A 57,671-nucleotide genomic window follows, 5' to 3' on the forward strand; every position below is an offset into this window, starting at 1 on the left:
ACTGTGTCATGTATATGCTGCATAATCATGCATGTAGATACCATGTTTACCGGGTTAGTGAAATCTACGCATGGTGTGGACAGATGCCATTCGTGATGTCGATAGCCGCCGACAGGCAACGGTCTTCTCACCATAAACCCAGGCATTGCGCACCGTAAATCCCTCTGGGTTGCGGTTTATTGTGATGGGTAGCGACTCTGAACAGTGATGTTAGTAGAGTCAGGCAGGAGTAGGGAAGGAATACAGAGAGACAATAATAATGGTAGATAGTAAGAAGCGCCCTGGCAAAGATCTCGACCGTATCGATCGTAACATTCTTAATGAGCTGCAAAAGGATGGGCGTATTTCTAACGTCGAGCTTTCAAAACGAGTGGGACTTTCTCCAACGCCCTGCCTTGAGCGTGTGCGTCGGTTGGAAAGACAGGGTTTTATTCAGGGCTATACAGCGCTGTTGAACCCGCATTATCTGGATGCATCACTTCTGGTTTTTGTTGAGATTACTCTGAATCGTGGCGCCCCGGATGTGTTTGAGCAATTTAACTCTGCAGTACAAAAACTTGAAGAAATTCAAGAGTGTCATTTGGTTTCCGGTGATTTCGACTATCTGCTGAAAACACGCGTACCGGATATGTCGGCATACCGTAAGCTGCTGGGGGAAACCCTGCTGCGTCTGCCTGGCGTGAATGACACACGTACTTACGTGGTAATGGAAGAAGTCAAACAGAGCAATCGTCTGGTAATTAAGACGCGCTAACACGGAACAGGTGCAAAATCGACGCAGTTTGATTACACTCCTGTTAATCCATACAGCAACAGTGCCGGGGTAACCCGGTGCTGTTGTCCGTTTTAGCATCGGGCAGGAAAAGCCTGAAACCTGGAGAGCCGTTTTTGAGCCAGGAATACACTGAAGACAAAGACGTCACATTGACGAAGTTAAGCAGCGGGCGCCGACTTCTGGAAGCGTTGCTGATCCTTATTGCCCTTTTTGCCGTCTGGTTGATGGCTGCCTTACTCAGCTTTAACCCTTCGGACCCCAGTTGGTCGCAAACCGCATGGCACGAACCTATCCATAATCTGGGCGGCATACCCGGAGCATGGCTGGCGGATACGCTGTTCTTTATTTTTGGTGTCATGGCTTACACTATCCCCGTGATAATCGTCGGCGGTTGCTGGTTTGCCTGGCGACATCAGGCCAGCGACGAATACGTCGATTACTTCGCCGTATCGCTGCGTATTATTGGCGTTCTGGCGCTGATCCTCACCTCTTGCGGGCTTGCCGCAATCAATGCCGATGACATCTGGTATTTTGCCTCTGGCGGCGTTATTGGCAGCCTGCTCAGTACCACGCTGCAACCCTTGTTGCACAGCAGTGGTGGTACGCTTGCGCTGTTATGTATCTGGGCCGCGGGTTTAACGCTGTTTACTGGCTGGTCATGGGTGAGCATTGCCGAGAAACTGGGCGGCTGGTTACTGAATATCCTGACATTTGCCAGCAATCGTACTCGTCGCGATGATACCTGGGTTGATGACGAAGAATATGACGATGATGAAGAGTCTGTCGACGCCGTTGATGGCACCCCACATGAATCCCGACGGGCACGTATTCTGCGCGGAGCGTTAGCGCGCCGTAAACGGCTGGCAGAGAAGTTTACCAATCCACTTGGGCGTCACACTGATGCCGCGCTGTTCTCCGGCAAGCGCATGGATGATGAGGATGAAATTGAATACAGCGCGCGTGGCGTTGTAGCCGATCCTAACGATGTCTTGTTCTCTGGCAACCGTGCCACATTGCCTGAATACGATGAATTCGACCCGCTATTAAACGGCCATTCAGTGACTGAGCCGGTCACTGCGGCGGCGGTGGCCACTGCCACTGCGGCAACTCAGGCCTGGAGTGCGCCAGTCGACCCGCTGTTGCAACCTGCGCCAGTACCGGGGGCCGTAGAACAACCCGTTCCTGCTGTGGCATGGCAATCTGCACCGGCTCCGCAAACCGGTGAAGCGGTTATCGCGCCAGCACCGGAAGGTTACCCACAGCCCGTTCAGTACGCACAGCCTCCGGTTCAGCCTTATGAACCCTGGCAGCAACCTGCACCGGTTGAACCGCAGATGCCATATTCTGTACCGCCAGTTGGCGAAGCTGGCTATGAACAGCCGACGATGCCGCAACCGGCAATGCCGTGGCAAGCACCTGAGCCGGTGGTGGAACACGCCTGGCAACCAGAACCGGTTTACCAGCAGAGTGCGCCGCTTGAACCGCAGCCTGTCTATCAGCAAGACATCGTGCAGCAACAACCCGTGGTTCATCAGCAGCCCGTGGTGGAACAGCCGCCGGTTGCCGAGCCTGAACCTGTCGTTGAAGAGGTGAAACCAGCACGTCCACCGCTCTACTATTTTGAAGAAGTAGAAGAAAAACGTGCGCGTGAGCGTGAGCAGCTAGCTGCCTGGTATCAGCCGATTCCAGAACCCGTACAAGAGCCTGAGCGGGTGAAACCCGTTGCACCGTCTATGCCTGCTGCATCCATACCTCCCGTTGAGTCTGTGGCTGCCGTAGCGCCGCTGGCTGCTGGGGTGAAAAACGCTGCATTGGGTGCCGGTGCAGCCGTTGCCGCACCGGTATTTAGTCTTGCTGGGAATGGTGCACCGCGTCCGCAGGTGAAAGAGGGAATTGGCCCGCAACTGCCACGTCCTAATCGTGTGCGTGTCCCGACACGCCGGGAGTTGGCTTCATATGGCATTAAGTTGCCTTCACAACGTATGGCTGAAGAGAAAGCGCGCGAAGAGCAGCTTGATACGGATGCGCAATACAGTGACGATGAAATTGATGCTATGCAGCAGGATGAACTGGCGCGTCAATTTGCTCAGTCGCAGCAGCATCGCTATGGCGAAGAGTATCAGGATGACACAGCGCATGCTGATGACGAAGATTCAGCAGCAGAAGCTGAACTGGCGCGTCAGTTCGCGTCTTCCCAACAGCAACGTTATTCCGGCGCGCAGCCTGCCGGGGCGAATCCATTCTCGCTTGATGATTTTGAATTCTCACCAATGAAAGCGTTAGTGGATGAAGGTCCGCATGAGCCGCTGTTTACCCCCAGCGTGATGCCGGAACCTGCGCCACAGTATCAACAGCCTGTCGCACCGCAGCAGCATTATCAGCAGCCGCCACAGCCTGTCGCACCGCAGCAGCATTATCAGCAGCCGCCACAGCCTGTTGCACCGCAGCAGCATTATCAGCAGCCGCCACAGCCTGTCGCTCCGCAGCAGCACTATCAGCAGCCATCGCAGCCTGTCACACCACCGCCGCAGGAAAGCCTGATCCATCCGTTATTGATGCGTAATGGCGACAGCCGCCCTGTACAGCGTCCGACGACGCTGCTGCCATCGCTGGATTTGCTCACCCCACCACCGGCGGAAGTTGAGCCAATAGATACATTCGCGCTGGAGCAAATGGCGCGTCTGGTGGAAGCGCGTCTGGCCGATTTCCGTATTAAAGCCGATGTGGTGAACTACTCGCCCGGACCGGTCATTACCCGTTTTGAGTTAAATCTGGCACCGGGTGTTAAAGCTGCGCGTATTTCTAACCTCTCCCGAGATCTGGCGCGCTCGCTATCCACTGCGGCAGTTCGTGTAGTGGAGGTTATTCCAGGTAAACCGTATGTCGGACTGGAATTACCGAACAAAAAACGCCAGACCGTCTATCTGCGTGAAGTACTGGATAACGCGAAATTCCGTGATAATCCGTCACCGCTTACTGTCGTTCTCGGCAAGGACATTGCTGGTGAACCTGTGACTGCCGATTTGGCGAAGATGCCGCATCTGTTAGTGGCAGGTACTACGGGGTCAGGTAAATCTGTTGGGGTCAACGCCATGATCCTCAGCATGCTCTACAAGGCGCAGCCGGAAGATGTTCGCTTTATCATGATCGACCCGAAAATGCTCGAGCTGTCGGTTTATGAAGGTATCCCGCATCTGTTGACTGAAGTTGTTACGGATATGAAAGACGCAGCCAATGCCTTGCGCTGGAGCGTTAATGAAATGGAACGCCGCTATAAGCTGATGTCAGCGCTGGGTGTGCGTAACCTTGCGGGCTACAACGAGAAGATTGCGGAAGCAGATCGTATGGGACGTCCAATCCCGGATCCGTACTGGAAACCAGGCGATAGTATGGATGTCACTCATCCGGTACTGAAAAAAGAGCCGTATATTGTGGTTCTGGTCGATGAATTTGCTGATCTGATGATGACTGTCGGTAAAAAAGTGGAAGAACTGATTGCCCGTCTGGCGCAAAAAGCGCGTGCGGCAGGTATCCACCTGGTGCTGGCAACCCAGCGTCCGTCAGTTGACGTTATCACTGGGCTTATCAAAGCAAATATCCCGACGCGTATAGCGTTTACTGTCTCGAGCAAAATTGACTCTCGTACCATTCTTGATCAGGGTGGCGCTGAATCCCTGTTGGGCATGGGCGATATGCTCTATTCTGCACCAAACTCAACGATTCCGGTGCGTGTACATGGTGCCTTTGTGCGCGATGAAGAGGTTCACGCGGTCGTCCAGGACTGGAAAGCGCGTGGCCGTCCACAGTACGTGGAAGGCATCACTTCGGACACCGAAAGTGAAGGTGGCGGCGGTGGTTTTGACGGTGGGGAAGAACTGGATCCGTTGTTCGATCAGGCGGTGAATTTTGTTACCCAGAAACGCAAAGCTTCCATCTCCGGCGTCCAGCGCCAGTTCCGCATTGGTTATAACCGTGCGGCGCGCATCATCGAACAGATGGAAGCGCAGGGAATTGTCAGCGAGCAGGGACATAATGGCAATCGTGAAGTGTTGGCCCCACCGCCCTTTGATTGATTGCAAAGTTAAGTAATTCAGTATTTTCTACTTTCCTCATGCTGATTTTTGGCCTGAAATGGATAGCAGAAGGAGCTCCCCGTTGGGAGTGACGTATTTTGAGGAATAACGATGAAAAGAATCGCAATCACCTGTGCATTATTGTCGAGCTTTGTGGTGAGCAGCGTTTGGGCTGACGCCGCCAGCGACCTGAAAAGCCGTCTGGATAAAGTCAGCAGCTTCCACGCCAGTTTTACCCAGAAGGTAACGGATGGTAGCGGCGCAGCGGTGCAGGAAGGCCAGGGTGATTTATGGGTTAAACGTCCGAATCTGTTTAACTGGCATATGACACAGCCTGACGAAAGCATTCTGGTCTCTGATGGTAAAACACTGTGGTTCTTCAACCCGTTTGTTGAGCAGGCGACGGCGACCTGGCTGAAAGATGCCACGGGTAACACGCCGTTTATGCTGATTGCGCGTAACCAGTCAAGCGACTGGCAGCAGTACAATATTAAGCAAAACGGCGATGATTTTGTGCTGACGCCCAAAACCAGCAGCGGCAACCTGAAGCAGTTCACCATCAATGTTGGACGCGATGGAACAATTCATCAGTTTAGCGCTGTTGAACAGGACGATCAGCGTAGTAGCTACCAGTTGAAATCGCAGCAGAATGGCGCGATCGAACCATCAAAATTCACCTTTACCCCGCCACAAGGCGTAACGGTAGACGATCAACGTAAGTAGAGGCGCGTGAGTGGGCAACCTGTCGCTCGATTTTTCTGATAATACCTTTCAACCCCTGGCCGCGCGTATGCGGCCAGAAAATTTAGCGCAGTATATCGGCCAGCAACATCTGCTGGCTGCGGGTAAGCCCTTGCCGCGCGCCATCGAGGCCGGACACCTGCATTCCATGATTTTATGGGGGCCGCCAGGAACGGGAAAGACCACGCTTGCCGAAGTCATTGCCCGTTATGCGAACGCTGATGTTGAACGTATTTCAGCCGTCACCTCGGGTGTGAAGGAAATTCGCGAAGCGATTGAACGTGCGCGTCAGAACCGTAATGCTGGCCGACGCACAATACTGTTCGTGGACGAAGTTCACCGCTTTAATAAAAGCCAGCAGGACGCTTTTCTTCCGCATATTGAAGACGGCACGATTACGTTTATTGGGGCGACCACCGAAAATCCCTCGTTTGAGCTGAACTCGGCACTGCTGTCGCGCGCACGCGTTTATTTACTGAAATCATTGACCACTGAAGATATCGAGCAGGTGCTGGATCAGGCGATGTCAGATAAAGCGCGAGGTTATGGCGGCCAGGATATCGTTTTGCCGAACGAAACGCGTCGGGCGATTGCTGAACTGGTAAACGGTGATGCGCGGCGGGCGCTAAATACGCTGGAAATGATGGCCGACATGGCCGAAGTTGATGATTCTGGCAAGCGCGTATTGAAACCAGAATTGCTCACTGAGATTGCCGGTGAACGTAGCGCGCGTTTCGATAATAAAGGCGATCGTTTTTACGACCTGATCTCAGCATTGCATAAGTCGGTTCGCGGTAGTGCACCGGATGCAGCTCTTTACTGGTATGCGCGCATCATTAGTGCAGGCGGTGACCCGCTCTACGTTGCCCGTCGCTGTTTGGCAATTGCCTCTGAAGATGTGGGAAATGCCGACCCTCGCGCTATGCAGGTGGCAATTTCTGCATGGGATTGTTTTACCCGCGTAGGTCCTGCGGAAGGTGAACGCGCTATTGCTCAGGCGATTGTCTATCTGGCCTGCGCGCCGAAAAGTAATGCGGTATACACCGCCTTTAAAGCCGCTCTGGCAGATGCCCGTGAACGCCCAGATTACGACGTACCGGTGCACTTGCGCAACGCGCCGACGAAGCTCATGAAAGAGATGGGGTATGGCCAGGAATATCGCTACGCCCATGATGAGCCAAATGCCTACGCTGCTGGAGAAGAATACTTCCCGCAGGAAATGGCACAAACGCGCTATTATCACCCGACAAACAGAGGTCTTGAAGGCAAGATTGGCGAAAAGCTCGCCTGGCTCGCCGGACAGGATCAAAATAGCCCTATAAAACGCTACCGTTAGTGTTATCGTTGCGGTAATGTTGTCGATGTATCCCTGTGACCGCAGGCTGTGGTCACTTTCTCCTATTTTAATTCGATAAGCACAGGATAAGCATGCTCGATCCCAATCTGCTGCGTAATGAGCCAGACGCAGTCGCAGAAAAACTGGCAAGCCGGGGCTTTAAGCTGGATGTAGATAAGCTGCGCGCTCTTGAAGAGCGTCGTAAAGTTCTGCAGGTACAAACTGAAAACCTGCAGGCAGAGCGTAACTCTCGATCGAAATCCATCGGCCAGGCAAAAGCGCGCGGGGAAGATATCGAGTCTTTACGTCTGGAAGTGAACAAACTGGGCGAAGAGCTGGATGCCGCGAAAGCTGAACTTGATACCTTACAGGCCGAGATCCGCGACATTGCGCTGACCATTCCTAACCTGCCGGCGGACGACGTTCCGGTAGGTAAAGATGAGAATGACAACGTTGAAGTGAGTCGCTGGGGTACCCCACGTGAATTCGATTTCGACGTGCGCGATCACGTGACGCTGGGTGAAATGCACACAGGTCTTGATTTCGCCGCTGCGGTTAAACTGACCGGCTCTCGTTTTGTTGTCATGAAAGGGCAGATTGCGCGTATGCACCGTGCGCTGTCTCAGTTCATGCTGGATCTGCATACTGAACAACATGGCTACAGTGAAAACTACGTTCCGTATCTGGTCAACCATGACACGCTGTACGGTACCGGTCAGTTGCCGAAATTTGCTGGTGATCTGTTCCATACGCGTCCGCTGGATGAAGAAGCCGACAGCAGCAACTATGCGCTGATCCCGACGGCAGAAGTTCCGCTGACCAACCTGGTACGCGATGAAATCATTGACGAAGACGCGTTGCCAATCAAAATGACTGCGCATACGCCATGCTTCCGTTCTGAGGCCGGTTCTTATGGTCGTGATACCCGCGGTCTGATCCGTATGCACCAGTTCGACAAAGTTGAGATGGTGCAGATTGTTCGTCCTGAAGATTCTATGGACGCGCTGGAAGAGATGACCGGTCATGCTGAAAAAGTACTTCAGCTGCTGGGCCTGCCGTACCGTAAGATCATCCTGTGTACTGGTGACATGGGCTTCGGCGCATGCAAAACCTACGATCTGGAAGTGTGGATCCCGGCACAGAATACCTATCGTGAAATATCCTCCTGCTCCAACGTGTGGGATTTCCAGGCTCGCCGCATGCAGGCGCGTTGCCGTAGCAAATCTGACAAGAAAACACGTTTAGTGCATACGCTGAACGGTTCTGGTCTGGCAGTGGGACGTACGCTGGTCGCCGTTATGGAAAACTACCAGCAAGCTGATGGCCGTATTCAGGTACCGGAAGTATTACGTCCGTACATGAATGGCCTGGAATTCATCGGCTAAGTCATTTTTCCTTGCTAAAAAAGCGCCTCAGGGCGCTTTTTTTACGCCCGTTTGATGCCGGACAATAACCCTTACTCCATTAGTGGTAATACTGCCTTCGAATGAAAGTCAGTATTTATCTCTGTCTTTGCATAAATTCGCTATATAACGGTCTGTATAACGATAGTATCGATATATAAACGACTATACAACGAACATTCCCTTTTTGTTTATTGTGAGCAGCAGAGTGAGCCACTATGAAAACTAAGATCCCCGATGCCGTGCTGGCAGCTGAGGTGAGTCGTCGCAGTTTGGTAAAAACGACGGCGATAGGCGGGCTGGCAGTGGCCAGTAGCGCGTTTACCCTGCCATTTACCCGTATTGCAAACGCTGCAGATGCCATTAACCCGTCACCCGTCAATGAGAAAGTGATCTGGAGTGCGTGTACGGTAAACTGCGGTAGCCGTTGTCCGCTGCGTATGCATGTCGTAGACGGTGAAATCAAATATGTCGAGACCGACAACACGGGCGATGATAACTATGACGGCTTGCATCAGGTTCGTGCCTGCCTGCGTGGTCGGTCCATGCGTCGTCGTGTTTATAATCCCGATCGTCTGAAATACCCAATGAAGCGTGTCGGCAAACGTGGTGAAGGTAAATTTGAGCGCATCAGTTGGGATGAAGCCTACGATATCATCGCCAGCAATATGCAGCGTTTGATTAAAGACTACGGTAACGAGTCTATCTATCTTAACTATGGGACCGGTACGCTGGGCGGTACGATGACGCGCTCATGGCCGCCGGGTAAAACGCTGGTAGCACGTTTAATGAACTGTTGCGGCGGTTACCTGAACCACTATGGGGATTATTCTTCTGCGCAAATCGCGGCAGGACTGAACTATACCTATGGCGGATGGGCAGACGGTAACAGCCCGTCTGACATTGAAAACAGTAAGCTCGTTGTCTTGTTTGGTAATAACCCTGGCGAAACGCGTATGAGCGGTGGTGGGGTGACCTATTACCTTGAACAGGCGCGGCAGAAATCTAATGCCCGCATGATCATAATCGATCCCCGCTACACGGATACCGGTGCGGGACGCGAAGATGAATGGATCCCCATTCGACCGGGTACAGATGCAGCGCTGGTTAACGGTATTGCCTATGTGCTGATCAGCGAGAATATGGTTGATCAACCGTTCCTCGATAAGTACTGCGTGGGCTATGACGAAAAAACCCTCCCGGCGGGAGCGCCGAAGAACGGTCACTATAAAGCGTATATTCTTGGTCAGGGTAAAGACGGTATCGCGAAGACCCCGGAATGGGCTGCGCAGATAACCGGTATTCCTGCTGAACGAATTGTTAAGTTGGCGCGTGAAATTGGTAGCGCGAAACCCGCCTACATTAGCCAGGGCTGGGGACCGCAGCGCCACGCCAACGGCGAGATTGCGACCCGTGCCATTTCTATGTTGGCCATTCTGACCGGCAACGTCGGTATTAACGGCGGCAATAGCGGTGCACGTGAGGGATCATACGATTTGCCGTTTGAGCGTATGCCAACGCTGGAAAACCCCGTTGAAACCAGCATCTCAATGTTTATGTGGACGGATGCGATTGAGCGTGGTCCGGAAATGACGGCGCTGCGCGACGGTGTTCGTGGTAAGGATAAGCTCGACGTTCCGATTAAGATGATCTGGAACTATGCCGGTAACTGCCTGATTAACCAGCACTCTGATATCAACCGTACGCATGAAATCCTGCAGGATGATAAGAAGTGCGAAATGATCGTCGTTATCGACTGCCATATGACCTCCTCGGCGAAATATGCCGATATTCTGCTGCCGGACTGCACGGCCTCTGAGCAGATGGACTTCGCGCTGGATGCATCTTGCGGGAATATGTCCTACGTGATTTTCACCGATCAGGCAATCAAGCCACGCTTTGAATGCAAGACTATCTACCAAATGACCAGCGAGCTGGCGAAACGCCTCGGCGTCGAGCAACAGTTTACGGAAGGCCGTACTCAGGAAGAGTGGATGCGTCATTTGTATGAACAGTCGCGCAAGGCTATACCGGAACTGCCGACATTTGAAGAGTTCCGTAAGCAGGGCATCTTTAAGCAGCGTGATCCTGAAGGACATCACGTGGCGTATAAAGCGTTTCGAGAGGACCCCAAAGCCAATCCGCTTACCACGCCGTCAGGCAAGATTGAAATTTATTCTCAAGCGCTGGCAGAAATTGCCGCAACCTGGGAACTGCCGGAAGGCGATGTGATCGATCCATTACCGATTTATACACCGGGCTTTGAAAGCTTAAACGATCCACTGGTGGAAAAATTCCCTCTGCAATTAACGGGCTTCCACTATAAATCTCGCGTCCACTCGACCTATGGCAACGTTGACGTTCTGAAAGCGTCCTGTCGCCAGGAAATGTGGATTAACCCGATGGATGCACAACGACGCGGTATTAACAACGGTGACAAGGTACGTATCTTTAACGACCGTGGTGAAGTGCATATCGAGGCTAAAGTTACCCCGCGTATGATGCCTGGCGTTGTTGCACTGGGTGAGGGCGCCTGGTATGACCCGGATGTGAAGCGTGTTGATCAGGGCGGTTGTATTAACGTGCTGACGACCCAGCGGCCTTCTCCTCTCGCTAAGGGGAATCCATCACATACGAACCTTGTTCAGGTTGAAAAGGTGTAAGGAGTAACCGATGACAACCCAGTATGGATTTTTTATTGATTCCAGCCGTTGCACCGGTTGCAAAACCTGCGAACTGGCCTGCAAAGACTTCAAAAATTTAACGCCGGACGTCAGTTTCCGCCGTATTTACGAATACGCCGGCGGTGACTGGCAGGAAGATAACGGTGTCTGGCACCAGAACGTTTTCGCCTATTACCTCTCGATTGCGTGTAACCACTGTGAAGACCCGGCCTGTACCAAGGTGTGTCCAAGCGGCGCGATGCACAAACGTGAAGATGGTTTTGTGGTCGTGGATGAAGACGTGTGCATTGGCTGTCGCTATTGCCACATGGCCTGCCCGTATGGCGCACCGCAATACAATGCCGCCAAAGGACACATGACCAAGTGCGATGGCTGTCATGAACGCGTTGCTGAGGGTAAGAAACCCATCTGTGTCGAATCCTGCCCGCTGCGTGCGCTGGACTTCGGCCCGATAGAGGAACTGCGTAAAAAACACGGCACCCTGGCCGCGGTTGCGCCGCTCCCTGGCGCGCACTTTACCAAACCGAGCATCGTCATCAAACCAAATGCCAATAGCCGCCCGACCGGGGATACCACGGGTTATCTGGCGAATCCGAAGGAGGTGTAAGATGGGAAGTGGATGGCATGAATGGCCGCTGATGATCTTCACTGTTTTCGGGCAGTGTGTGGTTGGTGGCTTTATCGTTCTGGCGCTGGCGCTGATGAAAGGGGACTTACGCCCTGATTCACAGCAGCGTGTAATTGCCTGCATGTTTGGCCTGTGGGTATTGATGGGCATCGGTTTTATTGCTTCCATGCTTCACCTGGGCTCACCGATGCGGGCGTTTAACTCCCTCAACCGTGTCGGCTCTTCCGCGCTGAGTAACGAAATCGCCAGCGGCTCGATCTTCTTTGCCGTTGGTGGTCTTGGCTGGCTACTGGCGGTGTTGAAAAAAATGCCGCCAGCATTACGCAATCTGTGGTTAGTTCTCACCATGGTGCTGGGCGTAGTTTTTGTCTGGATGATGGTGCGCGTATATAACACTATTGATACGGTGCCTACCTGGTATAGTGTCTGGACGCCGATTGGATTCTTCCTGACGTTGTTCATGGGAGGTCCGCTGCTGGGATATCTGCTGTTACGGGTTGCCGGAATTGACGGCTGGGCGATGCGACTGCTGCCTGCTATTTCAGTGCTTGCGCTGGTCGTGAGCGGCATCATGTCCGTGATGCAGGGGGCCGAACTGGCGACAATCCACAGTTCTATTCAGCAGGCATCTGCGCTGGTGCCCGATTACGGTTCGCTGATGACATGGCGGATTGTGGCACTGGCTTTAGCGTTGTGCTGCTGGATTATTCCGCAGGTGAAAGGCTACCAGCCGGCAATACCGCTGCTTTCCGTCGCGTTTATTCTGCTGTTAGTCGGTGAGTTGATTGGCCGCGGCGTGTTCTATGGTCTGCATATGACCGTCGGCATGGCGGTCGCCAGCTAACCTGAAAATGCCGAATGGCATCGCGCTTGTCCGGCCTACACATTACAGTACTGAACGTGTAGGTCGGATAAGGTGTTAATAAGGTCATCTTGCAAATAAAAGATGCCGATTATCCATGAATTTTTTCGACTGAACGCAACGGGGCAATTTTGTTTTAGATCAATTAAAACAAATAGATGTATTTTCCCATTTTTTATCAATCCGCGTTAAGAATCAGTAATACGAATCGATCCCTCTGAAAGTGCCTCAGGTCCCTGATTGCGCCGATTGACAATGTTTTTTGCAGTGGCATGATGCGCATGAAATTTGAACTTCCTCACGGTTTTTATTCATGTCCACCTATACCCGTCCCGTCATGCTATTGCTGTGCGGGCTGCTTCTGCTGACCCTGGCGATCGCCGTGTTAAACACGCTCGTTCCGCTTTGGCTCGCCCATGAAAATCTGCCAACCTGGCAGGTAGGAGTGGTTAGTTCGTCTTATTTCACCGGAAATCTGGTTGGGACGTTACTGACCGGGTACTTAATTAAACACCTCGGTTTTAACCGCAGCTATTACATCGCTTCGCTTATTTTTGCCGCGGGCTGTGTCGGACTGGGCATCATGGTAGGTTTTTGGAGCTGGATGACCTGGCGTTTTATTGCGGGCATCGGTTGTGCCATGATCTGGGTGGTAGTGGAAAGTGCGTTGATGTGCAGCGGGACGTCGCGTAACCGTGGACGCTTACTTGCCGCCTATATGATGGTCTATTACGTGGGAACGTTTTTAGGACAATTATTGGTCAGTAAAGTCTCGACAGAATTAATGAATGTTCTGCCGTGGGTGACCGGCACGATCCTGGCCGGAGTATTACCGCTGCTCTTTACCCGCATTGTGAACCAGCAGGGTGATGAACAACAGTCCACCCCCATTGTCTCTATGCTGAAGCTTCGCCAGGCCCGTCTGGGTGTGAATGGCTGCATTATCTCCGGGATTGTACTGGGGTCGTTGTATGGCCTGATGCCGCTGTATCTCAACCATCAGGGGGTCAGCAATGCCAGCATTGGTTTCTGGATGGCGGTACTGGTCAGTGCAGGTATTCTGGGACAATGGCCAATTGGTCGTTTGGCCGATAAGTTAGGTCGTCTGCTGGTTTTGCGCGTCCAGGTCTTTGTGGTGATCGTCGGGAGTATCGCTATGCTAAATCAGGCGGCGATGGCACCTGCATTGTTTATGCTGGGCGCGGCAGGTTTCACTCTTTATCCGGTTGCGATGGCCTGGGCCTGCGAGAAAGTAGAACATCATCAGTTGGTCGCTATGAACCAGGCATTATTATTAAGCTATACCGTGGGTAGCCTGCTTGGGCCGTCATTTACCGCAATGCTGATGCAAAATTATTCTGACAGTTTACTGTTTATCATGATTGCCAGCGTATCGTTTATTTATTTACTGATGCTGCTGCGTAAGACAGGGCATACCCCGAATTCTGTGGCGCATATCTGAGCTGATTTAACAGGATAAAAACAGGTTCCCATACATGCTGTTTATGTATACTTTATGGGAATCTGTTTTATTTGATTATCGCTATTCTTTCCTGAAAATAAAATGTGCAGAAGATTATAGTTTTACATTCTGCCGTTTCCGCTTGTCCATTTTACCGCGCATAATCCCTCGCTTCATTTATTGATTATCAAAAATAGCGTCTACGAAGGATCGCCAATGGCAAGTGTGCAGGAAAAACAATTGCGGTGGTACAACATCGCATTGATGTCTTTTATTACCGTATGGGGATTCGGCAATGTTGTAAACAACTATGCTAATCAGGGATTAGTGGTTGTCTCTTCATGGATATTTATTTTCGCCCTCTATTTTATCCCTTATGCACTGATTGTCGGACAACTTGGCTCCACGTTTAAAGACGGTAAAGGTGGGGTGAGTACATGGATTAAACACACAATGGGACCGGGACTGGCTTATCTCGCAGCGTGGACCTATTGGGTGGTGCATATCCCTTATCTGGCGCAAAAGCCACAGGCTATTCTGATTGCTCTGGGATGGGCGCTGAAAGGCGATGGCTCTCTGATTAAAGAGTACACCGTGGTGGCGTTGCAGGGGCTGACGTTAGCGCTGTTTGTCTTTTTCATGTGGGTTGCATCCCGTGGCATGAAATCGCTTAAAATCGTTGGGTCGGTTGCGGGGATCGCGATGTTTGTGATGTCCATTCTGTATGTCGTAATGGCCGTCACTGCTCCGGCGATTACTGATGTGCAGATCGCCACAACCAATATCACCTGGGAATCTTTTATCCCGCATATCGATTTTACCTATATCACAACAATCTCGATGCTGGTCTTTGCAGTCGGAGGCGCGGAGAAAATCTCTCCATACGTTAACCAGACGCGTAACCCTGGCAAAGAGTTCCCGAAAGGGATGTTAGTTCTGGCGGTTATGGTGGCGGTGTGTGCGATCCTGGGGTCTCTGGCAATGTGGATGATGTTTGACTCTCAGCATATTCCTGATGACTTAATGACTAATGGCCAGTATTACGCTTTCCAGAAGCTCGGGGAGTATTACGGCATGGGTAACACATTGATGGTTATTTATGCAGTTGCCAACACGTTAGGTCAAATTGCGGCTTTGGTGTTTTCTATTGATGCGCCGCTTAAAGTTTTACTGGGCGATGCCGATCGCAAATATATTCCTGAAAGCCTGTGTAAAACCAATGCCTCTGGTACACCGGTGAATGGCTATATTCTGACGCTGGTGCTGGTGGCCATTTTGATTATGTTGCCAACGCTGGGTATCGGTGACATGAACAATTTGTATAAATGGTTGCTGAATCTGAATTCAGTAGTGATGCCTCTGCGCTATCTGTGGGTGTTTGTGGCATTTATTGCCGTTATTCGTTTGGCGCAGAAATATAAACCGGAATATGTCTTCATCCGTAACCGCTCTCTGGCGATGACGGTGGGAATTTGGTGTTTTGCGTTTACTGCGTTTGCCTGCCTTACGGGGATCTTTCCGAAAATGGAAGCCTTTACTCCAGAGTGGACGTTCCAACTCACGCTGAACATTGTGACGCCGTTTGTGTTGGTTGGACTGGGATTGATTTTCCCGCTGCTGGCAAGAAGAGGGCGTTAAGGGGAAATGTGGTGGGTAACAGGTCTGTTACCCACCACAAGACTTAGTACATCACTTTGTGACCATACTGCTCAAGGATGCCCTTGACGCGCTCCATGGTCTCTTTTTTCGGCGGCTTCACGCCATCCAGTTTGTATTCTTCACCCATCGCCACCCATTTGTGTTTACCCAACTCGTGGTATGGCAGCAGTTCGATTTTTTCGACATTGCCCATATCACGGGTAAATTCGCCCAAACGGTGCGCTGAATCATCATCATCGGACCAGCCAGGTACGACAACATAGCGGATCCACACTTTGATATCTTTGTTGGACAGGTAACGGGCAAACTCCAGTGTGCGATGGTTAGACACGCCGACCAGGTTCTGGTGGATCTCGTCGTTCATCTGTTTCAGATCGAGCATCACCAGATCGGTCACTTCCAGCAACTCATCAATCACCGGGTCGTAGCGGCGGACAAAACCGTTAGTATCAAGACAGGTATGAATACCTTCTTTCTTACAGGCACGGAACCAGTCACGGACGAATTCAGCTTGCAGAATAGCCTCTCCGCCGGATGCTGTTACGCCACCACCGGATGCGTTCATAAAGTGACGATAGGTCACGACTTCTTTCATTAATTCATCGACGGTGACTTCTTTACCGCCGTGCGTATCCCATGTGTCACGGTTGTGGCAGTACAGGCAGCGCATCAGGCAGCCCTGGAAGAAGGTAATAAAGCGGATGCCTGGGCCATCAACAGTGCCACAGGATTCAAAGGAGTGAATGCGACCAATAACTGACATTGCGGTGTTTCTCCAGGTGTGGCCCATCCGGGGCCAGTGTTAGTGCACAGTTATTAACTGTGTCGAGTCTGTTTTGGCTGCTATCCATAAGTATAGATGGCTGACAAAGCAGGCTATTAAAAAGGCCCCACTTACGTGGAGCCTTTATTGTACGCTTTTTAAAGTACGATTTCAGTCAAAACCAATTACATGGTCTGAGTGAAGGTACGAGTAATAACGTCCTGCTGCTGTTCTTTAGTCAGGGAGTTAAAACGTACTGCGTAGCCAGAAACACGGATGGTCAGCTGCGGATATTTTTCCGGATGTTCCATCGCATCCAGCAGCATTTCACGGTTCATGACGTTCACGTTCAGGTGCTGACCACCTTCGATGGACGCTTCATGGTGGAAGTAACCATCCATCAGACCAGCCAGGTTGGTCTTACGAACTTCGTCGTCTTTACCCAGTGCGTTCGGAACGATAGAGAAGGTGTAAGAGATACCATCTTTCGCGTAAGCAAACGGCAGTTTAGCAACGGAGGTCAGAGAGGCAACAGCACCTTTCTGGTCACGGCCGTGCATTGGGTTAGCACCCGGTCCGAACGGCGCGCCAGCACGACGACCATCTGGGGTGTTACCCGTTTTCTTACCATACACAACGTTAGAAGTGATGGTCAGAACAGACTGAGTCGGGATAGCGTTACGGTAAGTAGTCAGTTTCTGAATTTTCTTCATGAAACGTTCTACCAGGTCAACCGCCATGTCATCTACGCGAGAGTCGTTGTTACCGAACTGCGGGTATTCGCCTTCGATTTCGAAGTCAACAGCCAGGCCGTCTTCGTCACGAATCGGTTTAACTTTCGCATATTTGATTGCAGACAGGGAGTCAGCAGCAACGGACAGACCAGCGATACCACACGCCATGGTGCGGATAACGTCACGGTCGTGCAGCGCCATCAGAGAGGCTTCGTAGCTGTACTTGTCGTGCATGTAGTGGATAACGTTCAGTGCAGTGACGTACTGTTTAGCCAGCCAGTCCATGAAGTGATCCATGCGGTCCATAACTTCGTCGAAGTTCAGAACGTCGCCTTTGATCGGTTCAGATTTAGGACCAACCTGCATTTTCAGTTTTTCATCAACGCCGCCGTTGATTGCGTACAGCATGGTTTTCGCCAGGTTTGCACGCGCACCGAAGAACTGCATTTGTTTACCAACAACCATTGGGCTTACGCAGCAAGCGATAGCGTAGTCGTCGTTGTTGAAGTCCGGACGCATCAGGTCATCGTTCTCGTACTGCAGAGAAGAGGTGTCGATGGACACTTTAGCGGCGAATTTCTTGAAGTTCAGAGGCAGTTTTTCAGACCACAGAACAGTGATGTTCGGCTCCGGAGAAGGACCCATGGTGTACAGGGTGTTCAGGAAGCGGAAGCTGTTTTTGGTAACCAGAGTACGGCCGTCAACGCCCATACCACCGATAGATTCAGTTGCCCAAATCGGGTCACCGGAGAACAGTTCATCATATTCAGGCGTACGCAGGAAACGAACCATACGCAGTTTCATGACCAGGTGGTCAATCATTTCCTGAGCGTCTTGCTCGGTGATTTTGCCAGCTTTGATATCACGTTCGATGTAAGCATCCAGGAAGGTGGATACGCGACCGAAGGACATTGCTGCACCGTTCTGAGATTTAACAGCGGCCAGGTAGCCGAAGTAAGTCCACTGGATAGCTTCCTGAGCGTTGGTAGCCGGACCAGAGATATCGCAGCCATATTTAGCCGCCATTTCTTTGATCTGACCCAGAGCGCGGTGCTGTTCAGCGATTTCTTCACGCAGACGGATAGTCGCTTCCAGGTTTACGCCATTTTCCAGGTCTGATTGCAGAGAGACGAACTGAGCGTATTTGTCTTTCATCAGGTAGTCGATACCGTACAGCGCAACGCGACGGTAGTCACCGATGATACGACCACGGCCATACGCATCTGGCAGACCAGTCAGAACACCGGATTTACGGCAGTTCAGAATGTCTTTGGTATAAACATCGAATACACCCTGGTTGTGGGTTTTACGGTATTCGGTGAAGATTTTTTTCAGCATCGGGTCCAGTTCGCGATTGTACGCTTTGCAGGAACCTTCAACCATTTTGATACCGCCAAACGGGATAATCGCACGTTTCAGCGGAGCTTCAGTCTGCAGACCAACAATTTTCTCGAGCGCTTTGTTGATGTAGCCAGCGTCGTGAGAAGTGATGGTAGAAGCAACGGAGGTGTCAAAGTCAACAGGCGCGTGAGTGCGGTTTTCCTGTTTAACGCCTTCCATTACGCTGTCCCACAGTGCAGTGGTCGCTTCAGTTGCGCCAGCCAGGAAGGACTCGTCACCCTCATACGGAGTGTAGTTTTTCTGAATGAAGTCACGGACGTTTACTTCATTCTGCCAATCACCTTTGGTAAAACCTTCCCAGGCTGTGGCTAACTTTTCATTAAGCTCGGACATGTAACACCTACCTTCTTAAGTGGATTTTTTATTTACTACGTGCAATGAGCATCAACAGATTAATGATGATCGTTACCACGCAGGTAAATGACCCAGTATGTCAACCCGACCAACAAACCGCCGCCGATAATGTTACCGATCGTAACCGGAATCAGGTTATCGGTGATGAAATTCATCACGGTCAGGTGAGAAAAATTCTCCGGAGAAGAACCGACAGCGGTCCAGAATTCCGGGGTGGCGAAATCGCGTATTACGATACCCATAGGGATCATAAACATGTTTGCGATACTGTGCTCAAAACCGCTGGCAACAAACATTGCGACCGGTAATACCATGATAAACGCTTTGTCCATCAGGCTGCGGCCAGAGTAGCTCATCCAGACGGCCAGACACACCATTAGGTTAGCCAGAATACCAAGGCTTACAGCTTCAACAAAAGTATGGTGCACTTTGTGGTCGGCAGTTTGCAGGACGTTGAGTCCCCACGCGCCGTTGGCGGTCATATACTCGCCAGAAAGCCACATGAGTAACACAAAGATCAGCGCACCAATCAGGTTACCGACATAAACGTTAAGCCAGTTCTTCGCTAACTGACCCCAGGTAATACGACCACTGGCTTTAGCGACGACAATCAGTACAGTTGAAGTGAAGAGATCAGCGCCGCAGACAACGCAAAGAATCAGCCCCAGGGAAAAGCAGATACCACCCACCAACTTTGCCATGCCGAAAGGCATTGTGCCGGTACCGGTAGTGGCAGTGATATAGAAAACAAAGGCAATTGAAATGAACACACCCGCAGTAATTGCCAGATAGAACGTCTTAAGCGGATGTTTCGTTGCTTTATAGACGCCTGCTTCTTCGGCAACTTTGGCCATAGCAGCAGGAAGTATAAGATCAAAAGGGTTGTCAGCTTTCACACTAACTCTCTCTTTATTAAGTCGGCGACGAGATACTAACAAAGCATTATAGATGAGAATTTGATATAGATCATATCTCGCCTGGCTTATAGGCCCGCAAGACGCATGGTTTTTATGCGATTACGGTGTAACTTATTGATTATCCATATAAAAATAAATTTTAAAAATTATAAAGTGAGTTGAATTTTTTCTTTATGCCTCCAGTTGGACGGTTAATTAAAATGGAGTAATTGAGATAAATAGCGACATTAATAAACCAAAATTTTTAATATCAACTACTAATATTTAACCTTGCTTTTACATTTATTTTTGAGTAGACAAAAATAAAAAAACAGGGCGCTTAAAGCGCCCCGTAATATAGCCCAGACAATACGTTTAGCCTACTCAACATAGGCTGTTTGCCACTATTTTGACCAGTGCGCTGCTTTCGCGCGTTGCAGCTTCTCATAGGCTTTCAGCAGAGACTGATGTGCCGGGAAAGCCTGCAGATCGCTATCAACTGTTTGTAATCCGTAGAATGGCGCTTCTCCGCTCATTGCTGCACTTGCTGCTTCAACTGCCTCTGCACCGTACATACGAACAAATGCGTTAAGATACTGCAGCGGCTGGCGGTCCTCTTCTTGTGACAACAGCAGCAGAGTTTGCAGGCAACGGTAATAGTTTGCGCGTTCAGCACTAAAGACGGATGCGTTAAATTCCATTGTCCATTCCGTCCAGATCAGTGCCTGCTCAAGGTCACCACCCGCCAGAGCCAGCATTACTTTGAGTTCGCCAATGCGCAGGGTATACCAGCCATTATCCGCACCGGTCGCCAAACCCAGCAGCTCACGTACGCGAGTGAAGTCGTCAAACCCTTCTTCATCCAGCTGTGCGAGCAGGTTGAGGTAGTCTTCTTTTTCCCATTCGCTACCCGGCAGAGACAGAATAGTGTCGCGCAGATGCGCGCCCATGCTGTTGTTGGCTAACCACAAATCTTCTGCTGGGTAGATGTCAGACATACCCGGAACGATAATGCGGCAAGCGTAAACGCTCAGATGCTCGTAGTCGGCGATGTAGACTTCTTTATCTTCCGCTTTGAAGATGGTCATCAGGGTTGCAAACTCTTCTTCCGTTGTACCGGAGAAATTCCAGTCAACGAACGGGTAATCGGCATCCTGCTTGAACAGATCCCAGGAGATCAGACCGCTGGAATCGATGAAGTGCGTTTCGAGGTTAGTGTGCTCAGCCACTTCTTCATCGTCGAAGGTTGGGGGGGTGAAGACATCAAGATCTTTCAGACCACGGCCCTGCAACAGCTCAGTGACGGTACGCTCCAGTGCAACACCGAAATCCGGGTGCGCACCGAAAGAGGCAAAACAGGTACCGTTAGCCGGGTTGAACAGTACAACGCAGATAACCGGGTATTTGCCGCCCAGCGAGCCGTCGTACGCGAAGATTGGAAATCCTTCGGCCTCCAGCTTTGCAATGGATTCAACGACTGCCGGGTAACGCGCCATCACTTCGGCCGGAATTTCCGGCAGGCTGATGCTTTCCGCGATAATGCGGTTCTTCACATAGCGCTCAAAAACTTCAGACAGCCCCTGAACGCGGGCTTCATTCGGTGTGTTACCCGCAGACATACCGTTAGATACGTACAGGTTACCGATAATGTTCATCGGAATGTAAACGGTCTGATTATCTGACTGACGGGTAAACGGCAGGCCACAAACGCCGCGTTCTTCATTGCCGGATTGCAGATCGATAAGCATGCTACCGGTCAGTTCATTGTCTGGATCGTAGAATGCACGCAGACGCGCATCCAGCAAACCTTCAGGTACGTCATCATCTTCAGTCAGTGGGAACCATTTTTCGTTCGGGTAATGTACGAACGGGCCGTTAGCGATGGTTTCGCCCAGCCAGAAATCCGCAAAGAAGTAATTCGTGGACAGACGCTCAAAATATTCGCCCAGTGCGGAAGCCAGCGCCGCTTTTTTCGTCGCACCTTTACCGTTGGTAAAGCACAGCGCGCATTCTTTGTCGCGAATATGTACAGACCAGACGTTAGGAACGGGATTCAACCATGAGGCTTCTTCAATTTGAAAACCGAGGTCGAGTAATTTTTGCTGGAAGCGAGCGATGGAATCTTCCAGTGCGGCATCTTTGCCGGGGATAAATGTTTGCGTCATGAAAATCACTTTTGTCGTACGGAAAGCGCGCAATGATACGGGTTTTCAATGAATGGCGCTATCGCCGCCGGAGCCTCGGCGTAAATAAAGCCTTTGATTCACACCGTAGCGTGTTCAGTCGAATGTCTGCGGACTATCTGCTGACGGGTAGGGGGCTTCTTTCTTTATGTCTCTCTGCGCCATGCAAAACCAGAATGGTCGAAGGTCGGCTGGGCAAAATGCGCCTCCTGATAGCGAAAATCTCGGTTTTTATCCGTCAATCCGATAGATTCTGTTGTGTGACGTATCGCTCATTTTGGTCCTGGTCAGTTTTACCCATTGCGGCGCGTGTCACTGAATGATAAAACCGATATCCACAGGAATAACTTATACCCAATGTCTGTCACAGGAATTATCGTAAACGACAGGATGTTGATTGGATGGATAACAACACAACGTGGTGAGGGGAAATGGCTCAGGTCTTCAATTTTAGTTCAGGTCCGGCAATGCTTCCGGCGGAAGTACTTAAACTGGCTCAACAGGATCTTTGTGACTGGAACGGTCTTGGCACGTCGGTGATGGAAATTAGCCACCGAGGCAAAGAGTTCATCCAGGTTGCAGAGGAAGCGGAGCAGGATTTTCGCGATCTTCTCAGTATCCCCTCCAACTATAAAGTGTTGTTCTGCCATGGCGGTGGTCGCGGGCAGTTCGCGGGTATCCCGTTAAATATTCTGGGTGATAAAACCACCGCGGATTACGTCGATGCCGGTTATTGGGCCGCCAGCGCGATTAAAGAAGCGAAAAAGTACTGCACGCCAAACGTTATTGATGCCAAAGTCACCGTTGACGGCTTGCGCGCTGTTAAGCCGATGAGCGAATGGCAGCTTTCTGACAACGCGGCGTATCTGCACTATTGCCCGAACGAAACCATCGACGGTATCGCGATTGATGAAACGCCGAATTTTGCCAGCAATGTGGTCGTCACGGCGGATCTGTCTTCTACCATTCTTTCCGCGCCGCTTGATGTTAGCCGCTATGGCGTTATCTACGCGGGTGCGCAGAAAAATATTGGCCCTGCGGGGCTGACCATTGTCATCGTACGTGAAGATTTACTGGGTAAAGCCCACGTGTCTTGCCCGTCGATCCTTGACTATACCGTACTGAATGACAACGACTCCATGTTTAACACGCCACCGACCTTTGCCTGGTATCTGTCAGGCCTGGTCTTTAAATGGCTGAAAAAACAGGGCGGTGTCAGTGCAATGGATAAAATTAACCAGCAAAAAGCAGAACTGCTGTACGGCGTGATTGATAACAGCGATTTCTACCGCAACGATGTGGCGAAGTCGAACCGTTCACGCATGAACGTACCGTTCCAGTTGGCTGACAGCGCGCTCGATAAACTCTTCCTGGAAGAGTCGTTTGCTGCGGGTCTGCATGCACTGAAGGGACACCGTGTGGTTGGCGGAATGCGGGCTTCAATCTATAACGCTATGCCGCTGGAAGGCGTAAAAGCACTGACCGATTTCATGGTCGATTTCGAGCGTCGCCGCGGCTAATCTGCTGTACTTTTCATCCCCACAGCCAGCCTGTGGGGTTTTTATGTCTGTTTTTGAGAGTTGAGTTTCATGGAATCCCTGACGTTACAACCCATTGCGCGGGTGGATGGCACCATCAATCTGCCTGGATCCAAAAGTGTTTCTAACCGCGCTTTGCTGCTGGCTGCATTAGCAAATGGCACTACTGTCCTGACAAACCTGCTGGACAGTGATGATGTCCGCCATATGCTGAATGCGCTGAATGCGTTGGGGATTAGCTATACCCTTTCGGCCGATCGTACCCGCTGTGAAATTACGGGGAATGGTGGTCCGCTGCATGCCGAAGGTGCTGTAGAGCTGTTCCTTGGTAACGCCGGAACCGCAATGCGCCCGCTGGCCGCCGCTCTGTGCCTGGGCAGCAATGATATCGTGTTGACGGGTGAACCGCGCATGAAAGAGCGCCCGATTGGCCATCTGGTTGATGCGCTGCGCCAGGGCGGAGCGAATATTGAATACCTGGAGCAGGAAAACTATCCGCCTTTACGTCTGCGTGGTGGCTTCGACGGAGGACAGGTTGAGGTAGACGGCAGCGTTTCCAGCCAGTTCCTGACCGCGCTGCTGATGACGGCACCGCTGGCACCGCAGGATACGACGATCGCGATTAAAGGCGATCTGGTGTCAAAACCGTACATCGACATCACGCTGAACCTGATGAAAACGTTTGGTGTTGACATTGAAAACCAGAACTACCAGCGTTTTGTCGTACAAGGCAACCAACAATACCAGTCTCCGGGCGCTTATCTGGTAGAAGGCGATGCTTCATCGGCCTCGTACTTTCTCGCGGCCGGTGCGATCAAAGGCGGTACGGTGAAGGTTACCGGAATTGGGCGTCATAGCATGCAGGGTGATATTCGCTTTGCCGATGTGCTGGAAAAAATGGGCGCGACCGTGACATGGGGTGATGATTTTATTGCCTGTACTCGCGGTGAGTTGAACGCTGTTGATATGGATATGAATCATATTCCTGATGCGGCAATGACCATTGCGACCGCCGCGCTGTTTGCAAAGGGCACAACGACTTTACGGAACATTTACAACTGGCGTGTCAAAGAGACTGACCGTCTGTTTGCTATGGCAACCGAGCTACGGAAAGTGGGTGCGGAAGTTGAAGAGGGGCATGATTTTATCCGTATCACTCCGCCGGTTAAGCTGCAGTTTGCGGATATTGCGACCTATAACGATCACCGTATGGCGATGTGTTTCTCGCTGGTGGCGCTGTCTGACACACCGGTTACCATTCTTGACCCGAAATGTACCGCGAAAACCTTCCCGGATTACTTCGAACAACTGGCCCGTATCAGCACACCTGCCTGACTTTATTGCCGCATCTTCGGGTGCGGCACATTCCGTCATCTCCGATTGCCCATTTATTCTACACTCAGCTTCAATGAGTCTGTATTTTTCACACAAAGATAACGTTCGTAGACGTTGGCGCGTATAATGCGCGGCGTTCACGTTAACGTATGCCTGTTTAAGGAGAAAAAGATGACGGCAATTGCCCCGGTTATTACCATTGATGGCCCAAGTGGTGCAGGTAAAGGCACCTTGTGCAAGGCAATGGCGGAAGCATTGCAGTGGCATCTGTTAGATTCAGGCGCGATCTACCGTGTACTGGCTCTTGCGGCGTTGCATCATCATGTTGATGTGACTTCTGAAGATGCTCTGGTACCGCTTGCATCGCATCTGGATGTGCGTTTTATCTCAACAGACGGCAATCTGGAAGTTATTCTGGAAGGCGAAGATGTCAGTGGTGAAATCCGCACTCAGGAAGTGGCAAATGCCGCATCCCAGGTGGCTGCATTTCCCCGTGTGCGCGAAGCGCTTTTGCGCCGCCAACGTGCCTTCCGCGAAGCACCTGGCCTGATCGCTGACGGACGCGATATGGGCACGGTGGTATTCCCTGATGCACCAGTAAAAATTTTTCTGGACGCCTCCTCGCAAGAACGTGCGCATCGACGTATGCTACAGTTGCAGGAGAAGGGCTTTAGTGTTAACTTTGAACGCCTTTTGGCCGAGATCGAAGAACGCGATGATCGTGATCGCAACCGTGCTGTAGCGCCGCTGGTTCCCGCTGCTGATGCTTTAGTTTTGGATTCAACCCGATTAAGCATTGAGCAAGTGATTGAAAAAGCGTTACAATACGCGCGCCAAAAACTGGCTCTCGCATAAGTGCGACCGAATTTGCAGTACCCCCGTTGCAATGGATTGACAGCGGGTATGTTAAACAACCCCATCCGGCATGGAGCCAGGTGGACGTTAAATATGAAACCTGAAGATTAAACATGACTGAATCTTTTGCTCAACTGTTTGAAGAATCCTTAAAAGAAATCGAAACCCGTCCGGGTTCCATCGTTCGTGGTGTTGTTGTTGCTATCGACAAAGACGTAGTACTGGTTGACGCCGGTCTGAAATCTGAGTCCGCCATTCCGGCAGAGCAGTTCAAAAACGCCCAGGGCGAGCTGGAAATCCAGGTTGGTGACGAAGTTGACGTTGCTCTGGATGCAGTAGAAGACGGCTTCGGTGAAACCCTGCTGTCCCGTGAAAAAGCTAAACGTCACGAAGCTTGGATCACGCTGGAAAAAGCTTACGAAGAAGCTGCAACCGTTACTGGTGTTATCAATGGCAAAGTCAAGGGTGGCTTCACTGTTGAGCTGAATGGTATTCGCGCGTTCCTGCCGGGTTCCCTGGTAGACGTTCGTCCGGTCCGCGACACGCTGCACCTGGAAGGCAAAGAGCTTGAATTCAAAGTCATCAAGCTGGATCAGAAGCGTAACAACGTTGTTGTTTCCCGTCGTGCCGTTATCGAATCCGAAAACAGCGCAGAACGCGATCAGCTGCTGGAAAACCTGCAGGAAGGCATGGAAGTTAAAGGTATCGTTAAGAACCTCACTGACTACGGTGCATTCGTTGATCTGGGTGGCGTTGACGGCCTGCTGCACATCACCGACATGGCATGGAAACGCGTTAAGCATCCGAGCGAAATCGTAAACGTTGGCGACGAAATCACTGTTAAAGTGCTGAAGTTCGACCGCGAGCGTACTCGTGTATCTCTGGGCCTGAAACAGCTGGGCGAAGATCCATGGGTAGCTATCGCTAAGCGTTATCCGGAAGGTACCAAACTGACTGGCCGCGTGACCAACCTGACCGACTACGGCTGCTTCGTTGAAATCGAAGAAGGCGTTGAAGGCCTGGTTCACGTTTCCGAAATGGATTGGACCAACAAAAACATCCACCCGTCCAAAGTTGTTAACGTTGGCGATGTAGTGGAAGTTATGGTTCTGGATATCGACGAAGAACGTCGTCGTATCTCCCTGGGTCTGAAGCAGTGCAAAAACAACCCATGGCAGCAGTTCGCGGAAACCCACAACAAGGGCGACCGTGTTGAAGGTAAAATCAAGTCTATCACTGACTTCGGTATCTTCATCGGCCTGGACGGCGGCATCGACGGCCTGGTTCACCTGTCTGACATCTCCTGGAACGTTGCAGGCGAAGAAGCAGTACGTGAATACAAAAAAGGCGACGAAATCGCAGCAGTTGTTCTGCAGGTTGATGCAGAACGTGAGCGTATCTCTCTGGGCGTTAAACAGCTCGCAGAAGATCCGTTCAACAACTGGGTTGCACTGAACAAGAAAGGCGCAATCGTAAACGGTAAAGTCACTGCAGTTGACGCTAAAGGCGCAACCGTAGAACTGGCTGACGGCGTTGAAGGTTACCTGCGCGCTTCTGAAGCTTCCCGCGACCGCGTTGAAGATGCAACTCTGGTTCTGAGCGTAGGCGACGACGTTGAAGCTAAATTCACCGGCGTTGATCGTAAGAACCGTGCAATCAGCCTGTCTGTTCGTGCTAAAGACGAAGCTGATGAGAAAGATGCAATCGCAACTGTTAACAAACAGGAAGATGCAAACTTCTCTAACAACGCAATGGCTGAAGCTTTCAAAGCAGCTAAAGGCGAGTAATATCGAGTACTCTATACCCTAAATAATTCGAGTTGCAGGAAGGCGGCAAGGGAGCGAATCCCCAGGAGCTTACTTCAGTAAGTGATTGGGGTGAACGAGCGTAGCCAACGCACATGCAGCTTGAAGTATGACGGGTATAATCCTTTGTGCTATTAACAGCACAAAGGGTGACGAGTAGCTTGACAGATTACAGGATTCGTCCTGTAATCAATGACAAAGGGCGGCTACGGCCGCCCTTAATCAATGCAGCAGCTAATTTTGCCTTTAAGGAACCGGAGGAATCATGACCAAGTCAGAATTGATTGAAAGACTTGCAACCCAGCAACCTCATATTCCCGCGAAAGCGGTTGAAGATGCAGTAAAAGAGATGCTGGAACATATGGCCTCGACTCTTGCGCAGGGCGAGCGTATTGAAATCCGCGGTTTCGGTAGTTTTTCTTTGCATTACCGCGCACCACGCACCGGACGTAATCCGAAGACTGGCGATAAAGTGGATCTGGAAGGAAAATATGTTCCGCACTTTAAACCGGGTAAAGAACTGCGCGATCGCGCCAATATTTACGGTTAAGTCCTCAGCAAGACTTAGCTCCGAGAAAAGCACCTGTATGGGTGCTTTTTTCATTTTTACCTCTCTGTACTGGAATCGCTCTCCCAACCTGGTTGTATGTTACATCTGCAGTTAAATAACAGCGGAATGCACCTCGTTTACCGGTAAATAGTTGCCAGACATCTGCTGAGTTGTCCTGCACACTCTCTGTCACAGGGAGGTGTCATATGAAAATAACAACAATCAGTACGTGTGCGTTATGCGGCATTCTCCCGCTGACGGTATTACCCGTATTACCTGACATGCTGTGTGTCAGCTTTGTATTTGGTCTGGCGTGTCTGCTTTGTCTCATTCCTCATCGATATATGCATTACGTCGGATTAGTCCTGCTGTTTTTCCTGTGGGGAATACTGGCAGCGAAAGAGGTTATCTGGGCTGGGGATACGCTCCCGGCCAAAACGCAGCAGGCTATCGTTCAAATAACCGGGACCGACAATATGACCACGCACTACGGTCATATTACACACCTTCAGGGGAGACGGATATTTCCTACCGTTGGCGTCGTACTGTATGGGCAGTACTTACCCGGCGATGTTTGCGCAGGTCAGTCATGGGCGATGACGCTGAAAGTTCGCGCTGTGCATGGGCAACTGAATGAAGGTGGCTTTGATAGCCAGCGCTATGCATTGGCACAGCATCAGCCGCTGACGGGGCGTTTTCTGCAGGCCTCAGTGATTACGCCGCAATGCAGTCTGCGTGCACGTTATCTCTCCTCGCTAAAAACCACGCTTGCCGCCTATCCCTGGCAGCAAGTCATACTGGGGTTAGGGATGGGGGAACGTTTGTCTGTATCGCAGGCGGTAAAAAAAATAATGCGTGATACCGGAACAGCACATTTGATGGCTATTTCCGGGCTGCATATTGCTTTTGCCGCACTCCTCGCTGGCGGACTGATACGCGGTGGACAATTTTTTATGCCGGCACGCTGGATCTGCTGGCAGGCTCCGCTAGTCGGAGGTGTGCTCTGCGCTGTATTTTATGCCTGGCTGACGGGGCTGCAGCCACCGGCATTACGCACGGTCACCGCGCTAATGGTATGGGGGGGACTAAAACTAAGCGGCAGGCAGTGGAGTGGCTGGGCAGTCTGGATTACCTGCCTGGCAGCAATTGTGGTAGTGGATCCGGTCGCGGTGCTTTCACAAAGCCTGTGGTTGTCTGCTTTCGCCGTAGCGGCGCTGATATTCTGGTATCAGTGGATGCCGATGCCGTACTGGTCCCTCCCGCGTATCGGGCGTGCAGTACTGGCGCTTGCTCATCTTCAGTTGGGTATTACGGTGCTGCTTCTGCCTGTCCAAATCGCATTATTTCACGGTATTAGCCTGACCTCATTCCTGGCCAATTTATTTGCGGTACCGCTGGTCACATTTGTTTCAGTTCCCCTGATATTAGCGGGAATGGTCGTGCATTTAACCGGTCAGGTGATGATTGAGGCGGGGTTGTGGTATTTCGCTGACCGTTCTCTGGCACTGTTATTTTGGGGACTCAATAGCTTACCGGAAGGATGGATCAACATTGATGGACGTTGGCAATGGCTTGCGCTGTCCCCATGGCTGACGCTTATTGTATGGCGATTAAAAGCATGGAAAACGCTACCGGTTGCCTGTTTTACCGGACTTTTGTTATTGAGTGGACCATTCTGGAGAACACCCCGCGCTGATTTGTGGCAGGTCCATATGCTGGATGTAGGGCAGGGACTGGCAATGGTGATTGTCCGTAATGGTAAAGCGATTCTCTATGATACCGGATTGGCCTGGCCAGAGGGCGATAGTGCGCAGCAGTTGATCATTCCCTGGCTACGTTGGCACAACCTGGAACCGCAAGGGGTAATTCTAAGCCACGAACATTTGGATCACCGGGGAGGGTTGCAATCACTACAGCAAGCCTGGCCGTCGCTGTGGATTAGAAGTCCGTTGGGCTGGAAAGGTCATCTCCCTTGTTTTCGCGGGGAACGCTGGCAGTGGCAGGGATTAACATTTAGCGCACATTGGCCAGTCAGTGGAAATAAAGAGCAGGGGAATAACCATTCCTGTGTGGTAAAGGTGGATGACGGACATCAGAGTATTCTTCTGACAGGTGATATTGAATCCCCAGCTGAACAAAAAATGCTAAGTCACTACTGGCAGCATCTGCAGGCTACGTTTGTGCAGGTTCCACACCATGGGAGTAACACGTCATCCTCATTGGCGCTAGTTCAACGCATTGGTGGACAGGCCGCAATAGCCTCTGCATCCCGCTACAATGCCTGGCGTCTACCGTCATGGAAAGTCCGGCAGCGTTACCGGCAACAAAATTACCAGTGGCTGGACACACCCCACCAGGGGCAAATCACGCTGGATATTTATCAAAAAAGTTGGCGAATACGCAGCTTACGGGATCAGATTTTACCCCGTTGGTATCATCAGTGGTTTGGCGTGTTGGAGGATAACGGGTAGAATATGCGGCTATTCTAACAAATGCTGGTTTTTTGAATGCATAACGATAAAGATCTCTCTACGTGGCAGACGTTTCGCCGACTATGGCCAACCATAGCGCCTTTTAAATCGGGTCTGATCGTGGCGGGTATAGCGTTAGTCCTTAACGCGGCCAGCGATACCTTCATGTTATCGCTCCTCAAGCCATTACTGGATGATGGTTTTGGTAAAACTGATCGCTCTGTGCTGCTGTGGATGCCGCTGGTGGTCATTGGGCTGATGATAGTTCGTGGTATTACGAGCTATGTCTCCAGCTACTGTATTTCATGGGTGTCAGGCAAAGTGGTCATGACCATGCGCCGCCGCCTGTTTGGTCATATGATGGGCATGCCTGTCGCCTTTTTTGATAAACAGTCCACCGGTACGCTGCTGTCTCGTATTACCTATGATTCAGAGCAGGTCGCGTCTTCGTCTTCCGGCGCATTGATCACTGTGGTACGTGAAGGGGCCTCAATTATTGGCCTGTTTATCATGATGTTCTACTACAGTTGGCAGCTGTCATTGATCCTGATTGTGCTGGCACCTATCGTGTCGGTGGCCATTCGCGTGGTCTCCAAGCGTTTTCGTAACATCAGTAAAAACATGCAAAACACCATGGGGCAGGTTACCACCAGTGCAGAGCAGATGCTGAAAGGCCACAAAGAAGTGTTGATTTTTGGTGGTCAGGAAGTTGAAACCAAGCGTTTTGATAAAGTCAGCAACAAGATGCGTTTGCAGGGGATGAAGATGGTTTCTGCCTCTTCTATCTCCGATCCTATCATCCAGTTGATCGCTTCTCTGGCTCTGGCTTTCGTGTTATATGCGGCCAGTTTCCCAAGCGTGATGGAAAACCTGACGGCAGGGACAATTACCGTTGTCTTCTCTTCAATGATCGCACTGATGCGTCCGCTGAAATCACTGACTAACGTCAATGCACAGTTCCAGCGCGGTATGGCTGCATGCCAGACCTTATTTACGATTCTGGATAGCGAACAAGAGAAAGATGAAGGTAAACGCGTCATTGAGCGCGCTTCCGGCGATCTGGAGTTCCGTAATGTCACCTTTACCTACCCGGGCCGTGACATTCCTGCGTTACGTAACATCAACCTGAATATTCCGGCGGGCAAAACCGTTGCCCTGGTTGGACGTTCCGGTTCTGGTAAATCTACTATTGCCAGCCTGATCACGCGCTTCTACGATATTGATGAAGGGCAGATTCTAATGGATGGGCACGACCTGCGTGAATACACCCTGTCATCTCTGCGCGATCAGGTGGCGCTGGTATCGCAGAACGTTCACCTGTTCAACGATACGGTTGCCAACAATATCGCCTATGCGCGTACCGATATGTATAGCCGTGAGCAGATCGAAAAAGCCGCACAGATGGCCTACGCCATGGATTTCATCAACAAGATGGATGATGGTCTGGATACGGTGATTGGCGAAAACGGCGTGCTGCTTTCAGGTGGTCAGCGCCAGCGTATCGCCATTGCTCGCGCTTTGCTGCGCGACAGTCCGATCCTTATCCTCGATGAAGCTACGTCGGCGCTGGATACCGAATCTGAACGCGCGATTCAGTCTGCACTTGATGAGCTACAGAAAAACCGTACTTCTCTGGTTATTGCCCACCGCCTTTCTACCATTGAACAGGCAGACGAGATCATCGTGGTGGAAGACGGGCTGATTGTTGAGCGCGGAACTCATAGCGAACTGCTTGAGCAGCGTGGGGTTTATGCACAATTACATAAAATGCAATTTGGTCAATGATCGCACGTATCTGGTCCGGTGAATCGCCGTTATGGCGATTATTACTGCCACTTTCCTGGCTGTATGGTCTGGTGAGTGGCGGGATTCGTCTATGCTACAAGCTTGGGCTTAAACGTGCATGGCGTGCGCCAGTACCGGTGGTGATAGTCGGTAATCTGACCGCAGGCGGCAATGGTAAAACACCGGTAGTCATCTGGCTGGTTGAACAGCTGCAGCAACGCGGTATTCGTGTGGGCGTAGTGTCCCGTGGCTATGGCGGGAAAGCAGCGACTTATCCGCTATTGCTAACGGCAGACACCACTACTGCAGAAGCGGGTGATGAGCCTGTGCTTATCTTTCAACGTACCGGCGTACCCGTAGCGGTATCTCCGGTAAGATCGGATGCGGTAAAAGCGATCCTTGCTCATCATGATGTGCAGATCATTGTGACGGACGATGGGTTACAGCACTATCGTCTGGCTCGTGATGTTGAAATCGTGGTGATTGACGGTGTGCGTCGGTTTGGTAACGGCTGGTGGCTTCCTGCGGGTCCAATGCGTGAGCGTGCTGGTCGGCTGAAATCGGTGGATGCCACGATCGTTAATGGCGGCGTTGCGCGACCGGGTGAAATTCCCATGCATCTTGAGCCGGGACTGGCCGTTAATTTACGTACCGGTGAACGCCGCGATGTCGCGCAACTTCCTGATATTGTCGCCATGGCGGGTATCGGCCACCCACCCCGTTTTTTTGCCACGCTTGAGGCATGTGGTGCAAGGCCACAAAAATGTGTCGCACTGGCGGACCATCAGTCTCTGACCTACAGTGACGTCAGTGCGTTGGTAGCCGAAGGACAAACGCTGGTGATGACGGAAAAAGATGCCGTCAAATGCCGCGCATTTTCCGATGATAACTGGTGGTATTTACCCGTTGACGCACATCTGTCAGGCGAACGGCCTGATGCGTTGCTGGATAGCTTAATCTCGCTGACTCGCTAACCGATTCAAGCTGCGGCAGCGGATCATTTATGAGGCCATAAATGTCGTTGCCGCACCTTTCTTTGACGGATGCCCGTCATCTTCACCTTGCTGCACAAGGTCTGCTGAAAAAAACACGTCGTCGGGCAACGCCGGCGGATATTCTGGCGACCATTTCTCGCATGTCCCTATTGCAAATCGATACCATCAATATTGTCGCGCGCAGTCCCTATCTGGTGCTGTTTAGCCGTTTGGGTGACTATTCCCCCCAATGGCTCGATGACGCCTTACTGCAGGGTGAACTGATGGAGTACTGGGCGCATGAAGCCTGTTTTTTACCGCGCAGCGACTTTACGCTGATACGCCACCGCATGCTGGCCCCGGAAAAAATGGGCTGGAAATACAAAGCGGCGTGGATGAAAGAACATGCACATGAAATTGAGCAACTGCTCCAGCACATCCAACATAACGGGCCGGTTCGTTCAGCCGATTTTGAGCATCCTCGTAAGGGCTCCAGCGGCTGGTGGGAATGGAAGCCGCATAAGCGTCATCTGGAAGGGCTTTTTACATCCGGGAAAGTGATGGTGGTGGAGCGGCGTAATTTTCAGCGAGTGTATGATTTAACGCATCGCGTCATGCCTCATTGGGATGACGAGCGTGACTGGCTGTCGCAGGATGAAGCCGAAATTGTGATGCTGGATAATAGCGCTCGTAGTTTGGGTATCTTCCGTGAGCAGTGGTTGTCGGACTACTATCGACTGAAACGCCCGGCGTTAAAAAACTGGTGCGATATGCGGAGGGAACAGCGACATATAAATCCTGTTGATGTAGAAGGGCTGGGCACCCTGTGGCTGCATAGCAACCTTCAGCCGCAACTGGAACTTGCTCTGGCAGGAAAGTTGACTGCCACTCACAGCGCTGTTTTATCCCCGTTTGACCCGGTGGTCTGGGATCGTAAACGGGCTGAACAGCTGTTTGATTTTAGCTACAGACTGGAATGCTATACGCCAGCGGCCAAACGTCAGTACGGCTATTTTGTCTTACCTCTGCTGCATCGCGGCCAGTTGGTTGGACGTATAGATGCCAAAATGCACCGTAAAACCGCTGTGCTGGAAGTCATTTCACTGTGGTTACAGGATGGCGTTAGGCCCGGGGTGACGCTGCAAAAAGGCTTGCTCCAGGCCATCAGTGATTTTGCTCGCTGGCAGCAGGCGTCGCGAGTGACATTGGGGAATTGCCCGGACGGTTTATTTGCTGACTCTCGGCACGGTTGGGAAATAGACCCAGCCTCTTAATTGATTATGTTAATATTTACGGATTCACAATCCGGTCCATCTGGAGGAACTATGGATCATCGTCTGCTTGAAATCATTGCCTGCCCGGTATGCAATGGAAAACTCTGGTTTAACCAGGAAAAACAGGAACTGATTTGTAAACTGGATAACCTTGCTTTCCCACTGCGCGATGGCATTCCCGTTTTGCTGGAAACCGAAGCCCGTGTTCTGACAACTGATGAGAGTAAATCATGAGTTTTGTGGTCATTATTCCTGCGCGTTATGCATCCACGCGTTTGCCGGGTAAGCCGCTGCTGGATATCAACGGCAAGCCCATGATTGTGCATGTGCTGGAGCGAGCGCGTGAATCTGGCGCTGAGCGTATTATTGTTGCCACCGATCATGAAGATGTCGCTCGTGCGGTAGAAGCGGTGGGTGGCGAAGTGTGCATGACCCGCGCCGATCACCAGTCTGGCACGGAGCGACTGGCGGAAGTTGTCGAAAAATGTGGTTTTAGCGATGATACCGTTATCGTGAACGTACAGGGTGATGAGCCGATGATCCCGGCGGTCATTATTCGTCAGGTGGCAGAAAATCTGGCGCAACGTCAGGTTGGAATGGCGACGCTGGCAGCCCCCATTCATAGCGCGGAAGAAGCGTTTAATCCGAATGCGGTAAAAGTTGTGCTGGATGCCGAAGGCTATGCACTCTATTTTTCCCGTGCGACGATCCCATGGGATCGCGACCGTTTTGCCAAAAGCCTCGAAACGGTGGGCGATACCTTCCTGCGTCACCTGGGCATTTACGGTTATCGCGCCGGATTTATTCGCCGTTATGTAAACTGGCAGCCAAGCCCGCTTGAGCATATTGAAATGCTGGAGCAACTGCGTGTGCTGTGGTACGGCGAAAAAATTCACGTCGCCGTTGCCAAGGAAGTTCCTGGCACAGGGGTTGATACCGCTGAAGATCTTGAGCGTGTTCGCGCTGAGATGCGTTAGTTTTTCTCACGATTCTCCATCAAGATACGCTGAATAATTTAAGTTGCAGGAGGCTTTACTCACCTGCAGCTTGAAGTATGACGCGTATTTTTGGGAGGCGTATCGTATCGTTACGCTTTTCCTCCACTTTTCTTTTCATCAATTGATCTCATCCGGGTGACATCTGTCTGCACGACGCTCATTATGAAAGCAGTAGCATTTATGAGGGCAATCTGAAATGGAACAGTTGCGTGCCGAACTCAGCCATCTGTTGGGTGAAAAACTCAGTCGTATTGAATGCGTAAATGAAAAAGTGGATACGGCCCTGTGGTCACTGTATGACAGCCAGGGAAATCCGATGCCACTGATGGCGAGAAGTTTCACCACACCGGGGATGGCGCAGCAGTTAGCCTGGAAAACTACCATGCTGGCACGCAGCGGGACGGTGCGTATGCCAGTCATTTATGGGGTCTTAACGCACGAAGAGCATCCCGGCCCTGATGTCCTGTTGCTTGAGCGTTTACGCGGTGTGCCGGTAGAAGCGCCTGCCCGAACCCCGGAACGCTGGGAGCATTTAAAAGATCAGATCGTGGAAGGCTTGCTGTCGTGGCACCGTCAGGACAGTCGTGGCTGTGTGGGGGCGGTGGACAATACGCAAGAGAATCTCTGGCCATCCTGGTATCGGCAGCGTGTTGAAGTGCTATGGAGCACGTTAAACCAGTTCAACAACACCGGACTGACGATGCAGGACAAGCGAATTTTGTTTCGTACCCGAGAATGCTTACCTGCCTTGTTTGAAGGTTTTAATGATAATTGCGTACTGATCCACGGTAATTTCAGTTTACGCAGTATGCTCAAAGATGCCCGTAGCGATCAGCTTCTGGCGATGGTGGGACCTGGCTTAATGCTGTGGGCACCGAGAGAGTATGAATTGTTCCGCTTGATGGACAATGCGCTGGCGGAAAGTCTGTTGTGGCAGTATTTACAACGCGCGCCGGTGGCGGAATCATTTATCTGGCGGCGCTGGCTATACGTGTTGTGGGATGAAGTTGCGCAACTGGTCAATACCGGACGTTTTAGCCGCTCTAACTTTGATCTGGCGACTAAATCTCTGTTGCCCTGGCTCGCCTGAGTAGCCGGTTGCGGCATTGCCGGATGGCAGCCTGAGCGCCTTATCCGGCCTACAATTGAGCGCTGAACACGCCGGCCTGATAAGACGCGTGAATGTCGCCATCAGGCAGCATTCCTGTCAATGTTCCGATCCCTTCAGCCACTGCCAGATGCGCCCTAACGTTTCGTAACCAACCCGATCGCTATGCATCAGCCAGACAGGCGAAGGAATTGCTCGCTCCCACGGATTGAGTGGTGAATCGATGGCCAGTTGATTGGCGGGTGCAGGCAAAGGATGCAGTCCGGCCTGCTGGAAGAAAATCATCGCACGCGGTAAGTGCGATGCGGATGTCACCAGCAGGAACGGCGCATCGCCAATAGCCTGTTTTACTGCAATCGCTTCTTCTTCGGTATCTTTAGGTTTATCCAGCGTAATGATCTCGCTGCGGGGGACGCCCAGCGACTGCGCCACGCGAGCACCGACTTCGGCCGTGCTGACGTTATTGGTTTTCGCGGCCGCGCCGGTAAAAATCAGCTTCGATCCGGGATTCGCCCGCCACAAACGAATACCTTCATTCAGACGCGGAAGACTATTACTGATGAGGTTAGAACTCGGCGCCCACTGCGGATTCCAGGTGTACCCCCCACCCAGCACCACGATGTAGTGCACTTTTTGTGTATCCTGCCAGGTAGGATAACTGTCCTCAAGCGGTTTCAGCAGACGATCGGCGACAGGTTGCAGGCTAAGCAGTAAAAGTGCGAGCCAACTCAGGCTGATACACACTTTCCCCGTTTTCTGAAAGCGGCTAAACCAGATCAACCCCAGGCCGATGCCCATCACAAGCAGTATCAACGGAAGCGGCAGCATCATACCGCCAATCACTTTCTTCAGCGTAAAAAGCATCCTTTTTGGTTCCTTTTTTAACCATATAGCAGGGGATCTGCAGCGATATTACACCAGGAAGGTTCATTCTCGGCGTGGGTGTGACAAAATAGCGGTTTTACTTAGTTGCCCTAAAGCCAGCCTGTGGAGAGCCCGATGCGGGATCGCAATTTTGATGACATTGCAGAGAAGTTTTCCCGTAACATTTACGGCACCACTAAAGGCCAATTAAGACAGGCTATTCTTTGGCAGGATTTGGATCGCTTACTACCCACGCTCGGTGAACAGAAATTACATATTCTGGATGCAGGGGGGGGCGAAGGGCAAACGGCCATCAAAATGGCGGAGCGCGGTCACTTCGTGACATTATGCGACCTGTCCGGTGAGATGATCGCCCGTGCGCAGCAGGCAGCAGAGGCAAAAGGTGTGAGCGGAAACATGCATTTCATACAATGCGCCGCTCAGGATGTTGCTGCGCATTTGGAAAGCCCGGTTGATCTGATATTGTTTCATGCTGTGCTGGAATGGGTGGCTGAACCAGTTTGCGTGCTGCAAACCCTGTGGTCGGTATTGCGTCCCGGCGGCGCGTTATCGTTAATGTTCTACAATGCTAACGGTCTGCTGATGCACAACATGGTCGCAGGGAATTTTGACTATGTGCAGGTTGGGATGCCAAAACGTAAAAAACGTACGCTTTCACCAGACTACCCGCGTGAACCAGGACAGGTTTATCAGTGGCTGGAAGAGATCGGTTGGCAGATAACCGGTAAGACAGGCGTACGCGTGTTTCATGATTATCTGCGAGATAAGCATCAACAGCGTGACGGTTATGAAATGTTACTTGAGTTAGAAACGCGCTATTGCCGCCAGGAGCCGTATATCAGCCTTGGCCGCTATATTCATGTCACCGCGCGCAAACCGCAGATGCAAGGATAACCTATGAGTGAATTTTCCCAGACAGTCCCCGAACTGGTTGCCTGGGCCAGAAAAAATGACTTCTCCATCTCTCTGCCGGTAGACAGACTTTCGTTCCTGCTGGCGGTAGCCACGCTGAACGGTGAGCGACTTGACGGTGAGATGAGCGAAGGCGAACTGGTGGATGCGTTCCGCCATGTGAGTGATGCGTTTGAGCAAACCAGCGAAACCATCGGTGTTCGCGCCAATAACGCGATTAACGACATGGTACGTCAACGTCTGCTGAACCGCTTTACCAGCGAGCAGGCGGAAGGTAACGCTATTTATCGTTTAACGCCGCTGGGGATTGGCATCACGGATTACTATATCCGCCAGCGCGAATTCTCTACATTGCGTTTGTCGATGCAGTTGTCGATTGTTGCTGGTGAGCTGAAGCGCGCGGCAGATGCCGCCGCGGAAGGTGGTGATGAATTCCACTGGCACCGCAATGTCTATGCACCATTGAAGTATTCGGTAGCGGAAATTTTCGACAGTATCGATTTGACTCAGCGCATTATGGATGAGCAGCAGCAGCAGGTAAAAGACGATATCGCACAGTTGCTGAACAAAGACTGGCGGGCGGCAATTTCCAGTTGTGAAATGCTGCTGTCTGAAACGTCTGGTACGCTGCGTGAGCTGCAGGATACGCTGGAAGCCGCAGGCGATAAGCTCCAGGCGAACCTGTTACGCATTCAGGACGCGACGATGGCACATGACGATTTGCATTTCGTCGACAGGCTAGTGTTCGACCTGCAAAGCAAGCTCGACCGTATTATCAGTTGGGGTCAGCAATCCATCGATTTGTGGATCGGCTACGATCGACACGTGCACAAGTTTATCCGTACCGCTATTGATATGGATAAAAATCGCGTCTTTGCACAGCGTTTACGTCAGTCTGTCCAGAGCTATTTTGACGATCCGTGGGCGTTGACCTATGCCAATGCCGATCGTCTGCTGGATATGCGTGACGAAGAGATGGTACTGCGTGATGAAGAAGTCACCGGTGAGTTGCCTGCCGATCTGGAATATGAAGAATTTAACGAGATCCGCGAACAGCTGGCGGCAATTATCGAAGAACAGTTGGCTATCTATAAATCCAGACAAACGCCACTGGATCTCGGATTAGTCGTGCGCGAGTATTTGGCGCAATACCCACGTGCGCGTCACTTCGACGTTGCGCGTATTGTTATCGATCAGGCGGTACGCCTTGGCGTAGCGCAAGCAGACTTCACCGGACTGCCAGCCAAATGGCAGCCGATTAATGATTACGGAGCCAAGGTACAGGCGCATGTCATTGACAAATATTGAACAAGTGATGCCGGTCAAGCTGGCGCAGGCGCTGGCGAATCCGTTATTTCCGGCGCTGGATAGCGCCTTACGTTCGGGCCGCCATATCGGCCTGGATGAACTGGATAATCATGCCTTCCTGATGGATTTTCAGGAATATTTTGAAGAGTTTTACAGCCGCTATAACGTGGAATTGATTCGTGCACCGGAGGGGTTCTTCTATCTACGTCCGCGTTCAACCACGCTTATTCCGCGCTCGGTCTTGTCTGAACTGGACATGATGGTCGGTAAAATTCTTTGCTATCTCTATCTCAGCCCGGAACGTCTGGCGAATGAAGGGATCTTTACCCAGCAAGAACTGTACGACGAGCTGCTAACGCTGGCTGATGAAGCCAAATTGCTGAAGCTAGTGAACAACCGTTCAACCGGTTCAGACGTTGACCGCCAGAAGCTACAGGAAAAGGTACGCTCTTCACTTAACCGCCTGCGCCGTTTAGGCATGGTGTGGTTTATGGGTCACGACAGCAGCAAATTCCGTATTACGGAGTCTGTGTTCCGCTTTGGCGCGGATGTGCGTAGCGGCGACGATCCACGCGAAGCACAGCGTCGCTTAATTCGTGATGGTGAGGCGATGTCGGTCGAGAACCACCTGCAGCTCAATGATGAGCCAGAAGATAATCAGCCGGACAGTGGAGAGGAAGAATAATGATTGAACGCGGTAAATTTCGCTCACTTACGCTGATTAACTGGAATGGTTTTTTTGCTCGTACGTTTGACCTTGATGAGCTGGTTACCACGCTGTCGGGTGGGAACGGGGCGGGTAAATCCACCACCATGGCGGCATTCGTTACAGCGCTTATCCCGGATTTAACCCTGCTGCATTTTCGTAATACCACCGAAGCCGGCGCAACCAGCGGCTCACGCGATAAAGGTCTGCACGGAAAGCTGAAAGCAGGTGTCTGTTACTCGATGCTTGACGTGCTCAACTCGCGCCATCAGCGTGTGGTCGTCGGCGTGCGTCTGCAGCAGGTTGCCGGGCGCGATCGTAAAGTGGACATCAAACCGTTTGCGATTCAGGGGTTGCCGATGTCGGTGCAACCAACCCAACTGGTTACGGAAACCCTGAACGAACGCCAGGCTCGCGTTCTGTCTCTCGCCGAGCTGAAAGAGAAGCTTGATGAGATGGAAGGTGTGCAGTTTAAGCAGTTTAACTCAATCACCGATTATCACTCGTTGATGTTCGATTTGGGCATCATTGCCCGTCGTCTGCGCTCTGCGTCCGACCGTAGTAAATTCTATCGCCTGATTGAAGCCTCGCTGTACGGCGGTATCTCCAGCGCCATTACCCGCTCGCTGCGTGATTACCTGCTGCCAGAAAACAGCGGCGTGCGTAAAGCGTTCCAGGATATGGAAGCGGCGCTGCGTGAAAACCGTATGACGCTGGAAGCCATTCGCGTCACCCAGTCAGATCGTGACCTGTTTAAGCATTTGATCAGCGAAGCGACTAACTATGTGGCAGCGGATTATATGCGCCACGCGAATGAACGTCGTATTCACCTCGACAAAGCGCTGGAATATCGCCGTGAACTGTACACCTCGCGCCAACAGTTAGCGGCTGAGCAGTATAAGCACGTGGATATGGCGCGCGAGCTGGGTGAGCATAACGGTGCGGAAGGCGATCTTGAAGCCGATTATCAGGCGGCAAGCGATCACCTCAATCTGGTGCAAACTGCGCTGCGTCAGCAGGAAAAGATTGAACGCTACGAAGCGGATCTTGAAGAGTTACAGATTCGCCTCGAAGAACAAAATGAAGTCGTGGCAGAAGCTGCCGATCGCCAGGATGAAAATGAAGCCCGTGCGGAAGCTGCCGAGCTGGAAGTGGATGAGCTGAAAAGTCAGTTGGCCGATTACCAGCAAGCGCTGGACGTTCAGCAAACGCGAGCCATCCAGTATACTCAGGCGATTCAGGCACTGAGCCGAGCCAAAGAGCTTTGCCATTTACCGGATCTCACCGCAGACAGTGCCGCTGAATGGCTGGAAACCTTCCAGGCCAAAGAGCAGGAAGCGACCGAGAAGTTGCTGACGCTGGAACAAAAAATGAGCGTGGCGCAAACTGCGCACAGCCAGTTCGAGCAGGCTTATCAGCTGGTGGCGGCTATTAATGGTCCATTGGCGCGTGGTGATGCCTGGAGCGTCGCACGTGAGCTGCTGCGCGAAGGCGTTGAACAACGTCATCTGGCGGAACAAGTTCAGCCATTGCGCATGCGTCTGAGCGAGCTGGAACAGCGTCTGCGCGAACAGCAGGAAGCCGAGCGTCTGCTGGCTGAATTCTGCAAACGTCAGGGTAAGCATTTCGATATCGATGAGCTTGAGGCTCTGCATCAGGAGCTGGAAGCGCGTATTGCCGCCTTGTCTGACAGCGTATCGTCTGCCAGCGAACAGCGGATGGCACTGCGTCAGGAACAGGAACAGCTGCAATCCCGTATTCAGCATTTGATGCAACGAGCTCCGGTCTGGCTGGCTGCGCAAAATAGCCTGAACCAACTGAGTGAACAGTGCGGCGAAGAATTTACGTCCAGCCAGGACGTAACGGAGTATCTGCAACAGTTGCTGGAACGTGAGCGTGAAGCCATTGTTGAACGCGATGAAGTCGGCGCGCGTAAAAATGCAGTTGATGAAGAGATTGAACGTCTAAGCCAGCCGGGCGGGGCGGAAGATCAGCGCCTGAACGCACTGGCGGAGCGTTTTGGCGGCGTGCTGCTGTCTGAAATTTATGACGATGTTAGCCTCGAAGATGCGCCGTACTTTTCTGCACTGTATGGCCCTTCGCGGCATGCTATCGTGGTGCCGGATCTGTCGCTGATTACTGAGCAACTTGATGGGCTGACGGATTGCCCGGAAGACCTCTACTTCATCGAAGGGGACCCGCAGTCGTTTGATGACAGCGTCTTCAGCGTCGATGAACTTGAAAAAGCGGTGGTGGTGAAAACCGCCGAGCGCCAGTGGCGTTACTCCCGCTTCCCAACGGTGCCGATTTTTGGTCGTGCCGCGCGTGAAAGCCGTATCGAAACGCTGCACGCTGAGCGTGAGGGGCTGTCTGAACGTTTTGCGACACTTTCATTCGACGTACAGAAAACACAGCGTCTGCATCAGGCATTTAGTCGCTTTATCGGCAGCCATCTGTCGGTAGCGTTTGAGGCCGATCCAGAAGCCGAAATTCGTCAGTTGAATAGCCGTCGCGTTGAGCTCGAACGTGCGCTCACCAACCATGAAAATGATAACCAGCAAAGCCGTACGCAGTTTGAACAAGCGAAAGAAGGTGTTTCTGCCCTGAACCGTCTGCTGCCGCGTTTAAATTTGCTTGCGGATGACACATTAGCCGATCGCGTGGATGAAATTCGCGAACGCCTGGATGAAGCTCAGGAAGCGGCGCGTTTTATTCAACAACATGGTAATCAGCTGGCCAAACTGGAACCGATGGTTTCCGTTCTGCAAAATGACCCAGAGCAGTTTGAACAGCTGAAAGAAGACTACGCGTATTCTCAGCAGATGCAGCGTGATGCGCGTCAGCAGGCCTTTGCACTCACTGAAGTCGTTCAGCGTCGGGCGCATTTTAGTTATTCCGACTCCGCCGAAATGCTCAGCGGTAACAGCGATCTGAATGAGAAACTGCGTGAGCGTCTGGAACACGCGGAGGCTGAACGTACCCGTGCTCGTGAGGCTTTGCGCAGCCATGCCGCACAGCTAAGCCAGTACAATCAGGTCATGGCCTCGCTGAAAAGCTCTTATGACACCAAGAAAGAACTGCTGAACGATTTACAACGCGAACTGCAGGATATCGGCGTTCGTGCTGATAGCGGTGCGGAAGAACGTGCGCGTATTCGTCGTGATGAACTGCATGCGCAGCTTAGTAATAACCGTGCTCGCCGTAATCAACTGGAAAAAGCGCTAACCTTCTGCGAAGCAGAGATGGAAAACCTGACCCGCAGATTGCGCAAGCTTGAGCGCGATTACCATGAAATGCGTGAGCAAGTGGTGACCGCGAAAGCCGGCTGGTGTGCCGTGATGCGGATGGTAAAAGACAACGGCGTTGAACGTCGCCTGCACCGTCGTGAGCTGGCTTATCTTTCCGGCGATGAACTGCGTTCGATGTCGGATAAGGCGCTCGGTGCGCTGCGCCTGGCGGTGGCGGATAACGAGCATCTGCGCGATGTACTGCGCATGTCTGAAGATCCCAAGCGACCAGAACGTAAAATCCAGTTCTTCGTGGCGGTCTACCAGCATCTGCGTGAACGTATTCGTCAGGATATCATCCGTACAGACGATCCGGTCGAAGCCATCGAGCAGATGGAGATTGAATTGAGCCGTCTGACGGAAGAGTTAACCTCCCGTGAACAGAAGCTGGCTATCAGCTCGCGAAGCGTGGCGAACATCATCCGTAAGACTATCCAGCGTGAGCAGAACCGTATTCGTATGTTGAACCAGGGTCTGCAAAGCGTGTCGTTCGGTCAGGTAAACAGCGTTCGTCTGAACGTAAATGTGCGTGAAACACACGCGACTTTGTTGGATGTCCTGTCCGAGCAGCATGAACAGCATCAGGACCTGTTTAACAGCAATCGTCTGACCTTCTCTGAAGCGCTGGCGAAGTTGTATCAGCGTCTTAATCCGCAGATCGACATGGGGCAGCGTACGCCACAAACCATTGGTGAAGAACTGCTGGATTACCGCAACTACCTGGAAATGGAAGTTGAGGTTAACCGTGGTTCTGACGGTTGGTTACGTGCTGAATCGGGCGCGTTGTCCACGGGGGAGGCGATCGGAACCGGGATGTCAATCCTCGTGATGGTTGTACAAAGCTGGGAAGATGAAGGTCGCAGACTGCGTGGGAAAGATATCTCGCCATGCCGCCTGTTGTTCCTTGATGAAGCCGCACGACTCGATGCCCGCTCCATCGCAACCCTGTTTGAACTGTGCGAGCGTTTGCAGATGCAGCTGATTATTGCAGCGCCGGAAAACATCAGCCCGGAGAAAGGCACAACTTACAAACTGGTGCGTAAAGTCTTCCAGAATGCCGAACACGTTCACGTGGTGGGGCTGCGTGGTTTTGCCCCTCAGTTACCTGAGCCGTTACCTGGCATAGATGATGCCTCTTCGCAGGCAAGCTAAGTAAAAAAGGCGGCGCTAAAGCCTAATGCCTGTCAGTTAAGCATGTAGGGTGAATATGTGATTCTTGCTCAGGGTTCCGTTCACCTCAGCAGTATCACTTCTCTGAATCACAGATACCTGTGAACGTGCAAGGGAGGCTCGCCGCCGCCTCCCTTGCAACCCAGGCTCCCGGCGGTAAAATCGTCGCTGCGCGAGTTATTCGTCTTATGCCGTCTGCCTGTCGGGGCGGGGCCGAGCCTGCGTCCCTGCAGGCCGTCCTCTCTGCCCGCATCCCTGCGGGCAGCCCCGGTCAGCCGTCAACGTCTCATCGATTTTCAGCCGGACCGAGGATATCGCTTCTACTCTCTGACTTTCAGGTATTTCGGTTTCGCTGTTTGAAAAAACGGCGGAAATGGTCAGATGTGGGCTGGTCCGGCTGAAAATTGCCGACGTGTTTCCGTAAGGCCGGGAGAACCCGCAGGGATGCGGGTTCAGGGTGCGTGCTACAGGGATGTTGCATCGCGCCCGGCCCGGTAGCCTGGAGGAATAAGCGGAGGGGATTGCGCAGCAACAATTTTCCGTGCCGGGAGCCGGGATTGTTAAGGGTGCGGCGATAGCACCCTTAACACGTTCACTGGCGTTCAGTGTACAGAGAAGCGATGAACATGAGGTGAACGGAACCCTTTCTCTGAGAGAGCATGTTCATTACCCCGCCAACACATGTTGATGCTTTCTGAAACTGAAATGTTAACTGAACAGCATTAGGTGCTAAAGCCGCCTTTTTCTTTTCCGACATACACATGATACCTGGTGTAATTTCTTTAGACTTCTTTACATTAGGTTAGGCAAAAACGATTTGATGTTTATATACTGAAGGTAAGCCTAACGCGTCACCGGGCTTGCTCGTCATACTTCAGAATGTATTGGCGTTTTACAGGCCCGCTCCCGTGAGAGTAACGGGGAATACAGGCGGTCTGGCTACTCAAAGTATGATAAAGAAAACAGGGGGCAAGGGATGTTGCTTAATAAAATGTGTGGTCGTCGGCTGTCGGCAATCAGTTTGTGCCTGGCCGTAACATTCGCTCCACTGTTCAACGCGCAGGCTGATGAGCCTGAAATGATTCCTGGCGACAGCTCTGCGGCCGTCAGCGAACAGCCTACAGCGTTATCGCAACCGCAGGTACAATCTTACGCGACCGGTGTGATGGCGGGAATTCAGTCTCTGCCCGATGGCACATCTGTGGATAAAGCTCGCGCTGAATTGCAATCTCAGCTACCAGCAGGCTATACGCCGGTATATATGAGTCAGCTGGAATTGCTGTATGTCGCACGCGAAATGAAACCGATGTGGGAAAATCGTGATGCGGTAAAAGCCTTTCAGCAACAGTTAGCCGAGGTGGCGATTGCCGGTTTTCAGCCGCAGTTTAACGCCTGGGTCGCGTTACTGACTGACCCGGCAGTCACAGGTCTGGCACGTGATACTGTGCTTTCTGATGCGATGATGGGCTATCTCCACTTCATTGCAAATATCCCCGTCAAAGGTAGCCGCTGGCTCTATAGCGATAAGCCTTATGCACTGGCAACACCACCGCTCTCCGTTGTTAACCAATGGCAGGTGGCGCTGGACAACGGTCAGCTAACTTCATTTATCACCAGCCTTACACCTCAGCATCCACAGTATGCTGCGATGCATGAGTCGTTGCTGAAGCTGGTGGGGGATTCGCGACCCTGGCCACGGTTGACCAGCACCACGACGTTGCGCCCCGGTGAATGGAGTAATGATATCCCGGCACTGCGCGAAATTCTGCGCCGCACCGGAATGCTGAACGCCGGTGTCAGTACTTCTGCCAAAGAAGGGCGTAGCGCCTACGATCGCGAACTTGTTGACGCGGTGAAACGTTTTCAGACATGGCAGGGGCTTGGGGCCGATGGCACGATTGGCCCTGCAACCCGCGACTGGTTGAATGTCACGCCTGCTCAGCGCGCAGGGGTACTGGCGCTTAATATTCAGCGTTTGCGCCTGCTGCCGAGTGAGTTGTCTACCGGCATCATGGTGAATATTCCCGCGTACTCGTTGGTGTATTACCAGAATGGCAATCAGGTGCTGGCTTCCCGTGTTATCGTCGGACGTCCCGATCGTAAAACACCGATGATGAGCAGTGCGTTAAATAACGTGGTTGTAAACCCACCGTGGAACGTGCCGCCGACGCTGGCGCGTAAGGATATACTGCCTAAATTGTGGAACGATCCGGGGTACCTTGAGCGTCACGGGTATACTGTAATGCGCGGCTGGAACAGCAAAGAGACGATAGATCCGTGGCAGGTTGACTGGGCTACAATCACCGCTTCGAATCTGCCGTTCCGCTTCCAGCAGGCACCGGGCGCGCGTAATTCACTGGGTCGCTATAAATTCAACATGCCGAGTTCTGACGCCATTTATCTGCACGATACGCCAAACCATAATTTGTTCCAGAAGGATACTCGAGCACTAAGTTCTGGCTGTGTGCGCGTGAATAAGGCCTCGGAACTGGCGAATATGCTGCTGCAGGATGCTGGCTGGAATGATACACGCATCTCGGATGCCCTGAAGCAAGGGGATACGCGATATGTCAATATTCGCCAGAATATTCCGGTCAACCTGTACTATCTGACAGCCTTTGTGGGAAGTGATGGACGTACGCAGTATCGAACAGATATTTACAATTACGATCAGACAGCGCGATCCAGCGCACAAATCATGTCGAAAGCTGAGCAATTAATCAGATAAATGAAGCAGTTCGAGGAAAATGATTGTCGTAAGTTATGATGAAAACGGGGCAGGATGGCTGTAAGCCCCGTATTTCCTGGGTTTGGGAGCCTTGACGTGGACTACTTAGCCAGATAAGGTTTCCCGCGTGCGCTAGAGCATACATACGATAACATTGACCTGTAGACCTTAATACCATGGACAAATTTGACGCTAATCGCCGCAAATTGCTGGCGCTTGGTGGCATTGCCCTCGGCGCTGCCATCCTGCCCACGCCTGCGTTTGCAACTCTCTCCACCCCACGTCCGCGTATATTGACGCTGAATAACCTGCATACCGGTGAGTCAATTAAAGCAGAGTTTTTTGATGGCAGGGGCTATATTCAGGACGAATTAGCAAAACTTAATCACTTTTTCCGTGACTTTCGGGCGAATAAAGTGAAATCCATCGACCCGGGATTGTTTGATCAACTCTTCCGTCTGCAGGGACTGCTGGGTACGCGTAAACCCGTACAACTGATCTCCGGCTATCGCTCCATCGATACCAATAACGAACTCCGTGCACGTAGTCGTGGTGTGGCAAAGAAAAGCTACCACACGAAAGGACAGGCCATGGATTTCCATATTGAAGGCATCGCATTAAGTAATATTCGCAAAGCTGCGTTATCTATGCGCGCAGGTGGTGTAGGATACTACCCCAGCAGTAACTTTGTGCATATTGATACTGGGCCTGCACGGCACTGGTGATCCGTAAGCTTAATGAAACAGGAGCTGTATGAACTATCGTATTATTCCGGTCACTGCATTCGCCCAGAACTGCTCGCTAATCTGGTGTGAGCAGACGCGTCTGGCCGCACTGGTCGATCCCGGCGGTGATGCCGAGAAAATCAAACAGGAAGTGGATGCCAGCGGTCTTACGCTCATGCAGATCCTGCTTACCCACGGTCATCTCGACCATGTTGGGGCGGCAGCAGAACTGGCACAGCATTATGGTGTACCGGTTATTGGGCCGGAAAAAGAAGATGAGTTCTGGCTGCAGGGACTGCCTGCGCAAAGTCGTATGTTTGGCCTGGGTGACTGTGAGCCGCTAACGCCCGATCGTTGGCTAAACGAAGGCGATCGGATTAGCATCGGCAACGTAACCTTACAGGTGTTGCATTGCCCGGGTCACACGCCTGGGCATGTCGTCTTCTTTGATGAACAATCAAAGTTACTGATTTCAGGCGACGTGATTTTCAAAGGTGGCGTAGGGCGCAGTGATTTCCCGCGTGGGGATCACAGCCAACTGATTGACGCGATCAAACGTAAACTCTTACCGCTGGGTGATGACGTGACGTTTATTCCGGGTCACGGACCACTCTCTACGCTGGGTTACGAGCGGTTGCATAACCCGTTCCTGCAGGATGAAATGCCGGTTTGGTAACACTACAGATAAATAAAAAGGCCGCGATTGCGGCCTTTTTTGTGTGCGATAGATTACAGAACAGCGACAATCGCTTCGCATAACGGTGCCATGTTGTCTGGCGTCATTCCTGCTACGTTTACGCGTCCTGAAGCAACAGCATAAACACCAAACTCTTCACGTAGACGAAGAACTTGTTCTTTCGTCAGGCCGCTGAATGAGAACATACCATTCTGTTTGATGATAAAGCTGAAATCGCGGTTTGCGCCTTTCTCCTGCAACGTGTTGACGAACAGCAGACGCATGCGCTGAATACGTTGGCGCATGTCAGTCAGTTCCTGTTCCCAGATTGCACGTAGCGCATCGTTGCTCAGAATTGTCGCGACAACTGAGGCACCGTGTGCCGGTGGGTTGGAGTAGTTCGCACGGATGACTGATTTCATCTGGCTAAAGGCACGGTCAACGGTTTCTGCATCGGCAGCGACCAGCGTACAGGCACCTACACGCTCATTGTACAGACCAAAGTTTTTGGAATAGGAACTGGCGACAATCAGCTCTTTATGCAGCGCGGCGAATGCACGCAGACCTTCTGCATCTTCTTCCAGACCACGAGCAAAGCCCTGGTAGGCAAAGTCGAACAGTGGTAACCAACCTTTGTCGACTGACAGCTGAGCCAACGTTTGCCATTGCTCCAGCGTCGGATCAATACCGGTCGGATTATGGCAGCAGCCGTGGAATAATACGACGTCGCCAGCTTGTGCTTCAGCCAGGCTTGCCAGCAGCGCATCAAAGTCCAGTGAATGGTTTGCCGCATCGTAATAGTTATATTCACGCACTTCCAGACCAGCTGAATTAAATACGCTCTTATGGTTCGGCCAGCTTGGGTTGCTGACCCACACGCGTTTTGCGCTGGTGTTTTTTGCCAGGAAATCAGCGGCCACACGCAGGGCACCCGTACCACCAGGGGTCTGTGCTGTACGTGCGCGTTTGTCATTAATCAGTGCACTTTCTTTACCAAACAGTAATTCCTGAGTGCAGCGACCAAACTCTGGAATACCGTCAATGCCAAGATAGTTTTTGGTGGTTTCATTTTCCAGGATATATTGCTCGGCTTTTTTAACGCTGGTCAGTACCGGCGTTTTGCCTGTCTCATCTTTATATACACCGATTCCGAGGTTTATTTTCCCCGGGCGGTCATCGGCACGAAACAAATCAGCCAGGCCCAAAATGGGGTCGGCAGGAGCGGCGGTAATGTTCTCAAACATGACGAGGTTCCATTGTGGTTACAGAAGGGAAGTCCGCTATCAGGTTAACGGTAGATTTACAAAATGCCAACCGTTAGTGACGAAAAGCAGGGGTGTTTTTTGAAGACGCAAGAATACGCTGGCGGAGATAAAAAAACAGGACCGAAGTCCTGTTTTTTAGGCATTTAGCAAAGAGGTCTGCTATTAGAACTGGTAAACGATACCCACTGCAACGGTGTCGTCAGAGCCTACACCCAGTTTGTTGTCAGAATCGATCTGGTTGATGATGTAATCAACATAGGTGGACATGTTTTTGTTGAAGTAGTAAGTCGCGCCCACTTCGAAGTAGTTCACCAGATCTACGTCACCGATACCTTCGATATCCTTACCTTTAGATTTGGTATAGGCGATGGACGGACGCAGACCGAAGTCGAACTGGTACTGAGCAACTAACAGTACGTCTTCAGTTTTGTTCGCATAACCGTTAGAGATACGGGTTGCGTTGCGGGTTTCGCTGTAGTTCGCTGCCAGGTAGATGTTGTTAGCATCGTATTTCACGCCGGTAGCCCACTGCTCAGCTTTGTCGCCATGGCCGCGCAGAAGCGGGTTTTGCTGGGCATCGGTACGGTCAGCCGCGCCGTATGCACCGACGATACCGAAGCCTTCGAATTCGTAGCTTACAGAACCGCCAACGCCGTCACCATTAGAGCGACGAACGTCATCACGCTCGTTTTTACCCAGGTACTGAACAGCGAAGTTCAGGCCTTCAACCAGACCGAAGAAGTTGGAGTTACGGTAAGTCGCGAGGCCACCGTTACGCTGGGAGAAGAACTGGTCGGAAGCCGCAGTATCGCCACCGAATTCTGGCAGCATATCGGTGTAACCCAGTGCATCGTATACGACGCCGTAGTTACGACCGTAATCGAAGGAGCCTGCGTCACCGAATTTCAGACCAGCAAACGCCAGACGGGTTTTGTTCCCTTTCTGAGAGTCGTCACCGCCTTCGGAGTTATTGCCGCTGAACTGGTATTCCCACTGGCCGTAACCGGTCAGTTGGTCGTTAATCTGAGTTTCCCCTTTGAAACCAAGACGGGCGTAAGTCTGATCGCCATTAGGTGCTTAAGCGTTTTCACCGTTGTTCTTGGAAAAATAGTGCAGACCTACAGCTTTACCGTAGATGTCTACTTTATTGCCATCTTTGTTATAAACTTCTGCAGCGTTAGCTGCCCCGGCTACCAGCAGAGCAGGGATAACCACTGCCAGAATATTGCGCTTCATCATTATTTATTACCCTCATCGGTTTTTATATGACACCTGCCACTGCCGCCAATGAATTCCGTCAATAAAAATTTACGGAACTATTGATGAGAGTTTGGTGTCTTTATGTGTCTGCAGGCATCTTTCCATTCAAACTACCGTTTCGCTACTGTCAAAGTGCTACAAATATAAAGATTTAGTTTCAAAAAGAAAAAATGTGTAACAAAATGTTATTTTTATGCAACTTTGTGAACGACTTCAAATTTCAGCTGTCCCTGCGATTGAATTTTGCTCATTTTTATCTATTTATATGATTTTCTTATACTTAATTTTGCTAACGACATTTTTATCTTACCCTGCTTAAAAGAACCATTTTTACAAATGCTTATTTTGGACGTCCAGAACGCCGTGCGGATGGGTAATAAATGCTCTATTTGATCATGAAGTGCTAATCCACAATAAAAATAGTGATTATTTTTTGTTCTTAAATGTTGCAGTGAAATATCACGTAACAGGAAGGGGGAATTTACGGGTTGAGTTTAGTGCGGGATGAGGGTCCATCTACGGTGAAAAATGCAGCAATGCGCTGAACGTAAAAAGGCCAGCAGTGCTGGCCTTTAAGGTTAAAACGATAGCGTTAGAAGCTGGCGTTACGCGGTGTACGCGGGAACGGAATAACGTCGCGGACGTTCTGTACGCCGGTGACATAAGCAATCAGGCGCTCAAAGCCCAATCCGAAGCCGGAATGTGGAACGGTACCGTAGCGACGCAGATCGCGATACCACCAGTAATCTTCTTTGTTCAGACCCATTTCCAGCATACGGGCATCCAGCACGTCCAGACGCTCTTCACGCTGAGAACCACCGATGATTTCACCGATTCCCGGTGCCAGCACGTCCATTGCCGCAACGGTTTTACCGTCGTCGTTAAGGCGCATATAAAACGCCTTAATATCTTTTGGATAGTTTTTAACCACCACCGGCGCTTTAAAGTGTTCTTCGGCAAGATAGCGTTCATGTTCAGAAGACAGATCGACACCCCAGTAAACCGGGTTTTCGAACTGTTTGCCGCATTTTTCCAGAATGCTTACCGCATCGGTGTAATCCACCTGTGCAAAGTCAGCATCAATGAAACGTTCCAGGCGTGATACCGCGTCTTTGTCGACACGTTCGGCGAAGAACTTCATATCATCCGCACGTTCTTCCAGTACGGCCTTGAACGCGTATTTCAGCATCGCTTCAGCCAGACCTGCAACATCGTTCAGATCGGCAAAAGCGACTTCCGGCTCAAGCATCCAAAACTCTGCCAGGTGACGGCTGGTGTTGGAATTTTCCGCACGGAAAGTCGGTCCAAATGTATAAATTTTGGACAGTGCACAGGCATAGGTTTCGCCGTTCAACTGACCAGAAACTGTCAGGAAGGCTTCTTTACCAAAGAAGTCTTTATCGAAATCGACTTTACCCTGATCGTTGCGTGGCAGGTTTTCCAGATCCAGCGTTGACACGCGGAACATTTCACCGGCACCTTCGGTATCGGAAGCGGTGATCAGTGGGGTAGAAACCCAAAAGAAACCCTGCTCATGGAAGAAGCGATGCAGCGCTTGCGCCAGCGTATGGCGTACTCGCGCAACCGCACCAATCATATTGGTACGCGGACGCATGTGTGCGACTTCACGCAGGTACTCAATACTGTGACGCTTCGCAGCCATGGGATAGGTATCAGGATCTTCAACCCAGCCGGTAACTTCAACTTCCGTTGCCTGAATTTCAAAGCTCTGTCCTTGTCCTGGTGACGCAACGACTTTACCCGTTACGATAACCGAACACCCCGTCGTCAGGCGTAATACGTCCTGATTGTAATTGGGCAGAGAATTATTGATGACGGCCTGTACAGGATCAAAGCAGGAACCGTCATAAACGGCGAGGAAGGAGATGCCAGCTTTTGAATCTCGGCGGGTACGCACCCATCCGCGCACGGTGACTTCGCTGTCAACGGCTACGCGGCCCTGGAGTACGTCGGCTACAGGCACAACGCTCATAATATTCTCTCTGTTAATAGTCGGATATATAAACACATGTCCACCCGTAATGGGGGGATACCTATGTTACCTGGCATCTGCAATCAGACAAGCAGAATTCGTAGCTGGAGTGAAAGATTTCGGAAATAAACGTGAAAAGGGAGCCAAAGTGGCTCCCTGGAAAGGCTAGCTGGCTTTTTTAATATGCGGAAGATCGAAGGCTTTACGCAGCGCACGAACAAACGCTTTATCGTGGCAAATGGTTTTGCCAGGACTATCTGACAACTTGGCTACCGGCTTACCGTTACATTCGACCAGCTTGATAACGATATTCAGCGGCTTCACTTGGGGGATATTACACGTCAGGCGTGTCCCGATACCAAAGCTCAGCTGCACGCGAGAAGAGAAGTGGCGATAGAGTTCAATCGCTTTATTCAGATCGAGGTTATCTGAGAACACCAGCGTTTTGCTTTGCGGGTCAATACCCAGTTTTTCATAATGGGCAATGGCTTTCTCACCCCATTCAACCGGATCGCCAGAGTCGTGGCGCAAACCCTGATAGCGGGTTGCAAACTCAACGCCAAAGTCGCGCAAAAACGCGTCCATAGTAATGCAATCGGTCAGGGCGATGCCGAGCTGGTCGGGATATTCGTTCAGCCAGGCGGCCAGGGCAACGCGCTGACTGGTCGCAAGCTCAGGGCTGATTTGCTGATGTGCCTGGAACCATTCATGTGCCTGGGTTCCCATCGGCGTTAATGACAGACGACGGGCAAGATCGTAGTTGCTGGTGCCAACAAACCACGGTTCCTGCTGCAGACGCTGAACAATAGCTTGCTGCACTTCGCGTGAAAAACGACGACGCGTGCCGAAATCCATCAGATGGAAGCGGGACATGTCGACATCTTTCGTTAATGTAGTGAATTCTGCTAACTTGTTTTCCAGCTCAGCCAGTGCCTGCGGCACGCCAGATTCTGGCGAACGGTAACGGTGCACCAGTTCGCTAATTACCGCCAGCAGCGGGACTTCCCACATGATGACTTCACGCCATGGGCCGGTTAAGCGGATGTTCAGCTTACCGTTATCATTGGTGACGTGAACCTGTTCCGGGTTGTAGCGGAAATCACGTAACCAGGTGAGGTAATCAGCTTTAAAGAAAGGCAGGCCGGAGAGCCACTGGTACTCGTCCTCCTGAAGTCGCAGGTGCTGCATAGCGTTAACCTGCTCACGAATAGTGTCGGCATAAATACCGAGCAGGTCATCGCCACGGCAACGAAATTCAGCCGCTACTTGTACATCATAGTAGTGGTGAAAAACGGCTTGCTGCATATGCAACTTATAAGCGTCTGTATCCAGCAGCGAGTGCAGAACAGGAGAAGCGAATTGTGTCATAGGTGCGCAGTAGCATCCTCTCGCGGGAGCGTTTAGTACAATAAACAACTAAGAAAACCGCTGGAGTATACCCTGTTTAGCGATTTATTGAACCCCGATCACACCATAAGCTGTCTTTCTGGTCGAGTGCATTTCGTGCCGCGTGTTATTAAAATGTAGCAAAAAGGGTGTTTGTGCCTGAAAAGATGAACATTCTGCGTAGCGCGATTTACGCAACAGGAATAGACTGAAGCCGAGACTCTACAAAAGATGCTAAAGGTTTTTTATGACACAACAGCCACAAGCCAAATACCGTCACGACTATCGTGCACCGGATTACCAGATTACTGATATTGACTTGACCTTTGACCTGGATGCTGAAAAAACCGTGGTCACCGCAGTGAGCCAGGCTGTCCGTCATGGTGCGTCTGATGCTCCCCTTCGCCTGAATGGTGAAGATCTGACCCTGGTGTCAATCCACGTGAACGATGAACCGTGGACAGAATATAAAGAAGAAGAGGGTGCTCTGGTCATCAGCCACCTGCCGGAACGTTTTACGCTGCGTATCGTTAATGAAATCAGCCCAGCGGCTAACACCGCACTGGAAGGGCTGTATCAGTCCGGCGATGCGCTCTGTACGCAGTGCGAAGCGGAAGGGTTTCGCCATATTACCTGGTATCTCGACAGGCCGGACGTGCTGGCGCGTTTTACCACCAAAATTATTGCCGATAAAACCCGGTATCCATTCCTGCTTTCCAACGGTAACCGTGTTGCACAGGGCGAACTGGAAAATGGTCGCCACTGGGTGCAGTGGCAGGATCCATTCCCGAAACCGTGCTATCTGTTCGCGCTGGTCGCCGGTGATTTCGACGTGCTGAGCGATACCTTTACGACCCGCTCCGGGCGTGAAGTTGCGCTGGAATTATATGTAGACCGCGGCAACCTGGACCGTGCGCCATGGGCGATGACGTCGCTGAAAAATTCCATGAAATGGGATGAAGAGCGTTTTGGTCTGGAGTATGACCTCGATATCTACATGATCGTCGCCGTGGACTTCTTTAATATGGGGGCGATGGAGAATAAAGGTCTGAACATCTTTAACTCCAAATACGTGCTGGCGCGTACCGATACTGCCACCGACAAAGACTATCTCGATATTGAGCGCGTTATCGGTCACGAATATTTTCATAACTGGACCGGCAACCGCGTCACTTGTCGTGACTGGTTCCAGTTAAGCCTGAAAGAAGGGTTAACCGTATTCCGTGATCAGGAATTTAGCTCTGATCTTGGCTCTCGCGCGGTAAACCGTATTAGCAACGTGCGTACCATGCGCGGCATGCAGTTTGCTGAAGACGCCAGCCCGATGGCGCACCCAATTCGCCCGGATATGGTCATTGAAATGAACAACTTCTACACCCTGACCGTGTACGAAAAGGGCGCTGAAGTGATTCGTATGATCCATACCTTACTGGGGGAAGCGAATTTCCAGAAGGGAATGCAGCTTTACTTTGAACGTCATGATGGTAGCGCCGCGACCTGTGATGATTTTGTGCAGGCGATGGAAGATGCGTCGAACGTTGACCTTTCACATTTCCGCCGCTGGTACAGCCAGTCCGGTACGCCGATACTGACTGTGCGTGATGACTATAATCCGACAACGGAACAATATACGCTGACTATCAGCCAGCGTACGCCAGCCACGCCGGATCAGGCTGAAAAGCAGCCCTTGCATATTCCTTTTGCCCTTGAGTTGTATGACAACGAAGGCAAAGTGATCCCGCTACAAAAAGGCGGTCACCCGGTGAATTCCGTACTCAACGTGACCCAGGCAGAGCAGACGTTTGTTTTCGATAACGTTTATTTCCAGCCGGTTCCGGCACTGCTGTGTGAGTTCTCAGCGCCGGTGAAACTGGAATATAAATGGAGCGACCAGCAACTGACCTTTCTGATGCGTCATGCCCGCAATGATTTCTCTCGTTGGGATGCGGCTCAGAGCCTGTTGGCGACCTATATTAAGCTGAATGTTGCCCGACATCAGCAGGGGCAGCCGCTGTCACTGCCGGTACACGTTGCTGACGCATTCCGTGCGATTCTGCTCGATGAGAAAATCGATCCGGCACTGGCGGCAGAGATCCTGACGCTGCCTTCCGTCAACGAGATAGCTGAGCTGTTTGAGATTATCGATCCGGTGGCGATCGCTGAGGTACGTGAAGCGTTAACCCGCACGCTGGCTGCTGAACTGGCAGATGAATTCCTGGCTATTTATAACGCCAATCATCTCGATGAGTATCGCGTTGAGCATGCCGATATTGGCAAACGTACGCTGCGCAATGCCTGCCTGCGCTTCCTGGCTTTTGGGGAAACCCAACTGGCAGACGCCCTGGTGAGCAAGCAATACCGTGAAGCGAATAACATGACTGATGCGCTGGCAGCGCTGTCTGCGGCGGTCGCAGCACAGTTGCCGTGTCGTGACGCGCTGATGCAGGAATACGACGACAAATGGCATCATGACGGTCTGGTGATGGATAAATGGTTTATCCTGCAATCTACCAGCCCGGCAGATAACGTGCTGGAGACGGTACGTGGCCTGTTGAAGCATCGCTCCTTCAGTATGAGCAACCCGAACCGTATTCGTTCTCTGATTGGTGCCTTTGCGGGTAGTAACCCGGCGGCATTCCATGCGGAAGATGGTAGCGGCTATCAGTTCCTGGTCGACATGTTGACCGAACTAAACAGCCGAAATCCTCAGGTGGCATCTCGTT

General features: G+C 51.5%; 38 protein-coding genes and 1 pseudogene (1 of these 39 only partly in view). 30 read left to right on the forward strand and 9 right to left on the reverse strand.

The genetic code is table 11. The annotated features are described in order from the left end of the window. Nucleotides 1-259 precede the first annotated feature (259 nt). The 10 genes from lrp (at nucleotide 260) to QMN38_RS08675 (ending at nucleotide 15,602) form a co-directional block, all read left to right on the forward strand. A complete protein-coding gene (gene lrp / locus QMN38_RS08630; protein ID WP_002439523.1) occupies nucleotides 260-754 on the forward strand; it encodes a leucine-responsive transcriptional regulator Lrp in 495 nt (164 codons plus the stop codon). A gap of 134 nt (nucleotides 755-888) precedes the next feature. Then, complete coding sequence (gene ftsK / locus QMN38_RS08635; RefSeq protein ID WP_323604845.1) at nucleotides 889-4,848, forward strand: DNA translocase FtsK; 3,960 nt, start codon at nucleotides 889-891, stop codon at nucleotides 4,846-4,848. 111 nt (nucleotides 4,849-4,959) lie between these two features. Further along, nucleotides 4,960-5,571, forward strand: coding sequence for an outer membrane lipoprotein periplasmic chaperone LolA (lolA, locus tag QMN38_RS08640; RefSeq protein WP_040233939.1), 612 nt, complete (start codon nucleotides 4,960-4,962; stop codon nucleotides 5,569-5,571). A 10-nt stretch (nucleotides 5,572-5,581) separates the two neighbouring features. Beyond that, the gene (gene rarA, locus QMN38_RS08645; protein ID WP_271440641.1) at nucleotides 5,582-6,925 is read left to right on the forward strand and encodes a replication-associated recombination protein RarA; all 1,344 of its coding nucleotides are present in this window, start codon (nucleotides 5,582-5,584) and stop codon (nucleotides 6,923-6,925) included. A 92-nt stretch (nucleotides 6,926-7,017) separates the two neighbouring features. Continuing rightward, the gene (serS, locus tag QMN38_RS08650; protein WP_271440642.1) at nucleotides 7,018-8,310 is read left to right on the forward strand and encodes a serine--tRNA ligase; all 1,293 of its coding nucleotides are present in this window, start codon (nucleotides 7,018-7,020) and stop codon (nucleotides 8,308-8,310) included. Between the two features lie 236 nt (nucleotides 8,311-8,546). Further along, complete coding sequence (gene dmsA, locus QMN38_RS08655; protein WP_202039029.1) at nucleotides 8,547-10,991, forward strand: dimethylsulfoxide reductase subunit A; 2,445 nt, start codon at nucleotides 8,547-8,549, stop codon at nucleotides 10,989-10,991. Between the two features lie 10 nt (nucleotides 10,992-11,001). Then, nucleotides 11,002-11,619, forward strand: a complete 618-nt coding sequence (locus QMN38_RS08660) for a DMSO/selenate family reductase complex B subunit (RefSeq protein ID WP_005123570.1) — start codon at nucleotides 11,002-11,004, stop codon at nucleotides 11,617-11,619. A 1-nt stretch (nucleotide 11,620) separates the two neighbouring features. Continuing rightward, nucleotides 11,621-12,484 carry a dimethyl sulfoxide reductase anchor subunit family protein gene (locus tag QMN38_RS08665; protein WP_323604846.1) on the forward strand — a complete coding sequence of 288 codons (864 nt, stop codon included), beginning with the start codon at nucleotides 11,621-11,623 and terminating at the stop codon, nucleotides 12,482-12,484. A gap of 331 nt (nucleotides 12,485-12,815) precedes the next feature. Further along, nucleotides 12,816-13,964 carry an MFS transporter gene (locus QMN38_RS08670; protein WP_271440644.1) on the forward strand — a complete coding sequence of 383 codons (1,149 nt, stop codon included), beginning with the start codon at nucleotides 12,816-12,818 and terminating at the stop codon, nucleotides 13,962-13,964. Between the two features lie 216 nt (nucleotides 13,965-14,180). After that, the gene (locus QMN38_RS08675) at nucleotides 14,181-15,602 is read left to right on the forward strand and encodes an amino acid permease (protein WP_323604847.1); all 1,422 of its coding nucleotides are present in this window, start codon (nucleotides 14,181-14,183) and stop codon (nucleotides 15,600-15,602) included. A gap of 43 nt (nucleotides 15,603-15,645) precedes the next feature. Here the strand turns inward: QMN38_RS08675 and pflA are convergent, their stop codons facing one another. The 4 genes from pflA to ycaO all read right to left on the reverse strand — a co-directional run bounded on the left by pflA (nucleotide 15,646) and on the right by ycaO (nucleotide 21,936). Beyond that, entirely contained in the window at nucleotides 15,646-16,386 is a 741-nt protein-coding gene (pflA, locus tag QMN38_RS08680; RefSeq protein WP_003035751.1) for a pyruvate formate lyase 1-activating protein, read from the reverse strand. Between the two features lie 185 nt (nucleotides 16,387-16,571). After that, the gene (pflB, locus tag QMN38_RS08685) at nucleotides 16,572-18,854 is read right to left on the reverse strand and encodes a formate C-acetyltransferase (RefSeq protein WP_137382814.1); all 2,283 of its coding nucleotides are present in this window, start codon (nucleotides 18,852-18,854) and stop codon (nucleotides 16,572-16,574) included. Nucleotides 18,855-18,913: 59 nt separating this feature from the next. Next, nucleotides 18,914-19,771 (reverse strand): formate transporter FocA, encoded by an 858-nt coding sequence (gene focA, locus QMN38_RS08690; RefSeq protein WP_003831909.1) that lies wholly within the window; start codon nucleotides 19,769-19,771, stop codon nucleotides 18,914-18,916. A gap of 404 nt (nucleotides 19,772-20,175) precedes the next feature. After that, on the reverse strand, nucleotides 20,176-21,936 hold the full coding sequence (ycaO, locus tag QMN38_RS08695; RefSeq protein WP_271449311.1) for a 30S ribosomal protein S12 methylthiotransferase accessory factor YcaO: 1,761 nt from the start codon (nucleotides 21,934-21,936) through the stop codon (nucleotides 20,176-20,178). Between the two features lie 449 nt (nucleotides 21,937-22,385). Here ycaO and serC point away from each other — a divergent pair, with 449 nt between their 5' ends. The 12 genes from serC to QMN38_RS08755 all read left to right on the forward strand — a co-directional run bounded on the left by serC (nucleotide 22,386) and on the right by QMN38_RS08755 (nucleotide 36,629). Next, nucleotides 22,386-23,474 carry a 3-phosphoserine/phosphohydroxythreonine transaminase gene (gene serC, locus QMN38_RS08700; protein WP_137382816.1) on the forward strand — a complete coding sequence of 363 codons (1,089 nt, stop codon included), beginning with the start codon at nucleotides 22,386-22,388 and terminating at the stop codon, nucleotides 23,472-23,474. 69 nt (nucleotides 23,475-23,543) lie between these two features. After that, nucleotides 23,544-24,827: a 3-phosphoshikimate 1-carboxyvinyltransferase gene (gene aroA / locus QMN38_RS08705; RefSeq protein ID WP_323604848.1), complete on the forward strand. Its 1,284-nt coding sequence runs from the start codon at nucleotides 23,544-23,546 to the stop codon at nucleotides 24,825-24,827. A 171-nt stretch (nucleotides 24,828-24,998) separates the two neighbouring features. Continuing rightward, nucleotides 24,999-25,682, forward strand: coding sequence for a (d)CMP kinase (gene cmk, locus QMN38_RS08710; RefSeq protein ID WP_137382818.1), 684 nt, complete (start codon nucleotides 24,999-25,001; stop codon nucleotides 25,680-25,682). A 113-nt stretch (nucleotides 25,683-25,795) separates the two neighbouring features. Next, nucleotides 25,796-27,469, forward strand: a complete 1,674-nt coding sequence (gene rpsA / locus QMN38_RS08715; protein WP_003035776.1) for a 30S ribosomal protein S1 — start codon at nucleotides 25,796-25,798, stop codon at nucleotides 27,467-27,469. A gap of 283 nt (nucleotides 27,470-27,752) precedes the next feature. Then, entirely contained in the window at nucleotides 27,753-28,037 is a 285-nt protein-coding gene (gene ihfB, locus QMN38_RS08720; protein WP_003035780.1) for an integration host factor subunit beta, read from the forward strand. A 206-nt stretch (nucleotides 28,038-28,243) separates the two neighbouring features. Then, nucleotides 28,244-30,508, forward strand: a complete 2,265-nt coding sequence (locus QMN38_RS08725) for a ComEC family protein (RefSeq protein ID WP_323604849.1) — start codon at nucleotides 28,244-28,246, stop codon at nucleotides 30,506-30,508. A 36-nt stretch (nucleotides 30,509-30,544) separates the two neighbouring features. Next, on the forward strand, nucleotides 30,545-32,293 hold the full coding sequence (gene msbA, locus QMN38_RS08730) for a lipid A ABC transporter ATP-binding protein/permease MsbA (RefSeq protein WP_271449315.1): 1,749 nt from the start codon (nucleotides 30,545-30,547) through the stop codon (nucleotides 32,291-32,293). Beyond that, entirely contained in the window at nucleotides 32,290-33,267 is a 978-nt protein-coding gene (lpxK, locus tag QMN38_RS08735) for a tetraacyldisaccharide 4'-kinase (RefSeq protein WP_323604850.1), read from the forward strand. The genes msbA and lpxK overlap by 4 nt, the downstream gene beginning before the upstream one ends. A gap of 41 nt (nucleotides 33,268-33,308) precedes the next feature. Next, entirely contained in the window at nucleotides 33,309-34,541 is a 1,233-nt protein-coding gene (locus QMN38_RS08740; protein ID WP_323604851.1) for a winged helix-turn-helix domain-containing protein, read from the forward strand. Between the two features lie 51 nt (nucleotides 34,542-34,592). Beyond that, nucleotides 34,593-34,775, forward strand: a complete 183-nt coding sequence (ycaR, locus tag QMN38_RS08745; protein ID WP_323604852.1) for a protein YcaR — start codon at nucleotides 34,593-34,595, stop codon at nucleotides 34,773-34,775. Further along, complete coding sequence (gene kdsB, locus QMN38_RS08750) at nucleotides 34,772-35,518, forward strand: 3-deoxy-manno-octulosonate cytidylyltransferase (protein ID WP_016152452.1); 747 nt, start codon at nucleotides 34,772-34,774, stop codon at nucleotides 35,516-35,518. Before ycaR ends, kdsB begins: the two co-directional genes overlap by 4 nt. Before the next feature lie 217 nt (nucleotides 35,519-35,735). Beyond that, complete coding sequence (locus QMN38_RS08755) at nucleotides 35,736-36,629, forward strand: YcbJ family phosphotransferase (RefSeq protein ID WP_137382824.1); 894 nt, start codon at nucleotides 35,736-35,738, stop codon at nucleotides 36,627-36,629. A 117-nt stretch (nucleotides 36,630-36,746) separates the two neighbouring features. On the opposite strand, the gene elyC is transcribed toward QMN38_RS08755, so the two are convergent. Further along, on the reverse strand, nucleotides 36,747-37,511 hold the full coding sequence (gene elyC / locus QMN38_RS08760; protein ID WP_271440650.1) for an envelope biogenesis factor ElyC: 765 nt from the start codon (nucleotides 37,509-37,511) through the stop codon (nucleotides 36,747-36,749). A gap of 135 nt (nucleotides 37,512-37,646) precedes the next feature. Here elyC and cmoM point away from each other — a divergent pair, with 135 nt between their 5' ends. The 7 genes from cmoM to QMN38_RS08795 all read left to right on the forward strand — a co-directional run bounded on the left by cmoM (nucleotide 37,647) and on the right by QMN38_RS08795 (nucleotide 49,044). Continuing rightward, nucleotides 37,647-38,426 (forward strand): tRNA uridine 5-oxyacetic acid(34) methyltransferase CmoM, encoded by a 780-nt coding sequence (gene cmoM, locus QMN38_RS08765; RefSeq protein WP_040231810.1) that lies wholly within the window; start codon nucleotides 37,647-37,649, stop codon nucleotides 38,424-38,426. A 3-nt stretch (nucleotides 38,427-38,429) separates the two neighbouring features. Next, complete coding sequence (mukF, locus tag QMN38_RS08770; RefSeq protein ID WP_048212134.1) at nucleotides 38,430-39,752, forward strand: chromosome partition protein MukF; 1,323 nt, start codon at nucleotides 38,430-38,432, stop codon at nucleotides 39,750-39,752. Further along, entirely contained in the window at nucleotides 39,733-40,437 is a 705-nt protein-coding gene (gene mukE / locus QMN38_RS08775; RefSeq protein WP_137382828.1) for a chromosome partition protein MukE, read from the forward strand. Before mukF ends, mukE begins: the two co-directional genes overlap by 20 nt. After that, the gene (mukB, locus tag QMN38_RS08780) at nucleotides 40,437-44,897 is read left to right on the forward strand and encodes a chromosome partition protein MukB (protein WP_323604853.1); all 4,461 of its coding nucleotides are present in this window, start codon (nucleotides 40,437-40,439) and stop codon (nucleotides 44,895-44,897) included. Before mukE ends, mukB begins: the two co-directional genes overlap by 1 nt. A gap of 994 nt (nucleotides 44,898-45,891) precedes the next feature. Further along, entirely contained in the window at nucleotides 45,892-47,643 is a 1,752-nt protein-coding gene (gene ldtD / locus QMN38_RS08785) for a L,D-transpeptidase (protein WP_323604854.1), read from the forward strand. A 176-nt stretch (nucleotides 47,644-47,819) separates the two neighbouring features. Then, entirely contained in the window at nucleotides 47,820-48,368 is a 549-nt protein-coding gene (gene mepK, locus QMN38_RS08790) for a peptidoglycan L,D-endopeptidase MepK (RefSeq protein WP_003831948.1), read from the forward strand. Nucleotides 48,369-48,396: 28 nt separating this feature from the next. After that, nucleotides 48,397-49,044, forward strand: a complete 648-nt coding sequence (locus QMN38_RS08795; RefSeq protein ID WP_271440653.1) for an MBL fold metallo-hydrolase — start codon at nucleotides 48,397-48,399, stop codon at nucleotides 49,042-49,044. Nucleotides 49,045-49,097: 53 nt separating this feature from the next. Here the strand turns inward: QMN38_RS08795 and aspC are convergent, their stop codons facing one another. The 4 genes and pseudogenes from aspC to pncB form a co-directional block, all read right to left on the reverse strand. Next, nucleotides 49,098-50,288, reverse strand: coding sequence for an aspartate transaminase (gene aspC, locus QMN38_RS08800; RefSeq protein WP_137382832.1), 1,191 nt, complete (start codon nucleotides 50,286-50,288; stop codon nucleotides 49,098-49,100). Nucleotides 50,289-50,471: 183 nt separating this feature from the next. Continuing rightward, a pseudogene (ompF, locus tag QMN38_RS08805) lies at nucleotides 50,472-51,548 on the reverse strand (porin OmpF). Nucleotides 51,549-52,161: 613 nt separating this feature from the next. Further along, the gene (asnS, locus tag QMN38_RS08810) at nucleotides 52,162-53,562 is read right to left on the reverse strand and encodes an asparagine--tRNA ligase (RefSeq protein WP_202039013.1); all 1,401 of its coding nucleotides are present in this window, start codon (nucleotides 53,560-53,562) and stop codon (nucleotides 52,162-52,164) included. A 165-nt stretch (nucleotides 53,563-53,727) separates the two neighbouring features. Further along, nucleotides 53,728-54,930, reverse strand: a complete 1,203-nt coding sequence (pncB, locus tag QMN38_RS08815; protein WP_271449323.1) for a nicotinate phosphoribosyltransferase — start codon at nucleotides 54,928-54,930, stop codon at nucleotides 53,728-53,730. Nucleotides 54,931-55,195: 265 nt separating this feature from the next. Between pncB and pepN the strand changes: the two genes are divergently transcribed. Next, nucleotides 55,196-57,671, forward strand: partial view of an aminopeptidase N gene (gene pepN, locus QMN38_RS08820; protein WP_271457399.1) — the 5' portion only. Its footprint extends 137 nt past the window's final position; only the first 2,476 of its 2,613 coding nucleotides appear in the window; it begins with the start codon at nucleotides 55,196-55,198; its stop codon lies off the right edge, out of view.

This window comes from Citrobacter sp. R-1.5.2, assembly GCF_035064245.1.
Lineage (GTDB): Bacteria > Pseudomonadota > Gammaproteobacteria > Enterobacterales > Enterobacteriaceae > Citrobacter.

What these genes read in the sequence shown, in the direction of transcription:
- QMN38_RS08795 (WP_271440653.1), top strand. Translation starts at nt 48,397, where the DNA reads ATGAACTATCGTATTATTCCGGTCACTGCATTCGCCCAGAACTGCTCG.
- aspC (WP_137382832.1), bottom strand. Translation starts at nt 50,288, where the DNA reads ATGTTTGAGAACATTACCGCCGCTCCTGCCGACCCCATTTTGGGCCTG.
- ldtD (WP_323604854.1), top strand. Translation starts at nt 45,892, where the DNA reads ATGTTGCTTAATAAAATGTGTGGTCGTCGGCTGTCGGCAATCAGTTTG.
- lpxK (WP_323604850.1), top strand. Translation starts at nt 32,290, where the DNA reads ATGATCGCACGTATCTGGTCCGGTGAATCGCCGTTATGGCGATTATTA.
- QMN38_RS08725 (WP_323604849.1), top strand. Translation starts at nt 28,244, where the DNA reads ATGAAAATAACAACAATCAGTACGTGTGCGTTATGCGGCATTCTCCCG.
- serS (WP_271440642.1), top strand. Translation starts at nt 7,018, where the DNA reads ATGCTCGATCCCAATCTGCTGCGTAATGAGCCAGACGCAGTCGCAGAA.
- mepK (WP_003831948.1), top strand. Translation starts at nt 47,820, where the DNA reads ATGGACAAATTTGACGCTAATCGCCGCAAATTGCTGGCGCTTGGTGGC.
- QMN38_RS08665 (WP_323604846.1), top strand. Translation starts at nt 11,621, where the DNA reads ATGGGAAGTGGATGGCATGAATGGCCGCTGATGATCTTCACTGTTTTC.
- mukB (WP_323604853.1), top strand. Translation starts at nt 40,437, where the DNA reads ATGATTGAACGCGGTAAATTTCGCTCACTTACGCTGATTAACTGGAAT.
- serC (WP_137382816.1), top strand. Translation starts at nt 22,386, where the DNA reads ATGGCTCAGGTCTTCAATTTTAGTTCAGGTCCGGCAATGCTTCCGGCG.
- aroA (WP_323604848.1), top strand. Translation starts at nt 23,544, where the DNA reads ATGGAATCCCTGACGTTACAACCCATTGCGCGGGTGGATGGCACCATC.
- elyC (WP_271440650.1), bottom strand. Translation starts at nt 37,511, where the DNA reads ATGCTTTTTACGCTGAAGAAAGTGATTGGCGGTATGATGCTGCCGCTT.
- ihfB (WP_003035780.1), top strand. Translation starts at nt 27,753, where the DNA reads ATGACCAAGTCAGAATTGATTGAAAGACTTGCAACCCAGCAACCTCAT.
- rpsA (WP_003035776.1), top strand. Translation starts at nt 25,796, where the DNA reads ATGACTGAATCTTTTGCTCAACTGTTTGAAGAATCCTTAAAAGAAATC.
- asnS (WP_202039013.1), bottom strand. Translation starts at nt 53,562, where the DNA reads ATGAGCGTTGTGCCTGTAGCCGACGTACTCCAGGGCCGCGTAGCCGTT.
- QMN38_RS08755 (WP_137382824.1), top strand. Translation starts at nt 35,736, where the DNA reads ATGGAACAGTTGCGTGCCGAACTCAGCCATCTGTTGGGTGAAAAACTC.
- pncB (WP_271449323.1), bottom strand. Translation starts at nt 54,930, where the DNA reads ATGACACAATTCGCTTCTCCTGTTCTGCACTCGCTGCTGGATACAGAC.
- msbA (WP_271449315.1), top strand. Translation starts at nt 30,545, where the DNA reads ATGCATAACGATAAAGATCTCTCTACGTGGCAGACGTTTCGCCGACTA.
- kdsB (WP_016152452.1), top strand. Translation starts at nt 34,772, where the DNA reads ATGAGTTTTGTGGTCATTATTCCTGCGCGTTATGCATCCACGCGTTTG.
- QMN38_RS08675 (WP_323604847.1), top strand. Translation starts at nt 14,181, where the DNA reads ATGGCAAGTGTGCAGGAAAAACAATTGCGGTGGTACAACATCGCATTG.
- QMN38_RS08740 (WP_323604851.1), top strand. Translation starts at nt 33,309, where the DNA reads ATGTCGTTGCCGCACCTTTCTTTGACGGATGCCCGTCATCTTCACCTT.
- cmk (WP_137382818.1), top strand. Translation starts at nt 24,999, where the DNA reads ATGACGGCAATTGCCCCGGTTATTACCATTGATGGCCCAAGTGGTGCA.
- lolA (WP_040233939.1), top strand. Translation starts at nt 4,960, where the DNA reads ATGAAAAGAATCGCAATCACCTGTGCATTATTGTCGAGCTTTGTGGTG.
- QMN38_RS08670 (WP_271440644.1), top strand. Translation starts at nt 12,816, where the DNA reads ATGTCCACCTATACCCGTCCCGTCATGCTATTGCTGTGCGGGCTGCTT.
- pflA (WP_003035751.1), bottom strand. Translation starts at nt 16,386, where the DNA reads ATGTCAGTTATTGGTCGCATTCACTCCTTTGAATCCTGTGGCACTGTT.
- dmsA (WP_202039029.1), top strand. Translation starts at nt 8,547, where the DNA reads ATGAAAACTAAGATCCCCGATGCCGTGCTGGCAGCTGAGGTGAGTCGT.
- ycaO (WP_271449311.1), bottom strand. Translation starts at nt 21,936, where the DNA reads ATGACGCAAACATTTATCCCCGGCAAAGATGCCGCACTGGAAGATTCC.
- cmoM (WP_040231810.1), top strand. Translation starts at nt 37,647, where the DNA reads ATGCGGGATCGCAATTTTGATGACATTGCAGAGAAGTTTTCCCGTAAC.
- ycaR (WP_323604852.1), top strand. Translation starts at nt 34,593, where the DNA reads ATGGATCATCGTCTGCTTGAAATCATTGCCTGCCCGGTATGCAATGGA.
- QMN38_RS08660 (WP_005123570.1), top strand. Translation starts at nt 11,002, where the DNA reads ATGACAACCCAGTATGGATTTTTTATTGATTCCAGCCGTTGCACCGGT.
- pflB (WP_137382814.1), bottom strand. Translation starts at nt 18,854, where the DNA reads ATGTCCGAGCTTAATGAAAAGTTAGCCACAGCCTGGGAAGGTTTTACC.
- mukE (WP_137382828.1), top strand. Translation starts at nt 39,733, where the DNA reads ATGTCATTGACAAATATTGAACAAGTGATGCCGGTCAAGCTGGCGCAG.
- lrp (WP_002439523.1), top strand. Translation starts at nt 260, where the DNA reads ATGGTAGATAGTAAGAAGCGCCCTGGCAAAGATCTCGACCGTATCGAT.
- mukF (WP_048212134.1), top strand. Translation starts at nt 38,430, where the DNA reads ATGAGTGAATTTTCCCAGACAGTCCCCGAACTGGTTGCCTGGGCCAGA.